Here is a 57,671-nt window from a genome sequence, read left to right as displayed (position 1 = left end):
GGAACGAGGCTGAGTCAACCGGACAGGAGAATGTGATTCTGCGGGCATTTCGGACGCGATCCGGCAAATGCACATTCTCGATGTCAAAATGCCCGCATCGCAGTGTCGTGGATTCGGACCGCCAATCGTCATAGGCGGCGGCCTGCTGGATCGAATGGGCGATCCCATGTGCAAGGCTGTCCGCCATGTGGGAAATGGCAATGACTTCAGGAAGTTCGCTATCGGCCTTATGCTGCGTCAATACCGCCATGGGGCAGTCGACATGCCGGATAACCAAGTCGAACAGGCTGTTCAGGGCCAATTGGTCCCACTGCGTCGTCGAGGATCGCGCCACGGCCTATTTCCTTCCGACTCCCTCAGGAAAAGAAGGCTCCCGCGCATGATGAATGCTGCGACTATTGCGTTCACAAAAGTCGAAGTTGCGCAGACAGGACAAATCTTCTCCACCGGACTTTTGCCAATTTCTTGGACTGTTTTCCATATTGTCACTACCGATGTTCATCAATCTAGCACTATTTGAGTCCATGTTAAGGAAAATACCTATTGAGCATTAATCCTCCCTAATCTCAGTCACCCAAATTTGACATGGTGGAAAATGAGTACTCAAAAGTCGGAATGAACGCAGATCGCCAGGTTGCGGGAGAGCCTTGAGGTTCGACGTGGGCAGGGCCGGCGACCCGTAAAAAGCGCGGTAATCCGCCACTTTCCGGCTTGCAGCGATCACGCCCGAGCGAGGAAGGTTTTCGGCAAATCGCGTCCGCGTTGGCTTTTGGTGGGAGCGAAAGGCGTGCCGAACATGCCCGCGCGCGTGAGGCAAACCGCGCGAGAAGGTCTGGTTTACAAGGAGATTTCGGATATCCGGCCGCTGCTTGTCCTGCCCGCTATCTTTGCGCGGACGACGAGCCGTTTAGCGCTTCAGCGGTGGTCGGCGAAGCGGAACTCGGCGAGGGTTTTCACGACCTGACCATTGGCGTCGACAAGGCCGATTCCGACGCCTTCGACTGCTCCCACCGTTTGCGGCTGGGTCTTGTCCGTCTCCGCCATGAATGCCGCCAGGCCGGGATTGGTCTCGTTCGCGAGCAATGTCAGGTGCGGATCAAACTGCATGAACACATTGGGCGAGCCGTAGCGTTCAAAGGCGGGAAGCTTGGCCGGATACTGACTCATCCAGCCGGGCGGAGAGACGTTGTGATCGCGATAAGGCTCGGCCGCCAAAGTCACCAGATCCGCCAGCCTTTGCAGGGCAGGGCTCCATTTGACGCGCAGGAACAGCCAGTTGGAAGCGGTGCGTTCCTTGCCGTCGAGGATCAGGGGGAAGGATTTGTAATCCTTGACGATATCGGCAATCGCGGCTTCCAGCTGCGGCTCGGCATTGGCCGGATACTGGGTGAGGTACAGCGTGGCATGCACCGCATGACCTTGCGCGTAGAAAGTCGTCATGCCGCGTTTCGCAAGATCCTTGCTGGCCGCTGCCACGGCCTCGACAACCGGTCTGGACGGGATGGCATAGATGTCGATGCTCACGGCATCCTGAGCCCGGGCAGGCAGCGCGACGGCCATGGTCGCGGCAAGGGCCGGGATGAAATAGCGCGGCATCATGGTGATTTCCCGGCAAACGAGTCGATGAATCAGGGCAATAGGTGGCGCGTGAGCCTAATGGCAATCGCAATCTGACAGCGGCTGCGGCCGGTTCGGCAATAAAGCTGCGTGCCGGCCTGCGGTGCCAGCTCGGGACGCGGGCACCTGTCGACAAGTTGGGGAAAGGCAGTGGATAGCAAGGTATTCGCATCTGGAATTCCCGCGATAAAATGGCTTAAACGCGCCATTCTCTGGCACGGCTTCAGGTTTTTCGACCGGTCGCTGCCGCATTGCGAGATATCCACGGAGTTTCCTCATGACCGGGGCCGAACTGGCAGCAGCCCGCAAGAATCGCGGTCTGTCCGAGATAGAGTTGGGCAAGGCGATCGGCTACCGCGACCCGGCGCGGGCGGTGCGGCGCCTTGAGGCATCGAGCAAGGTCAACGCGCGGGCGCTGAACATGATCAAGGTCATCTTCGGCACGGTCGATCAGGATAACGTCCGCGAGCGGGGATCGCGGCGGCGCTCGGCGCATCCCGATCAACTCTCCTTCGCTTTCTGAGCCTTACCGGCCGCGCTCAGTTACCCTTTTTCGGATCGGGAAGCAGGACTGCGAGCAGGCCGATCGCCGGCAGATAGGCGCAGATCGCGTAGACCGTCTCGATACCCGCCCGATCGGCAACGGCGCCGAGCACTGCGGCGCCAAGGCCGCCCATGCCAAACGAAAAGCCGAAGAACAGCCCGGAGATCATGCCGATCTTGCCGGGCACCAGCTCCTGCGCGAACACCACGATTGCGGGGAACGCCGAGGCGAGGATGAGCCCGATCGCCACCGTCAGCGGGCCGGTCCAGAACAGGTTTGCATGCGGCAGCAGCAGCGTGAACGGCAACGCGCCCAGGATCGAGAACCAGATCACGTATTTGCGGCCGAACTTGTCCCCCAGCGGACCGCCCACGACGGTGCCCACAGCGACGGCCGCGAGGAAGGCAAAGAGGTGGAACTGCGCCGTTTCCACCGAGACGCCAAAGCGATGGATCAGATAGAAAGTGAAGTAGCTGGTGAGGCTTGCCAGATAGACGTACTTTGAGAAAATCATGGCCAAGAGCACGGCGATGCCGCCGAGGGCCTTCTTGCGCGGCAGCGCGGGCATGGCCATCGACTTCTTCTGGCCCGACACAATAAGCGCCAGGCCGTGGTTCTTGTACCACTGCCCGACATTCCACAGGATGGCACAGGACAGCAGCGCGAGCAGCGCGAAGAACGCAAGGCTCGACTGGCCAAAGCGGACCACGACAAGCGCGGCCGCGAGCGGGCCAAGCGCCTGCCCGGCGTTGCCGCCAACCTGGAACAGCGATTGTGCCAGACCGTGCCGCCCGCCCGCCGCCATGCGCGCCACGCGCGACGATTCCGGATGGAAAACCGAAGATCCCATGCCCAGCATCGAGGCGCCGACCAGCAGCAGCCAGTAAGTGTGCGCGGCCGAGAGGATCATCAGCCCCGCCAGCGAGAACAGGGTTCCGCCGGGCAGCGCATTCGGAGTCGGCCGCTTGTCCGCGTAGAATCCGACGAGAGGCTGAAGAATTGACGCGGTGATCTGATAGGCCAGCGTCACAAGCCCGATCTGCGAGAACGACAGATGAAGTTCCGTCTTCAGATTGGGATAGATGGCCGGCAGCAGAGACTGCATCATGTCGTTGAGCAGGTGGCAGAAACTGATCGCGAGAATGACGCTGAAGACCGTGATCTCAGGTGCATCGGATCGTGGGGCGGCTGCAGACGTGCTCATACGTGTGTCTTCTTGTTGTCGGTGGATGTCCCCTAACCTCTGCACAAGTGGCCCGCATTCCTATATGGGTCTTTCACTTTCGCGAGTGGGACATCAAGATTGCCGATCAAGGATCCAGCTTCGGTAGAACACATCCCGCGGCCGATTGTCGGGATCGGTAACGAATATCCGCCTGCTTTCGAACTGGATTGGCACGAACACCGGCGCGGCCAGTTGATCTATGCGGCGCGGGGCGTGGTCGTTGTCAGCACGCCGCACGGCGCATGGGTGGCACCGCCCGAGCGTGCGGTCTGGACGCCCGCCCGATGCCCGCACTCGGTAAAGATGGTCGGCGCGGTGAGCACGCGCAGCGTGCTGATAGAGCCTGATGCGGAAGGTTCGCTGGGCGATCGCAACAAGGTCATCCAGGTATCGCCGCTGCTGGGCAGTCTTCTCGCCGCGGCGTGCGAGATCGAGCCGGAATATGATGTGGAGAGCCGTGACGGGAAGCTGATGGCGCTGTTGATGGCCGAACTTGCGATCGCGCCCACCGTGCCGCTCGCGGTGCCGTTTCCCAGAACGGCGGCCATTGCGCGCAAGTGTCAGGCCTTCCTCGAACGACCCACGCCGCACGATACGATTGACGAGTGGGCGGACGATCTGGGCATCGGCCGCCGGGCCTTTACGCGCATGTTCCGCAAGGAAACCGGGCTCAGTCTGGGAGCGTGGCGCCAGCAGGCGTGTATACTTGTGGCTTTGCCCCGGCTCGCGGCAGGGGAAGGGGTCACCACCATTGCCTTCGACCTTGGCTATGACAGCGCTTCGGCCTTCACCACCATGTTCAAGCGGCGCGTGGGCGTGGCGCCGAGCCACTACCATCCGAACGGTCTGATCGGCGATATGACCGAGGCCTAGGTCGCCGCATTTTCAAGGGGGCGAACCGGGAGGCAGGTTGCCTTCCCGGCATACCCTGCGCTGTGGGCCGGTATCCGGAGGCGTAGAAAAATTTGCTTGTCCGCCATGACCACATATTGTCTAGTAATTTAGTTGAGATTAGATGGCATGGCACGATCCGTGCCGGGTGGAATGAATGACGATCAATTATCGAAGCTTCGGATTCCAGGTGCTCGTGGGCATGCTTGCCGGCGGTGCGCTAGGCTTTCTGGCACGCGCGCTGGGGACCGGGGCCGGGGGTGAACTCAACGGGCTTGCCGTCGCGCTGAAGACGACCGGATCGACTTTCGTCGGGCTTCTGAGCGCGACCGTGCCGCCGCTGATCTTTGCTGCCATCGTCACGTCGATCGCGAACTTGCGCCGGCTTGAAAACGCCGCCCGGCTGGCGGGGCAGACGCTTCTCTGGTTCGCGATCACGGCGCTTATCGCGGTATCGATCGGCATCGCCGTTGGCATTGTCGTGCAGCCGGGAGTGGGCGTGGATGCCGGGTCACTGGCGAGCCACCGCCCCGCAAACGTCGGGACCTGGCTGGATTTCCTGAAAGGACTGGTCCCGGCGAACAGCCTTGGCCTGAGTGCCAGCACCAAGATCGCTGAAAGCGGCGCCCCAAGCACCGCGATTTCGTTCAACACCCTTCAGATCGTCGTCATTTCGCTGGCAATCGGATTTGCGACGCTCAGTCTCGGAGAAAAGGCGGAGCCGTTTCTGGCCGTCATTCGCTCGTTTCTGGCGGTAATGCGGACGGTCCTGGGCTGGATCATCAAGCTGACGCCGATCGGCTCGGCGGCGCTCATCGGTACGGCCGTTGCGACTTACGGCTGGGACATGCTGCACCAGCTCGGGAGTTTCGCCGCCGCGACCTATCTCGGCCTCGGTATCGTGCTGCTGGTCGTCTACCCCGTCCTGCTTCTGCTCAACGGGCTGTCGCCGCTTACCTTCTTCGCGAAAGCCTGGCCGGCGATCCAGCTTGGCTTCGTATCGCGCGCGTCGGTCGGAACGCTGCCGGTTACCGAACTGGTGGTCGAACGAATGGGCGTCGAAAAGGGCTATGCGGCATTTGCCGTGCCCTTGGCAGCGACGACCAAGATGGACGGATGCGCCTCGATCTACCCCGCGCTGGCGGCGATTTTCGTCGCGAATTTCTACGGCATTCCCCTGCATCTTCTCGATTACGTGCTGATCGTGTTCGTTTCCGTCCTTGGATCGGCGGCTACCGCGGGTCTGACCGGCGCGGTCGTGATGCTCACGCTTACGCTTACAACGCTTGGGCTGCCGCTGGAGGGCGCGGGTCTCTTGCTGGCGATCGATCCCATCATCGACATGGGGCGAACCGCCGTCAACGTGGCGGGACAAGTGCTCGTGGCAACGGTCGTCGCCAAGCGGGAAGGGCTGCTCAATCAGACGGCGGCGGGCGATCCGGAAACGCTGTCGGCGGCGTGAACCGTTACTTTTCCGAATGCCGCTTCGGCGTCACCGGGCCGCTGGATCTTGAAGGAAGAAGTGTCAGGCCGAGCGGCGGACTGTCCGTCTTGAGCGGCTTGCCCTCGATCAGGTTCAGCAAGTGGCTGGTCGCCAGTTCCGCCATTTTTCCGAAGGGACGCGAGACGGTCGAGAGGCTGGGGATCAGCATTTCGGCAAGGACGCTGCCGTCGAAACCGACCACGGACAGGTCGTCCGGAACGCGAATTCCCTTTTCGGCGGCAATCTTCAGAACGCCCGCCGCCATGATATCGTTGGCGGCGAAAACAGCCGTCGGGAGCGATGTGCGGGAGAGAATTTCCTCGGCGGCCGACCGGCCCGAGGCGAGCGTGTAATCGCCTTCGAACTCCGCGGCCGGAGTTATCCCGGATTCATCCAGCGCTTCCAGAAAGCCGGATCTGCGTTCCCGGGCCGAGATCATGTCCTGCGGACCATTGATCAGCGCGATATTATCGTGCCCCAGCTCGATCAGGTATTTCGCCACATCGCCGGCGGCCTTGCGCTCGTGCGAAAGGACTACTGCCGGGTAGCCGTCCAGATGAACGGCCGAAACGGCGACGGCGTGGATGTTCTCGACCTTCAGCGCTTCCGGCAGGCCGATGATCCCGGAAACGGGCGGAAGCACGACGAGGCCATCGATGCGGGTGCGACGTGCGAAAGCCAGAACGTCCGCAATCGCTTCGTCGCCGCCAAGATCGACCGAGTGGGTGATCAGTTCATATCCGCGCCGCGTCGCCTCACCGCCGATACCCCGCTGGACGGTGTCCAGGACGAGGGCATTGCGGTCGTTGTGAAGCATGCCGATTAGCAGCGACCTGCCCATGGCCAAGGCCCGCGCGCGCGGGCTTGGCCGGAAATTGAGCAGGGCAATGGCGCGTTTGACTCGCTCGCGCGTCTCCTCGTTCACTTTGGGCGAATCGTTCAGCACCCGCGAAACCGTTCTGATCGACGTTTTCGCGGCCTCGGCCACATCAGCGATAGTGGGCTCGTTGCCTGACGCGCCCCGTTCCGAAACTTCCATGCCCCGGCTATACCGTGACACGCGATTCCGACGCGACGACTTTTTCAAGCGATTGATCGGTCGGCTTTTTCAGCGGACCGTCCAGCTTGTAGGCCTGCTTGGCAAGATTATACGTCAGGTCGACGGCCAGTTCGGCCGCTTCCCATTGTTTCAGACGGCCCTCGACGACGAGCCTTGCCAGGAAAGCACAGTCCACGCGGCGGGCGACATCGTGCCGGGCCGGGATGGAGAGGAAGGCCCGGGTATCGTCGTTGAAGCCGACCGTGTTGTAGAATCCGGCCGTTTCGGTGGTCATCTGGCGGAACCGCATCATGCCCTCGGGCGAGTCGTGGAACCACCACGCCGGGCCGAGCTTCAGGCACGGGTAATGGCCTGCCAGCGGCGCCAGTTCGCGGGCGTAAGTCGACTCGTCCAGCGTAAACAGGATGATCGAAAGGTCCCGTGAATTGCCGAAGCGGTCCAGCAGTGGTTGCAGGCTTGATACGTAGTCCGTCCGCATCGGGATGTCCGCGCCCTTGTCGCGTCCGAATTCCCGGTGCAGCCACTTGTTGTGGTTGCGGCAGGCGCCCGGATGGATCTGCATCACGAGGCCGTCCTCGATGCTCATCGCCGCCATTTCGGTCAGCATCTGGGCGCGGAACAGTTCGGCTTCCTCGGGCGAGACACTGCCGCGCATCACCTTGTTGAAAAGCGCTTCGCTTTCCTGCGCCGAGAGATTGGCTGTCCGGGCGGTGGGATGGCCGTGGTCGGTCGAGGTCGCGCCCATCGCAATGAAGTCCGCCCGGCGGGCGCGATGGCCTTTCAGGTAGCCCTGCCAGGTCCACACGTCCTCGCCGGAAAGCTCTCCGAACGCGGTGAGCGCTTCCTTGAAATCCTCATGCTCGGGATCGACGACGGCGTCGGGTCGATAGGCAGTGACGACGCGGCCGCTCCAGCCCGATTCCCAGATCGCGCGGTGATGTACGAGGTCTTCGTGCGCGCCCTCGGTCGTCGCGATGAGTTCGATATTGAAGCGCTCGAACAGCGCGCGGGGCCGATAGGCGGGCTGGCCGAGCAGTTCGCCTATCCGGTCGAAATAGAAGTCGGCAGTGTCGGCGGAAAGCTCATCCTCGAAGCCGAACACTTCCGAAAACACGTGATCCAGCCACAGGCGTGAGGGCGTGCCCCGGAAAAGATGCTGGTTGCCGGCAAATATCCGCCATGCCTCGCGCCGGTCCGCCGGGCTGGTCTCGCCATGGGCGGGAACGCAAAGCGACTCCATGCTGATGCCCTGACTGTAGAGCATCCGGTAGAGATAGTGATCCGGCGCCAGCAAGAGTGAAGTCGCGTCTTCCCACGGCTGGTTGGTTGCAAACCAGGCCGGATCGGTGTGGCCGTGCGGGCTGATGATCGGAAGTCCCGCAATGGAATCATACAGCTCGCGGGCCACGGAACGCGTGGCGGTTTCAGCCGGAAACAGGCGGTTCGGGTCAAGTGACAATTTAGGCAAGGGCGGTCCCCAAAAAATGTTGTGCCAGCGATGGCACAAGTGTTAACGCGGGGCAATCGAGAGAGTGTAACGAGTTTTGTCAGGAGAGCATTTTGGACATCCCCGCCGCCATCCAGATCGATCCGCAGGACCAGGTGGCGGTAGCCTTGCGGCAGCTTGACGCAGGCGAGTCCATCGATCTTGCAAATGGCCCGGTCACGCTGATCGAACCGATCGAACGCGGCCACAAGTTCGCCATCGAGCCGATTGCGTCAGGCGCGCTGGTATGCCGTTACGGCTGGCCGATCGGCACCGCCACGCGGGACATTCCGGTCGGCGCGCATGTTCACAGCCACAATATCTCCACGAATCTGGTTGCCGAAGAGCCCTACTCTTACGTCCCGGACGAGGGCGGTCTGTCGGCGCCGTCTGCGGACACGTGGCACTTCGACGGCTATCGCCGCGCGGACGGTTCCGTGGGCACGCGCAATGAAATCTGGGTGATCCCGACCGTCGGCTGCGTGGCCCGAACCGCCGAGCGGATAGCCCGCGAAGCCAATGACCGTCATGCCGGTCGGGTCGACAGCGTCGTCGCCTTTCCCCACCCGCTGGGATGTTCGCAATTGGGCGACGATCTGGGCGCGACGGCCCAGTTGCTGGCCTCGCTGGCCTGCAATCCGAACGCGGGCGGGGTGTTGCTGCTCGGGCTGGGCTGCGAGGAAAACCAGCTTGCCGCCTTGCTGGAGCGTATCCCCGCCGAACGCCGCGAGCGCGTGCGCAGCGTCGGCGCGCAGATGAGCGAGGACGAGTACGAGGATGCCCATGCGGCAATCGCGGACCTCGTCGCGATGGCAGGGCAAGATCGCCGCGAACCGGTCGATATTTCCGAGCTTCGCCTTGGACTGAAGTGCGGCGGATCGGACGGCTTGAGCGGTCTGACCGCTAACCCCCTCATCGGTCGGGCCGCCGACCTTGTGACGCAGGCCGGCGGCTATGCGGTGCTCACCGAGATACCCGAAATTTTCGGGGCGGAACGTCTGCTCATGCGCCGCGCCGTCAACCGCGAGGTGTTCGAGGACATCGTTGAGGTCGTGAACGACTTCAAACGCTACTTCATCGCGCATGGTGAGCCGATTTCCGAAAATCCCAGCCCCGGCAATGTCGCCGGAGGGATCACCACGCTTGAAGAGAAATCGCTCGGTGCGGTGCAGAAGGGTGGCCGCGCCCGCGTCAGCAAGGTTCTGCGCTATGGTGCTCGGATTACCGAGCGTGGTCTCACCTTGCTGGAGGCGCCGGGGAACGATGCCGTCTCGACGACCGCGCTCGCCGCTGCCGGGGTCACGCTGACGCTGTTTTCGACCGGGCGCGGTACGCCGCTGGGCAGCCCGGTGCCTACGCTCAAACTCGCCACCAATCACGATCTCGCCCAGCGGAAATCGAAATGGATCGATTTCGACACGGCCGTCGTGCTGGACGACGGTTTCGAGGCGGGGACGAGGGCGATCATGGAAACGATCTGCGCCATCGCTTCTGGGCGACCGGCCCGGAACGAACTCAATGGCGAGCGTGATATCGCGATCTGGAAGCGGGGCGTCACGCTTTAGTTACCCAAGCGGAAAGAGCGTCGTAAACGTCCCGGGGCAGGGCGAAATCATGCCTGTTTGATTGTGAAATGGTAGCGCTAACGAAAATCATTGCGCGAGGTCTCGCTTCGCACCATGATCGGGAAAAATAGAGAGGGTCGGCGGAGGCGAAACGGGAGCGGTCACATCCGCCCCGTGCGCCCCGCAATGGAGGGGCGGATGGCTTCAATCGCACGAAAAGTGCCTGTTCTCACGCTGTTGAGCGTCTGCGCGCTGGGCGGAGCGTCCGTCACGGCCGAGGCGCCCGGCGCCACGTATCAGAACCCCATCCTCTATGCCGACTATTCGGACCCCGATGTCCTGCGCGTGGGGGACGATTACTATCTGGTGGCGTCGAGCTTCCATTTCTCGCCCGGAATCCCGATCCTGCATTCGCGCGATTTGGTTCACTGGTCGATCCTCGGTCATGTCCTGCCGCGCCTGCCCTTCGCACCGGAATACGACATGCCGGGGCCGCACACGCTGAACGACGGCATATCGAAGCCGGTGGGCGGCACGCGCTATGCGGGCGGCGTCTGGGCGCCTTCGATCCGGCATCACCGCGGCCTGTTCTATGTCTACTGGGCAACGCCGGACGAAGGCATCTTCATGGCCACCGCCGCAAAGCCGGAAGGGCCGTGGAGCGCGCCGATCAAAGTAATCGACCAGCCCCTGCTGGAAGATCCCTGTCCTTTCTGGGACGATGACGGTCAGGCCTGGCTGGTCCACTCGCGCCACGGCGCCGGGCCGCTGATCCTCCACCGCATGAGCCCGGACGGCAAACGCGTGCTGGATACGGGCGAAGTGATCGTCGAGGACAAGCAGAACCTGCCGATCCTCGAAGGGCCCAAGTTCTACAAGCGCAATGGCTGGTACTATATCCTCGCGCCCTTCGGCGGTGTTTCGAAGGGCGCGCAAGTGGCGCTGCGCTCGCGGTCCATCCGCGGGCCTTACGAGGCGAAAGTCGTGCTGGCGCAGGGCCGGAGCGCGCTCGAAGGCCCGCATCAGGGCGGCTGGGTGGAGACGCCTTCGGGGCAGGGCTGGTTCGTCCACTTCAACAGCACCGGCGCCTTTGGCCGCATCACCTACCTGGAACCTTTGAAATGGGTGGATGACTGGCCGGTGATCGGCGATGTCCTGCCCGGCGCGGAGACCGGACAGCCCGTTTCCGAGCATGCCGCGCCCGATACCGGATCGTGGACGCCCAATGTGCGTTTGCAGGATTCGGACGCGTTCTCCGCGCCCCGTCTCGGCCCGCAATGGGAATGGAACCACAACCCGGACGGCAGCGCGTGGAGCCTGACGGCCCGGCGCGGTTTCCTGCGACTGAATGCGCTGTCCGCCGAGCATCTGGTAACGGCCCGCAACACGCTGACGCAGATCCTGCAAGGGCCCTCCAGCCGGATCACCACCCGGATCGAGATCGGTCGCATGACCGACGGCCAGCGCGCGGGCCTGACCCTGTTCGGCGTGAAGCCAAGCTGGATCGGTATTGTGCAAGAGGGCGGAAAGGCCCGCCTGACACTGGCATCGGCAGGAGTGGAAACCGCCGGTGACGTCCTGTCCGCACCCGCCGTGGACCTGCGCGCAGAGGTCGGTGCGGACCAGACGGTTCGCTATAGCTACAGCCTTGATGGGCGCGCTTTCCGGCCGATGGGCGATCCGATCGCTCTGGCGCCGTTCTCATGGTGGAAGGGCTCGCGGCCCGGACTGTTCACCTTCACGCATGGCGCGCCCGGCGGATCGATCGACGTGGACTGGTTCCGCGTAGAGCATCCCGCGCCCGCCGCACCCTGATCAAGCCGGAAAGACCTGCATGGACCGTCGCTCCTTCCTCATCTCCACGGCCGTTGCCAGTGCCGGCATGGCTTTTCGTGCCCACGCAGAAACGGCGGAGAACGCCCCCCGCTTCGACGCGCCGAACTTCCGGACCGGCAACGCCCGCTGGCAGGCCGCCTATGACAAAGCGCTCGAAGTGCTGGCCGCCAATGTCCAGACGATGCCCTATGTCAGCAAGCCGGTGCTGATCGAGGGGGCGGTCTATCAGGGCATCTGGCAGGAATGCGGCCCGCACGAAGCATTGGTCTATCGCAAGTTCCGCCCGGACGTGGCGCGCAGCAGCCACATGACCTTCTTCGAGTTGCAGCGCGCCGACGGCCAGTTGCCCGCCAACAACAAGCTGGCGGAAACCGGCTTCGGGCAGATCCAGATGGTGGTGCCCATCGCCGCCACCGCATGGGAACTGGCGCGTGCGACGGGTGACGGCGCTCTGCTGGAAGCGGCCTACCGCGCCTGCTCGGCGTGGGACGGCTGGCTGATGCGATACCGCAATACGCGCGGAACCGGGCTGGTGGAGGGTTTCTGCACTTACGACACCGGGCATGACAACAGTCCGCGCTGGGCCGGGATGCCCAACCAGTGTCCCAACAAGGACGCACGAACTCACCATCCCATCGCCACTCTGCCGCGCCTCTGCCCGGACCTTTCCGCCACGGTCTTCGGCGGCAGGCAGGCACTCGCCGAAATGGCGCGCGCGCTGGGCAAGACGGCGGACGCGGATCGCTGGGCGGAGCAGGCCGAGAACATTCGCAGCCTCATCCTCGCGAAACTCTACGTGCCGGAGGATGCCGCCTTCTACGATCTGGATGCCAAGGGTGATTTCATCCGCGTCCGGTCGGACATCCTGTCGCGCGTCTGCGGGGAGCATGTGCCCGATCAGGCGCTGTTCGACACGCTCTGGGCGCGGCAGTTGCATAATCCCGAGGCGTTCTGGGCGCCGTTCCCGCTGACCTCGGTGGCGATGGACGATCCCGCCTTCGTCGGCTCTTTCCCCGCCAACAGTTGGGGCGGCGCGACGCAGGCGCTCACCGCGTTGCGGGCGGGCCGCTGGTTCGACCATTATGGCCGCTCCGCCGAGTTCACCGAAATGATGGACCACTGGTGCGAAGCGCTCCAGCGCGACATGACCTTCCGCCAGCAGATGAACCCCCACACGGGCGCTTTCACGCTTGAGGAAGCGCCGGGCTATTCTCCCGCCGCGCTGGTCATGGTCGATTACAGCTGGCGGTTGGTCGGCGTCTGCGAAGAGGCTGACGGCCTGCACTGGAACGTTCGCCCGGGCCACGCTGCCGCGCAGGATGCTCGCCTTTCGATGCGGACGGACGGCGGGCGCACCGCCGTCATGGCCTATGGCGCGGGCGGAGCCGACCTTACTCTAAACGGCGCGCCCATGGCCCGGATCGCGGGCGGGTCGGCCCGCCTCGTTACCGACGCGCTGGGCATTCCGCGCCATCTCGTGGGCATCGACCCGCGCCCACAGACCATCAGCCTGCGCCTGGCGGGCCGCAAGCCGCGCAGCCTGACGCTGCGCGCCAACGAACAGGTATCGCTATGACCCAAGGACCAGACACCATGAAGCTCAGCCGCCGCACCCTGATCGCCGGTGCCGCCGCCATGGCGCTGCCCATGCCCGCCTTCGCGCGGGAGGCGGATTCGCTCGCGTCGCAGGGTGCGGCCAAGGGCATCCGGTTCGGGAGCACGATGGGCAAGAACAACTTCGCGGACCCACGCTATCGCGCGCTCAATGCCGCGCAATGCGCGCTGGTCGTGCCTGAAAACGAGATGAAATGGGCGGCGACCCGACCCGATGCGGAGCACTTCGACTTCACGGCCGCCGACCGCATCGTGGACTGGGCGACGGCCAATGGAATGGGCGTGCGCGGGCACACACTGCTTTGGCACAGCGAGCACTGGATGCCTGAATGGGTGTCGAAGCATGACTACGGCGCGAACCCCAAGGCCGAGGCGGAGCGGCTGCTGACCCAGCACGTTTCCACGGTGGCAGGCCGCTATGCGCCGCGCGTGGACAGTTTCGACGTGGTCAACGAGGCGGTCGATTCCGAAACTGGCAAGCTTCGCGAAACCGCGCTGTCGCAGCGTCTGGGTGCGATCGAGACGCTGGATATCGCCTTTCACACGGCGCGGCAGGCGGCGCCCAAGGCCCAGCTTGTTTACAACGACTACATGGGCTGGCGCAGCGATGAGGGCGTGCACCGCGATGGTGTGCTGCGGCTGCTGGAAGAGTTCCGCAAGCGCGGCACACCGGTCGACGCGCTGGGCGTCCAGAGCCACCTTGGCAGCAAGTATAGCGACACGCCGACCGGCCTCGGCGCGCTGGACGAGACCGCCTGGCGCCGCTTCCTCGATGAAGTGACCGGCATGGGCTTCGACCTGCTGATTACCGAGATGGACATTCACGACAACCCGCTGCCGGGCGCCATCGGTCCGCGGGATGCCGAGGTCGCGGCGCATGCCAAGGCCTATCTCGATCTGATGCTGTCCTATCGGCAGATCGATACGGTGATGTGCTGGGGGCTGTCCGATCGTTATAGCTGGCTGAACGGTCTGCGCCCGCGTCCGGACGGGTTGCCCAAGCGGCCTTGTCCGTATGATGCGGATTTTCGCGCGAAGCCCTTCCACGATGCGATTGCGGCTGCTTTTGCTGCGGCACCGGATCGGCGGAAGGTTCAGGCGGGTAGGGGATAAGGCCGCATACAGCTGATTCAACCAACCCCGTCATCCCCGCGCAGGCGGGGATCCCGCTTCTGTTGTGCTGGGCGAGAGGTCGCCAAGAAGCGGGGCCCCCGCCTTCGCGGGGGCGACGGTGATGTCGGAGCCCGACCGGGTGAGTTCCGGGTTGCGAATGTGCCTACCGCGGCGGGTTATTCGCGCCCGGATCTGCCCTCCCGGTCTAGAACTCGCCCGAAAGCGGCCCATCGGCGCGGCGGTCTTCCATCCCGCGGCCACCGGTGCTGCGAAAGCCGGTTACTCCCTCCAGCGAATAGGTCGGCCGGCCGGGCGCACGGATGTCGATGAAGTCGGCATCCCGCACATCTTCCAGTCGGAACGCCGCGCGGGGGTCGGGAGCGGCCACGGACACCTCGACATTGCTGAAACGCATGTTGCGCGCGTGGCGAACGAAGAAGCCGGTGGCAGGAAGGTCGCCGAACATGGTCGCTTCGGGATAGGCCAGTTCGGCCTCGGGAGGCCGGACGCGGGCCATTTCCGCCGGCGCGCCGCCGACGTGATGGAAATGGCAGTCGGCGATAGTCACATCCTCGATCCGGTGATCGGCAAGGCCCGCGATGACCGAGGGCAGGATAGTGGCGTTGGAACTGACCACGTTCTGGATGAGGATGCGCTTCATCGATCCGATGGGTACACCTGCCGGTCCGCGCATCCGCTTGCCGATGCGCAGGAACAGCGGCGCATCGATGATGCCGCGCATGGTGATGTTGCTGACGGTCACGTCCTCTACCACCGCGCCGTCCACTGTCTCGAAGGCAAGGCCCCGGCTGTCTTCGAAGATGCAGTTGGTGATCGCAATGTTGCGGAAGCCGCCGTTGGATTCGGTGCCGAACTTGATACGCCCGTGGATCTTCGGCGCGAAGGAGGCGGGCATCTTCCGCCAGGTGCCGTCCAGCACCGAGCCGACTTCATAGTTGCCGGTGACGAAGCAATTCGAAATCGTGAGGTTCTCGGTGATCCGGGGATGGCCCAGCGCATAGCTGCTCTTGGGGCAGATGCCGTCGTCCCACGGGGAATTGACCGTGCAGTTGCTGATGCGCACGTTGCGGCAGCAATCGATGTCGAACCCGTCGCGGTTGGTGTCGGCCAGCACGTTGTCGATGGTGAGATTATCGACGCCGGTCGCGAGCAGGGCGAACCAGCCGCCCTCCAGTATGTGCACGTCGCGCAGGGTGACGTTGCGACAGTTCTTGAGCGCGATTGCCTTGTTGCCGGTGCCCGGCCCGGTGGGGTCGTTCAGCCAGTTGTCCTTGCCGTCGCCGCGGCCCAGCCCCTTGCCCCAGATCAGGCCGGGTCCGAGGATGGCGATATCGTGGAGGTCTTCGCCCCAGATCAGGCTGTTGCGCCAATGGCCATGGCCGAAGTCCTGATAGGCACCCCAGTCGCCGATGGGTTCGGCATGGTCGTAGCCGTGCGTCTCCGTGGGCGCGGCGGCCAGCAGCGTGGCGCCGTCTCCCAGCAGGAGCGTGATGTTGCTCTTGAGGCGGATCGTATAGCTGGCGTAAGTGCCGGCCGGAAAATAGACGGTGCCGCCGCCGAGCGATGCGGCATGGTCGATCGCCTTGTTGATCGCGCCGCTGTCGATCGTGCGGCCATCGCCCTTGGCGCCGAAGTGGCGGACGTCCACCACGCCGCCGCCCGTTGCCGACATGAGCAGTTTGCCCGGTGCGCCCGCAGCGGCCTGCGTGAAGGACGCCGCGCCCGCCAGAATTCCGCCCTGGATGAAGGCGCGCCGGTCAAACCCCATGATTATTCTCTCCCCCGTAGCGGGTCTGTTGGACGGGAAGCGGATCCGTCCGCTTCCCGTCCCATTGTATTTTAGAACTTTAGCTGGGCGCCAAGGAAGAACTCCGTCCCGAGCACGTCATAGGTGGCCGAGAAGGTATTGGCGTTCGGTCCCTGCGTCGTCACCGGAGGCTTGTTGTTGAACATGTTGTTCGCGCCGCCGAAGATCTCGATCCCGTCCTTGAGCGTATAGTTGAACGACAGATCGAAGTAGTTCTGCGCCTTGAGCACCGGATAGGCGAAGCTGTCCAGAGCAGGCGCATTGGCCGCGCCCTGACGGTCAGGCACTACGAAGCGGTCGGTCGTGACCTTGCCGATATAGCGGTGCCGCAGGCTCAGGCTGAGATCCTCGACATTCCAGGTGATGCGCGTCGTGCCGCGCCAGCGCGGAAGCGGCTGGCCGCACGTCGGGCCGTAGGCCCCGGCGCATTCGTTCTTGATATCGGGCAGGGCGGCGACCGGGACGGAGGTGAACTCGTCCAGATAGGTCATGCTGCTGCTGATATCGAACGAACTGGTCTCGCCCACGCCCGGCAGGCCGAAGCCCACGTTGAACGAGTAGCGCGCCGCGAAGTCGATGCCGGAGGTCTTGAGCTTGCCGGTATTGGCGTTGCGGATCTGCGCCACATAAGGATCGTTGATCTCGCCCGTGTTGGGATTGCGGACGATGGCGCGGCAGAACTCGCTATTGGCGTCCTGAATGACGGTATAGCAGAGGTTCAGCGTGTTCTGGAGGCCGCCACCCAGCGACGAGATCGCGCCGTCGAGCGAGATGTTGAAGTAATCGACGCTCAGGTAGAGCCGGGGCGCGAAGCTGGGCGTCAGCACTGCACCGAACGTGACCGTGTCGGACTTTTCGGCACCCAGGTTCGGATTGCCACCGAAATCGGCCGGCATGATGCTGTTGGGCTGCACTGCGTCGGTGAACACCGCAGCAGTCGGAACGCCGGTGGCGACACAGACGGCGCGCACGGCGGCGGTCTGCTGTGCGGTGGGCGCGCGCGACGAGCAGGGATCGGTCGCCACGCCGACCACGCGGGTCACGCCGCCGTACAGCTCGCTGACGTTGGGCGCGCGGATGGCGCGCTGGTATTGGCCCCGGAACGCGATGTCCCGGTTGACGCGCCAGTCCAGACCGCCAAGGTAGGTCCATTGGCCGCCCACGCCCGCGAGGCTGTAGTCCGAATAGCGGAAGCCGCCATTGGCAACCAGGCTTTCAACGAAGCGCGTATCGTGCACCAGCGGCACGCGAAGCTCGCCGAAGATTTCCTTCACCGAAACGTCGCCCTTGGTCGGAAGGCCGGGGTTGAAGCCCGCGACGTCGCCCGATGCCAGGAAGGAGTCCGGCGTGAAGGTGGCGCTGGACTTGCGCCATTCGGTGCCGAGCGAGAAGCCCACCGGGCCGGCCGGAAGCTTGAACGCGGTGCCGGTGATGCTGCCTTGCGCTACCTGCTGGGTGGCGATGGTGGAGTTGGTGGCACTGATGCGGATTGCGTTCGCGCAGTCTGCCGAGACGTTCTGGCCGAAGATGTTGCAGACCGGGTCCGCACCACCCACCGAGAGCAAGGCGGCCTGCAGGCGGCTGCGGGAGATCGCGTTCTGGAGCAGCAGCGTGTCCTCGCTGCGCGCATAAGTGTAATAGGCGTCGAACTTCAGGTCGGTGAAGAAATCTTCGGACAGATCGCCGATCTTACCCTTCAGGCCCCAGGCGCCGCGGAACACGTTGCGTCGTTCGCTGGCCAGACGCGGGCCGACTTCGCTGTAGCGCCGGCCGGCGGTGAGCACGGCCAGACCGTCGCCCGGCGTGGTCGTGCGCGTGGACGTGCCGCTGGTGACGGTGGTGGTGCCGGTTTCCGCCAGATCGAGCTGGTGCAGGACGTCCTGCAGCTGCGGCGTCAGATAGGGATTGTCGACATCGAACAGCGTCGGGGCGCCGACATTGGTCGGTGCGAGGCGGGCGTTCACTACGTTGTTGCTGTAGTGAAGCTCCATGTAGCCGGTGACGCTGTCGGTGACGTCATAATGGCCGAAGCTGTTGATCATCCAGCGCTTTTGCGGCTGGATCAGGTAGTTGTCGGGGCCGAGGTTGAAGTCATCCTGCGGCGAGATCTGCGGGCGTGCGGTGGTTCCCGCGTCATTGAAGGTGAACCCGCGCGAGGTGAGCGAGGAAAGGCCCGCTGCGGCATAGGCCGCGTTCAGCGCCGTGTTCGAACCGCCGAAGGCCGGGATGCCGGAGAAGCGACCGTTGGGAATGTCGCCGCTGCCGCCGGCTACGAAGCCCAGCTGGCCGCCACCGGCGACGCAGCCCTGACCGGACGGCGGCGTGAAAGGCGTGCCCGCGCGACTGCTGCTGCCGCTGCCGGGAACGACGCAGCCGTCCGACAGCGAGTCATAGGCGAAATCGCCGCGCTCGCCGCGCGTGATCGACCCTCGGTTGAGATAGTTGCCTGAGACGACGAGATTGCCGCGGCCATCCGCGAAATTGCCGCCCATGGTCAGGTCGAACGTGTAGACGGGCGTGCCCGTCGGACGGTCCATGTTGAGCTGCGCGCGTGCTTCCACGCCTTCGAAATCGTCGCGCATGATGAAGTTGACGACGCCGGTGATCGCGTCCGAACCATAGACAGCGGAAGAGCCGCCGGTCACGATTTCCGTGCGGGCGATCAGGCTGGACGGGATGGTGTTGAGATCGGTGACTTGCTCCGGGCCGTAAATGGCATAGCGCCGTCCATTGACCAGCACCAGGTTACGCGTCGAGCCGAACCCGCGAAGATTGACGTCCGCAAAGCCGCCCGGAACGGTGTTCGAAGTCGCGCTGCCAAGCTGCGAGCCGACCACCTGAGGCAGTTCGGACAAAGTCCGCTCGACATTCACATTGCCGGAAAGCTTGATGTCTTCCTGGCTCACCACGCTGACCGGCGTGGAGGCATCGAAGCCGTTGCGCGCGATGCGCGAGCCGGTGACGATGATGTCGGCCGCAGTGGCTTCCTGCTGTGCGGTTTGCGTATCCGAAGGCGGTGCAGCTGCCGGAGCGGCGTCCTGTGCCAGCGCTGGCACACTGTGGTAAAAAATAAGCGCGGCCCCACCCAAGAGATACGCGCGCAAAGATGACATGTCCTTCATCATTCCTCCCCTTTTTCAACCGAACTGATCGTCGGAGCGCGGGGCTCCAACTCACGTATTGGCTCTGTAGCGCATTAGGTAGCGCTATCATCTGGATCTACACGTATGCCTCAAACCGGGTCGCGTCAAGCGATGCAACAAACGCGACATATGGTTCGGTCGCTGCTCCGGTCGCAACGGCGAGCTCTACGTGGCTGTTGCATTGCGTTCCGGTTGGCGCTTGGGATGGCTCGATCGGCGCTGGTTTCACAGGAAATTCATGTGGATAGTATGGGCGCAAATTTGTGCCCCGACAGGATTGCCTCGGCCCGCACAAGGCTCGGCAGGGGCGATAATACGGTCAAGGCGCGTGGACGATGATCGCAGGCGTCAAAGATGCAGTTTGTGGCGTATAAGTGTGTTGCCCAATCGGATGGTATTGCACAACGTACACGCCGCCTTGATCTGACAAATGGACAATGCAGACCTATGTTTCACAATTCAGTGCAAGCACAGGTCATTTCTCGAAAAATCTACTGAAGCAAATTTTTCTCAAAGCCCGTAATGGTGTCGTTATTATCAAGATGAGTTTCGGCATTATCCAATTGTATCGAAAAATATCGAATACTGTACCGGACCTTCTGCGCGTTTAGTGTCATTTTAACCATAATTTGGCGTTCGTATTGCGCACTTTTGACCATTCGGAAATAAATTTCATAGGGGACATGCTTGCGGGGGCGTTAACCGCTCTATAATGCCAAAATCGTACCAAAGTTGCAGATTTGACGGTGCGCATTGCGCACGAAAGTTCAGGTTGGCTGCGACGGGATTTGATTTTTTCGGTGGGGCATATGACGGAATTGAAGCAGAAGAATCGCAAGGCCGCGAATGTTGCGGCAGGGGCCGCCAACGCGCCGCAGGTTAACGGAAGCCTTCCGCTCTATCGCGATCCACGTCCTGTACACAGCGCGACTCACGCCGATGCGGCGGTGATCGTGGCGCCCACCGATTTCGGCTTTGCCGCCGCCGCGCCGATGATCCAGTTGACCGTCGATGAGTTCGAACGGGCCTCGCTCGACTATCCCATCCTGTTCTTCGGCGACGATCGCCAGCCTTACGTCGTCACCGGACTGGAAGCGGAGCGCAATCTGTTCGTTTCGGAAGGCCGCTATCAGGCAGGGGCCTATATTCCCGCCTATTTGCGCCGCTATCCTTTCGTGTTTGCGCGTGATGAAGGCAGCGAACGCCTGATCCTCTGCCTCGATCACGCTTCTGGCCGCGTCGCCGGCAAGACCGAAGACGGTGCCGTCGCGCTCTTCGACAGCGGCGAAGCCACCGAGCTGACCCTTCAGGCGCTGCGATTCTGCGAGAACTACGAAAGCGCGCAGGCCCGCACGCGTTTGCTGATCGCATTGCTGGAAGAGCTGGAGCTCTTCGAAGTAAAGCGTGTGCACTACACTGCGCCTGGTGCAACTGATCCCAGTCTGTTGGTCGAATACAGCACAGTAGATCGCACCCGCTTCGAAGCGCTGCCGAACGAGCAGTTCCTGCGCCTGCGTGAAGCCGGTGCGCTGCCCGCGATCCATGCGCAGATCGCTTCGCAGGCGAAGTGGGACGCGCTGGCGGCGGTTTCCCGCACGACCTGATTTTCCGGCCGTACCAGAGCCGCCCGATCCGCGCTGCATAAGGCAGTGCGGAAAGGGCGGCTTTGACGCATCGCCGCGTCTCAAGACATCGCGAATGATTTTCTAACGCTTTGATAAGCAAGAAATTATTCTGACATTTTCTATGTGTTGTCCCGGATTCCTGCTGCCCGCCGCGTGGCGTACAGCAGGGCCATCCCGCTCCTAAGGCGGGCCGGACAACAGGCCGATCAGGCTCCGGGGGGCTTCACCTTGAACATTATTGACACTTTCGCTGGCCGTTCCACCGAGAGCACGGGAGAGACGCGCTCTGCCCGCTCATGGCGCGCGGGAACGTCCGTGGCGACGCTTGCTGCAATGATGGTTTTGGGCGGGGTCGTGCCCTTCGCGGCATCTGCCACCCCCGCACCGACGCCGTCTGCCACGCCGACCCCCACGCCGACTCCCACTCCCACTCCGGGGCCGATCGTGATGCCGCCTGTCGGGTCGCAGATCGAAAATCCGCTTACAGGTGAATTGGAAGTCGTCACCACGCAGATGCCGCCGATGCAGGTGCAGACGGCCAGCAACAATGTGATCCTGCTCGCCACCGAAGTGGGGCAGACTTTCGACGTTTCGGGGACGACCTACACTGTCACTGATGTCACCACCAATTCCGGCGGCGCGGTTACGTCCGTCTCGCTGCAAAGCTCTGCCGACAGCACGATCAGCACCACCGATGTCGTAACCTCGATCGCGCCCGCGACCAATGCGAGCGGGGCCGACAACATCGATCTGCCTTCTGACCCGGGCGATCGCACTTATCGCAACGTCCAGCGCGGCCGCAGCGGCGGCAACGGGCACATCGGCGCGCTGTTCATCTCGGCCGGTAACGGTGGTTCGGGTTCGAATGGTCCGGACATCACCGATTCCATCTCTGGTTCGATTTCCTCGCAGTCGAGCGGCCTGGCGGCCGTCATCGTGCAGAGCATCGGCGGTAACGGCGGCAAGGGCGGCAACGGCTATCTCGGCTCGCATGGCGGCACCGGCGGCACTGCCGGCGTAGGCGGCGATGTCAGTCTGGTCAGCACGGCGAGCGTGGTGACCACGGGCACGAGTGCCTATGGTATCCTTGTCAGCAGCTCGGCCGGCAAGGGCGGCGATGGTGGTTCCGGCTGGCTGTCGAGCGGCGGTTCGGGCGGCGGTTCGCCGGGCGTGGGCGGCAATGCGGCAGTCACCAACGAGGGTTCCGTTGCCACCAGCGGCGACGGTTCGATCGGCATTCTGGCGCAAAGCCTTGGCGGCACGGCGGGCAGCGGCGGCGACAGCTTCGGCCTCGTCGCGTCCAGCGGCGGTGGCAGCTACGGGGGCAAGGGCGGCAATGTCCTCGTCAACCAGAATGGCGTCGTCCAGACCTCGGGGGACGGTGCGCATGGCGTCCTTGCGCAGTCGGTGGGCGGCTCGGGCGGTAGCGGCGGCACCAGTGGCGGCGTATTCGCCGATTCCAGCTCCGGCGGCGCGGGCGGCGCGGGCGGCAACGCCACGATCACTGCGGGCTTCGATTCCTCCACGAAGACGACCGGCGATTATGCCCATGCCTTCTTTGCGCAATCGGTAGGCGGCGGCGGCGGCAACGGCGGCACGACGGTCGGTCTGGTGGCGCTGGGCAGTGCCGGCAGCGAAGGCAGCGATGCCGGAACCGTCAGCATCGCCATTGCCGATGGCGCCTATGTCTCCACGGCGGGCATCGGCTCCTACGGCGTGATGGCGCAGTCGATCGGTGGTGGCGGTGGCAATGCCGGCGTCAGCGGCGGTCTGGCCGCGCTGGGCGGCACGGGCGCGGGCGGCGGCAATGGCGGCACCGTGTACGTGTCTTCGGGCGCGACGATGGTGACGACCGGTGCTTCGGGCAAGGGTATCTTCGCCCAGTCGGTTGGCGGCGGCGGCGGTTCGGCTGCGGGCACCGGCGGTCTTGTCTCGCTCGGCGGTTCGGGCGCGGGCGGCGGCGACGGCGGACTGGTTCAGGTCACGCAGAGCTCGGGCGGATCGATCACCACGTCCGGCTCATGGGCGGATGCGATCTTCGCGCAATCGGTCGGCGGCGGCGGCGGGTCTGGTTCCGGTGCGGTCGGTCTTGTCGGCCTTGGCGGTTCGGGCGCGAGCGGCGGCCTTGGTGGCACTGTGATCGTCAACAACCAAGGCGCGTTGAAGACCACGGGCGATTATGCGCGCGGCATTTTCGCGCAATCGGTGGGCGGCGGCGGCGGCGCCGGCGGCAATTCGACCGGCCTTGCCGCAATTGGCGGCAGCGGCTCGGGCACGAGCCCCGGCGGCAGCGTAACGGTCACCAACGGCGGCTCGATCCTGACCACCGGCCTGCGCTCCATCGGCATCCAGGCGCAGTCTGTGGGCGGCGGCGGCGGTGACGGCGGCTCCTCGACCGGTCTCATCTCGATTGGCGGTTCGGGCGGCGGCGGCGGCAATGGCGGCGTGGTCACGGTCACCAACAGCGGCATGATCACCACCCAGGGCGACCAGGCTCTGGGTATCATTGCGCAATCGATCGGCGGCGGCGGCGGCAACGGCGGTTCCAGCACCGGCGTGCTCGCGATCGGCGGCGACGGCGGCAACGGCGGCAAGGGCGGCAAGGTCGTCCTCAACGAAACCGGCCTCGTCTCGACTTCGGGCGACGACGCGACCGCGATCTTCGTGCAATCGATTGGCGGCGGCGGCGGCAACGGCGGTTCGGCGGTGGCGGGCGGGCTCTTCGCCAGCGCCGCATTCGGCGGTTCGGGCGGCGGCGGCGGCGCGGGCGGCGATATCTGCGTCAACACCAACTCCGCCTGCACGACGGCCAGCTCCGACATGGGCGCGGCCTATATCGAGACGTATGGCGACCGTTCGAGCGGCCTGTTCGTCCAGTCGGTCGGCGGGGGCGGCGGCAATGGCGGCTTTGCGCTCTCGGCTTCGGCGGGCATTGGCGCGACGGCGTCGATCGCATTCGGTGGCTCGGGTGGCTCGGGCGGCTCAGGTGGCGCCGTGCGCGTCGGCCTGCAAGGCACGATTGCCACCAAGGGCCAGCTTTCGGACGGCATCTTCGCCAGCTCCGTCGGCGGCGGCGGCGGTAACGGCGGCTTCTCGGTTGCGGCGGGAGCCTCGCTCGGCGGTTCGCTGGCGATGAGCTTCGGCGGCGGCGGTGGCGTTGGCGGTGCAGGCGGCCTCGTCGATGTCAAGAGCGCCACGGACATCACCACCGAGGGCGACCAGTCGCGCGGCATCTTCGCACAGTCGGTCGGCGGCGGCGGCGGCAATGGCGGTTTCGCGGCCAGCGCGGCGATTGGCATCGGTGCGATCACCTCCACCTTCGGCGGCGTCGGCGGCGCGGGTTCGGACGGTTCGACCGTCAAGGTCGTCTCGGTTGGCGATATCTCGACCAAGGGCGATCAGTCGGACGCGATCTTCGCCGAAAGCGTCGGCGGCGGCGGCGGTAATGGCGGCTTCGCGGTGGGCCTTGCGGGCGGTGCGGCGGGCGCGGCCAGCCTGACCTTCGGCGGCGGCGGCGGTAATGGCGGCGCGGGCGACGATGTCACCGTCTCCTCGACGGGCGACCTTTCGACCGAAGGCGTCAGCGCCAACGGCATCTTCGCCCAATCGGTGGGCGGTGGCGGCGGCAATGGCGGCTTTGCGGTTTCCGGATCGGCCGGCGGCATTGGCGCGATGTCGGCAGCCTTCGGCGGCAGCGGCGCGAACGGCGGCAAGGGCGCCAAGGTCACCGTTTCCAGCACCGGCACGATCACCACGGTGGGCGACCTGTCCAATGGTATCCTTGCCCAGTCGGTCGGCGGGGGCGGCGGTAACGGCGGCTTCTCGGCGGCGATTTCGGGCGGCGGCATCGGTGCCGCGGGCCTCTCCATGGGCGGCGCGGGCGCCAACGGCGGCGACGGCGACGAAGTTTCGGTCACCTCTGACGGTGGCATCTGGACGCAGGGCGCGGCTGCGGCCGGCATTCTGGCACAATCGGTCGGCGGCGGCGGCGGGAACGGCGGTCTGGCGATTTCGGCCAGCGGCGGCTGGGCCGGCGGCGCTTCGCTGGCGTTCGGCGGCGGCGCGGGCAATGGCGGCACCGGCAGCACGGTCACGCTGGTCAGCACCGGCAATATCCTGACCGAGGGCGACAGCTCGCAGGGCCTGTTCGCGCAGTCGGTCGGTGGCGGTGGCGGCAATGGCGGCGGCGCCATCGCGGCTTCGGGCGGCCAGGGCGGCGGCATTTCCGCCTCGTTCGGCGGCCAGGGCGGCGACGGCGGCTCCTCCGGCAATGTCAGCATCGACAGCACCGGCGACATCCAGACGCTGGGCAACAATGCCGACGCCATCTTCGCCCAGTCGCTGGGCGGCGGCGGTGGCAACGGCGGTTTCGCGATCTCGGCGGCAGGCGGCCAGTTCGGCGCGGTCAGCCTCTCGATGGGCGGCACGGGCGGTGTCGGCGGTTCGGCGGGTGACGTTTCGGTCGACTCCGATGGCGACTTGACGACTTCGGGCGACTTCTCGGCCGGCGTGCGCGCGCAGTCCATCGGCGGCGGCGGCGGTAACGGCGGCTTCGCGATCTCTGCATCGGGCGCCCAGTTCGGCGCCGTTTCGCTCTCCTTCGGCGGTAACGGCGGCACGGGCGGCGCGGCGGGTGACGTCACGCTCACCTCGACCGGCGATATCTGGACCGAGGGCAACTATTCGCAGGGCCTGTTTGCGCAGTCGGTCGGCGGCGGCGGCGGCAACGGCGGCTTCTCCGTCAGCGCGGCGGCTGCACAGTACGGCGCGGCAGCCATTGGCTTCGGCGGCAAGGGCGGCACCGGCGGTGCGGCAGGCGACGCGGACCTGACCAATACCGGCGACATCGTCACGCTGGGCGACTTCAGCGCGGGCGCGCAAGTCCAGTCCATCGGCGGCGGCGGCGGCAACGGCGGCTGGAGCGTCAGCGCGGCGGGCGGCCAGTACGGCGCAGTCGCCATCGGCTTCGGCGGCACCGGCGGCGCGGGCGGCACGGCGGGCGACGTCACGCTCACCTCCACCGGCCAGATCGCGACTACGGGCGACCAGTCGAGCGGCCTTGTCGCGCAGTCCATCGGCGGCGGCGGCGGCAATGGCGGCTTCTCCGCCAGCGTCGCGGGCGCGCAGTACGGTGCGGCGGCACTGTCGTTCGGCGGCACCGGGGGCACCGGCAACGATGCGGGTACTGTCACGCTCGCCAACACGGGCGACATCTACACCGAAGGCACGCTATCCAACGGCATCTTCGCCCAGTCGGTCGGCGGCGGCGGCGGCAATGGTGGCTTCTCAGTCGCAGTAGCAGGCGCGGAATATGCCTCGGCAGCGCTGGCGCTGGGCGGCAAGGGCGGCTCCGGCGGCAAGGGTGAGGCGGTTTCGGTCGTCTCCGCAGGCAACATCACCACGCTGGGCGATCAGGCGGACGGCATTCTGGCCCAGTCCATCGGTGGCGGCGGCGGTAATGGCGGTTTCGCCGTTTCCGGTACGCTGACGGCGAGCAGCGACGGGATTTCAGCCTCGGTCGCGGTTGGCGGCAAGGGCGGTTCGGGCGGCGAGGCGGGCGACGTCTCGCTGATTAGCACCGGCGATATTTCGACGAGCGGTGCCAGCTCGGTCGGCCTCTTCGCGCAGTCGGTGGGCGGCGGCGGCGGCAATGGCGGTTTCGCCGGCGCGCTTTCGCTCTCGGTGGGCAATGCGGTGGCCGTGGGCATCGGCGGTTCGGGCGGTACCGGCAATACGGCGGGCAACGTCACGCTCGGCTCGACCGGCAATGTGTGGACTTCGGGTAACCTTGCGGCGGGCATCCAGGCCCAGTCGATCGGCGGCGGCGGCGGCAACGGCGGCTTCAGCCTGACCGCCTCGGCCACGGTCGAGGGGCAGTCCATCGGCAACAGCAGCGGCGGCACTGGCGGCAGCGGCGGCCTTGCCGGCAATGTCGACGTGACCAGCCTTGGCACCGTGCAGACCACCGGTGAAATTGCCAACGGCATCTTCGCGCAGTCGGTCGGCGGCGGCGGCGGCAATGGTGGCTTCTCGATCTCCGCAAGCCTTTCGGCAAAGGGTGATTCCGACACGCAGAGCGTCGGCGGCAACGGCGGCACCGGCAATGACGCCGGCATGGTCAGCGTTTCGGCCACGGCGGGTGCCAATGCAGGCATCGCGGATTACTCCGTCGTCACATCGGGAACGGGCTCCAACGGCATCCTCGCGCAGTCGATCGGCGGCGGCGGCGGCTCCGGTGGCTTCTCGGTCGGCGGCGCATTCTCGGGCGAGGGCGATGCGTCCTCCAACCAGGTGGGCGGCAGCGGCGGCGCGGGCGGCAATGCGTCCACGGTCGATGTCGTCAACGTCGGCAAGATCCAGACCACCGGCAATATCGCCAACGGCATCTTCGCGCAGTCGGTCGGCGGCGGCGGCGGTAACGGCGGCTTCTCGGTCGGCGCGGGCGTCTCGATCAAGGGCGATGCGTCTTCGAGCGTCGGCGGCGGCGAAGGCGGCGCGGCGGGCAATTCGGACAACGTCAGCGTAGACACCACCGGCGCGATCTACACCGAAGGCGCCGCGTCCAACGGCGTGCTGGCGCAGTCGGTCGGCGGCGGCGGCGGCACTGGCGGCTTCTCGGTCAGCGCGGGCTTCAGCGCGGAAGGCGATTCCACCAGCGACAGCGTTGGCGGCGGCGGCGGTTCGGGCGGCAACGCCGGTAACGTCACGGTCATCGCGCGCGAAGGCATCACCACCAAGGGTGACGGTTCCAACGGCGTCTTCGCGCAGTCCGTGGGCGGCGGCGGCGGTTCCGGCGGCTTCGCCGTGGGCCTCGACGTATCTCTGAAGGGCGATGCGGAATCGAACGTCGGCGGCGGCGCGGGTTCGCTGGGCGGCACCGCGGGCGACGTTTCGGTCACCACCGAAGGCACGATCTGGACTGAAGGTGCGGCAGCAGCAGGCATCTTCGCGCAGTCGGTCGGCGGCGGCGGCGGCAATGGCGGCTTCTCGGTCGGCGCGGGCTTCTCCAGCGAGGGCGGTTCTTCGTCCACCAGCGTCGGCGGCGCCGGTGCGGGCGGGGCGATCGCAGGCAATGTCACTGTCCATGCCGACAGCGACATCCAGACCAAGGGCACCGGGTCCAACGGTATCATCGCGCAGTCGATCGGCGGCGGCGGTGGTAACGGCGGCTTTGCCGTGGGCCTTGGTGTCTCGATCAAGGGCGACGCGGATTCCAAGGTCGGCGGCGGCGGCGCCGGCGACGGTTCCGACGCAGGCGATGTGACCGTGACCGGAACCGGCACGATCGTCACCCTCGGCGATCAGGCCAATGGCGTCTTCGCGCAGTCTGTCGGCGGTGGCGGCGGCAATGGCGGCTTCTCGGTCGGTGCGGGCCTCAGCCTCGATGGCGCGGCGACCAGCGATAGCGTGGGCGGTTCGGGCGGCGGCGGCGGCAATGCCGGCACCGTCACGGTGGACCGCGTGGGCGACATTGGCACCAGCGGCGCGAATTCGAACGGCATCCTGGCCCAATCGGTGGGCGGGGGCGGCGGCAACGGCGGCTTCGCCGTGGGCCTTGGCGCTTCGATGAAGGGCGATGCTACGTCCACTGTCGGCGGCGGCGGCGGTGGCACCGCAGGCGACGGCGCGGATGTGATTGTCTCCGAAACCGGCACCATCGTCACGAGCGGTGCGAATTCGAATGGCATCTTCGCGCAGTCGGTCGGCGGCGGCGGCGGTTCGGGCGGGTTCTCGGTCGGCGCGGGCTTCAGCCTTGAGGGCGGCGCGACCAGCACCAGCGTCGGCGGTTCGGCCGGCGCGGGCGGCAGCGCGGGCAGCGTTTCCGTTTCGCATGACGGCGATATCCAGACCGCAGGCGCATCTGCCAACGGCGTGTTCGCGCAGTCGGTGGGCGGCGGTGGCGGCACCGGCGGCTTCTCGGTCGGCGCGGGCGCATCGATGGATTCGGACGCCAAGTCCAGTGTCGGCGGCGGCGCCGGCGGTGCGGCCGGTTCCGCTTCGGATGTGACTGTGGTCCAGACCGGAACGGTCATCACCGCAGGCGCGGCGGCCAACGGCGTACTGGCGCAGTCGGTCGGTGGCGGCGGCGGTGTCGGCGGCTTCTCGGTCTCGGCAGCGCTTTCGTCCTCGGGCGGCGCGGCCTCGGATTCGATCGGCGGCGGCGGCGGTTCCTCCGGCGATGCCGGGAATGTCAGCGTTACGGTTGATGGCGATATCCAGACCGACGGTGCCCAGGCACGTGGCGTTATCGCCCAGTCGGTCGGCGGCGGCGGCGGTTCCGGCGGCTTCGCGGTCGGCGCGGGCGCGTCCATCGAGGGCGATGCAGATTCGGCCATCGGCGGCGGCGCTGGTGGCTCCTCGGGCAATGCGGGCAATGTCAGCGTCGATGTGAACGGCAATGTCGTCACCAAGGGCACGGCCTCGGTGGCGCTGCTGGCGCAGTCGATCGGTGGCGGCGGCGGCGCGGGCGGCTTTGCGGTGGGCGCGGCGCTGTCCTCCAGCGGCGGCGCGACGGCGGATTCGACCGGCGGCGACGGCGGCTCGGCAGGCGATGCGGGCGACGTTTCCGTCACCCACACCGGCGGCATCGAGACCTTCGGCGCGCAATCGGGCGCGATCCTGGCGCAATCCATCGGCGGCGGCGGCGGTTCCGGCGGCTTCTCTGTCGGCGGCGCGCTGAGCGTAGAGGGTGAGGCAAACTCCACCATCGGCGGCGGCGCGGGCGGATCGGCCGGCAATGCCGGCACCGTGGACGTGGCCAATACCGGCGATATCTTCACCCACGGGGCCAATTCCACCGGCATCGTCGCCCAGTCCATCGGCGGCGGCGGCGGTAATGGCGGCTTCTCGGTTTCGGCCGGTCTCGCACTTTCGGGTGCGGACGCGGTTTCCAGTTCCACTGGCGGCGCGGGCGGATCGTCCGGTTCGGCCGACGATGTGAGCGTGACCTCGATCGGCAACATCAAGGTCGATGGCGATCACAGCCGCGGCATCGTCGCGCAGTCGATCGGCGGCGGTGGCGGCACCGGCGGCTTCTCGGTCTCCGGCGCGATTGCGACCAAGGGCTCGGGCGCATCCGACAGCGTCGGCGGCGCGGGCGGCGCGGGTAATGCTGCGGGCAATGTCACGGTCGTTTCGGTCGGCCAGATCCTGACTTCGGGCGATGCCACCAATGCGGTGCTGGCCCAGTCGATCGGCGGTGGCGGCGGCGCGGGTGGCTTCTCGGGCAGTCTGGCGGCGGCGCTGGGCGGCGGCGCGGCGGTCAGCTCGGTCGGCGGTGCGGGCGGCATCGGTTCCGACGCGGGCAATGTGGACCTGACGCTCAGCGGCGCACTCGGCACGCTGGGCAATGGCTCGGCGGCGGTGGTCGCCCAGTCGATCGGCGGCGGCGGCGGCGTGGGCGGCTTCTCGCTTGGCCTTGCGGCAGCATCGGATGGTGAGGGCGCCAGCGCCGTCACCGGCGGTTCGGGCGGCGATGGCGGCGTGGGCGGCAATGTCCTCGTCTCCACCAGCGCGTTGATCCAGACCCACGGCGCGCTGTCGGACGGCGTATTGGCGCAGTCGATCGGCGGCGGCGGCGGTTCGGGCGGCTTTGCCGTGGCCGGCACCTTGGCGCTAGGCGAAAAGGCGGCCTCCAGCGCCACGGGCGGCGCGGGCGGTTCGGGCCAGAACGCCGGCACGGTCACCGTGCAGAACACTGGCGACATCTACACCTTCGGCGCGGCATCGAACGGCGTCGTGGCGCAGTCGATCGGCGGCGGCGGCGGCGTGGGCGGCTTCTCCGGCTCGCTCTCGATCTCTTCCACCTCGGAATCCGTGGCCAACAGCCTTGGCGGTTCGGGCGGCGTCGGGGGCGATGCGGCCGGCGTGAAGGTGGTGACCACCGGCAATATCCAGGTGCTGGGCGACCGCTCGGTGGCGATCGTTGCGCAGTCCATCGGCGGCGGCGGCGGTTCGGCCGGCTTCTCGCTGGGCGCATCCGCTTCCAAGGCGGCATCGGCCAGCGACGCAGTGGGCGGCAGCGGCGGCGCCGGCGGTGACGGCGGCACGGTGGAAGTGGCCAATGGCTCGACCGGCACGGTCGTGACCACCGGCAACTTCGGCTACGCCATTCTTGCCCAGTCGATCGGCGGCGGCGGCGGTTCGGGCGGTTTCGCCACGGGCGGCGCGCTCTCGCTGTCCGAAGGGGCAACCTCCTCGGTCGGCGGCGGAGCTGGCGGCGCAGCGGGTGACGGCGGCAATGTCGGCGTCAACAACTACAGCTTGATCCAGACCAGCGGCGACGGCGCCGTGGCGGTCTTCGCGCAGTCCATCGGCGGCGGCGGCGGCAGTGGCGGCTTCGCGGTGGGCGCGGGCCTTGCGGGCGGCAGCGACAGCACCCTTTCCAATGCCATTGGCGGCGGCGCGGGCAGCGGCGGTTCGGCGGGCACGGTCTCGCTCTACAACGACGGCACGATCCTGACGCAGGGCGCCAACGCAACGGCGGTGCTGATGCAGTCGATCGGCGGCGGCGGCGGCAACGGCGCCTTCGCGGTCAGCGGCGCGCTGGCCAAGGGCGGCGCGGCGAACAGCTCCATCGGCGGAGACGGCGGTACGGCGGGTTCGGCGGGCGATGTTACGCTGGTCAACACGGCGAACGCCACGATCGTTACCGAAGGCGCGATGTCCATCGCGATCCAGGCGCAGTCGATCGGCGGCGGCGGCGGTTCCGGCGGCTTCTCGGTCGGCGCGGGCCTTGCCCTCGAAGGCGATGCCAGCTCCACCGTGGGCGCGGGATCGGGCGGCGCGGGCGGTTCGGCCGGCGTGGTGTCCATCGACAACGCGGGCGACATCGGCACGCGGGGCGATGGCTCGCTGGCAGTGCTGGCGCAGTCCATCGGCGGCGGCGGCGGTTCGGGCGGCTTTGCCGTTTCGGGCGGCCTCAGCGTCAAGGGCGGCGCGGCCAGCAATGCCGTGGGCGGCCAGGGCGCTGGCGGCGGTGACGGCGGCCTCGTTTCGGTTACCAGCAGCGGCACGATCCAAACGCTGGGCGCCAATGCGACCGCGATCCTGGCCCAGTCGGTGGGCGGCGGCGGCGGCGCAGGCGGGTTCTCCGCCGGTGCGGCAGCAGCCAGCGCCGATGCGGCCTCGAACCTTGTCGGCGGCAGCGGCGGCGCGGCGGGTGCGGGCGGTGACGTCACGATCGCCAACAATGGCGGCACGATCACGACCGATGGCGACTTGTCCTACGCAGTCTATGCGCAGTCGGTCGGCGGTGGCGGCGGTTCGGGCGGCTTTGCGGCCGGCGCGGGTCTCAGCCTCGAAGGCGATGCCGAGTCCGGCGTGGGCGGTGGCAGCGGTGGTGGCGGCGGCGCGGGCGGCCTCGTCAGCCTCGACAATACCGGCACGATCGCGACCAAGGGCGCAGGCTCTGTGGCGGTCTTCGCCCAGTCGGTGGGCGGCGGCGGCGGTGCCGGCGGCTTCGCGGTGGGCGCGGGCCTGACCGCGCAAGGCGGTTCGGCTTCGGACAGCGTTGGCGGTTCGGGCGGCGCGGGCGGTGCCGGCGGTGTGGTTTCGATCACGACCGATGGCCTGGTCCAGACTGAAGGCGCCAATGCGACCGCAATCTTCGCACAGTCTGTCGGCGGTGGCGGCGGCAAGGGCGGCTTTGCCGTGGGTGCCTCCGCATCGAAGGCGGACAGCGCCTCGACCGTGGTCGGCGGTAGCGGCGGCGCGGGCGGTGACGGCGGCGAAGTCTCCGTGGCCAATGGCGCGAACGGCGCCGTTATCACGCTGGGCACGCTGTCCTATGCGGTCTTCGCGCAGTCTGTCGGCGGCGGCGGCGGTCAGGGCGGCTTCTCGGCTGGCGCGGCGCTGAGCCTTGAGGGCGATGCGAATTCGTCGGTCGGCGCGGGCGACGGTGCCGGCGGCGGCATCGGCGGCGTGGTTTCGCTGAGCAATGCCGGCAAGATCGGCACGGCGGGAGACGGTTCCATCGCAGTCTTCGCCCAGTCCGTGGGCGGCGGCGGTGGTGCCGGCGGCTTCGCGGCGGGCGGCGGCCTGACTATCGAGGGCGGCGCGGCTTCCAACTCGGTTGGCGGTGCAGGCGGCGATGGCGGTGCCGGCGGCGTGGTTTCGCTGGTCAACACCGGCTCGATCCGCACCGAAGGCGCCAATGCCACGGCGGTCTATGCCCAGTCTGTGGGCGGCGGCGGCGGTGTCGGCGGCTTCTCGGTCGGCGCCAGCGCCTCGAAGGCGGACAGCGCCTCGAACACGGTTGGCGGCAGCGGCGGAGCCGGCGGTGACGGCAGCGAAGTCTCCATCGGCAACGGCGCGGGTGGTTCGATCACCACACTGGGTGACTTCTCCTACGCGGTCTTCGCGCAGTCGGTCGGCGGTGGCGGCGGTTCGGGCGCGTTCGCGGCCGGCGGCGCGCTCAGCCTTGAAGGCGACGTGGACTCCAGCGTCGGGGGCGGCTCGGGCAGCGGCGGCGGTATCGGCGGCAATGTCACGCTGAGCAGCCTCGGCGCGATCCAGACGGCGGGCGAGGGCGCGATTGCGGTCTTCGCGCAGTCCATCGGCGGTGGCGGCGGTGCGGGCGGCTTGGCGGCCGGCGGCGGTCTCTCGGCCGAAGGCGGCGCGACTTCCAACACGATCGGCGGTTCGGGCGGCGCAGGCGGTTCGGGCGGCACGATCACGTTGGAGAACGGCGGTTCGATCCTGACGCAGGGCAGCAATGCGACGGCGCTCTTCGCGCAGTCCGTGGGCGGCGGCGGCGGTGTCGCCGGCTTCTCGACCGGCGGCGCGGCATCCAAGGCCGGTGCGGTTTCGCAGACGGTCGGCGGAGACGGCGGCACGGCGGGTGACGGCGGTGACATCACCGTCAGCAACGCAGCCGGCGGCAAGATCGAGACCGATGGCGCCATTTCCTACGGCGTCTTCGCGCAGTCGGTTGGCGGCGGTGGCGGTGCGGGCGGCTTTGCGGCTGGCGGCGCGCTGGCGCTGGGCGACGACGTGGAGAACGGCGTCGGCGGCGGTATCGGCGGTGCAGGCGGTCTTGGCGGCACGATTGCCATCGACAATGCAGGCCAAGTCGTCACGCTGGGCGACGCCTCGATTGCGGTCTTCGCACAGTCCATCGGCGGCGGCGGTGGTGCCGGTGCCTTTGCTGCAGGCGGCGGTCTTTCGGCCGAAGGCGCTTCGGCCAGTTCGTCGGTCGGCGGAGCCGGCGGCGACGGCGGTGCGGGCGGCAATATCACGGTCTCCAACAGCGGCCTCGTGGCGACGGCCGGCGATCAGGCGGTGGCGATCCTTGCCCAGTCGGTCGGCGGTGGCGGCGGTGTCGGCGGCTTTGCCGTCGGTGGCGCGGCTTCGCAGCTCGATGCCGTGTCCGACACGATCGGCGGCAGCGGCGGCGCGGGCGGTATCGGCGGTGACATCACCGTGAACACCAGCGGCGCGGTCTATACCGAGGGCGCCTTCGCCTACGGCATCCAGGCGCAGTCGATCGGCGGCGGCGGCGGTAACGGCGGCTTTGCGGCCGGCGCGACCGTGGCGCTCACCGGCGATGCGCAGTCGACCATCGGCGGCGGTGCCGGCGGTGGCGGCGGCCTTGGCGGCGCGATCACGCTGACCAACAGCGGTACCATCGAAACGCTGGGTGCCGGGGCCGTTGCGGTCTTCGCGCAGTCCATCGGTGGCGGCGGCGGTGCCGGCGGCTTCGCGGGCGGTCTCACCGGATCGGGCGAGGGCGCCTTCGGTTCGACCATCGGCGGTGCCGGTGGCGATGCCAGCCAGGGCGGCGATATTACCGTCAGCAACAGCGGCCAGATCCATGCGGCGGGTGCCAATGCGGCAGGCGTCTTCGCCCAGTCCGTGGGCGGCGGCGGCGGCCTTGGCGGCTTCTCGCTGGCGGCGAACGGTGCGGTTTCCAGCATCTCCAACACACTTGGCGGTTCGGGCGGAGCCGGCGGTGACGGCGGCGCGATCAGCGTCACCAATGCCGCAGGCGCGACCATCGTGGTCGATGGCGATCTGTCTTACGGCGTCTTCGCCCAGTCCATCGGCGGCGGCGGCGGTTCGGGCGGCTTCGCGGTCGACGGCACCATCGCCACGGGCGGGGCGGTCAATTCGACGCTGGGCGCGGGCTCCGGCGGCGGCGGCGGCAATGGCGGCGCGATCACGCTGACCAATGCCGGCAACGTGTTGGCGCAGGGCGCGGGCTCGGTTGCGGTCTTAGGCCAGTCGGTCGGCGGCGGCGGCGGTTCGGGCGGCTTCGCGGGCGGGCTCTCCGTCGGCGCGGGCGGCGCGATCAGCCAGTCCATCGGCGGCGCGGGTGCCGGCGGCGGCAATGGCGGCGACATCGCGGTGACCAACAGCGGTGTGATCCAGACGCTGGAAGCCAACTCCATAGGGGTCTTCGCACAGTCGGTCGGCGGCGGCGGCGGCCTTGGCGGCATGTCCATCTCCGGCTCGCTCAGCACCGGCAGTTCCACGACGACGAGCCTTGGCGGCTCGGGCGGGGCCGGCGGTGACGGCGGCACGATCACGGTCAGCAACAGCGGTGTGATCGATGCCAAGGGCGATCTGTCCTACGGCGTCTTCGCGCAGTCCATCGGCGGCGGCGGGGGCACGGCGGGCATGGTCGTTTCCGGCACGCTCAGCACCGGGCTTGGCGGCGTGACTTCCGCGCTTGGCGGCACGGGCGGCGCAGGCGGAAACGGCGGCGACATCACTGTCACCAACACCGGTTCGATCCTTGTGGAAGGTGCGGCTTCGGTCGGCATTCTGGCGCAGTCGATCGGCGGCGGCGGCGGTGCGGGCGGCTTCACCGGCTCGCTGGCGGTCACCGGCGGTTCGCTGAACACGCAAGTGGGCGGCACCGGCGGTGCGGGCGGCGATGGCGGCGACGTGACTGTCACCTCCACCGGCAGCATCGTCACCGTGGCGGACGATTCCATCGCGGTGCTCGCCCAGTCCATCGCGGGCGGCGGCGGCCAGTCGGCCTATGCCATCGCCGCGCAGGCAGGCGCCTTCGACGGCGTGAACCTGACGCTGGGCGCGCAGGGCGAAGGGATCAGCGGCAAGCAGGGCAAGGTTGTCGTCAACCTCTCGGGCGGTGTGCTCCAGACGGCGGGCGCGCTTTCCTACGGCCTGCTGGCCCAGGCCATCGGCGCGGGCGGCGGTAACGTCGCGCTCTCCGTGCCCGATCCGCTGGAAGTCGGCTCGAACGGCCTGACCTTGCAACTGGGCAGCACCGGCGGCGTCGCGGGTGACGGCAACGTCATCGTCGTGACCAACGCCAACGAGGTCCAAACCAAGGGCGCAGGCGCCATCGGCTTCGCAGCGCAGTCGATCGGCGGCGGCGGCGGTACCGAGGGCGTTACCGGGGACGTGGTGCTGGGCAGCGGCGACGCCGTCTGGTCCACCATTGTCGGCGGCAGCGGGGACTCGGCGGGTTCGGGCGCGGCGGTGACCATCGCCAACAGCGCAACGATCGTTACCGAGGGCGACGGGGCCATCGGCCTGCTTGCCCAGTCTGTCGGCGGCGGCGGCGGTGTCGGCACCATGGCGCTTGGCCTTGCCGACGGTTCGCTGGCAGGCGCTTCGCTGAATGTCGGTGGTTCGCAGACCACGGCGGGCAACGGCGGGGACGTGACGTTCACGACCTCGACCGGGGCTATCGGCACTTCGGGCAACCTCGCCTCGGCGCTGGTAGTCCAGTCGATCGGCGGCGGCGGCGGCGTTGCCACGCTGTCCTCGATGGAAGGCGGCACGCTGGGCGACATCACCCTTGCGGCCGGATCGACCGGCGGTGCGGGCGGTGACGGCGGCAACATCGTGCTCGACCAGAAGGCGGATGTCGTCACCAGCGGCATCAGCGCCAACGCGGTACTCGTGCAGTCCATCGGCGGCGGCGGCGGTCTCGCGACCCTCGACAACACCGGGGGCACCGGCAAGGTCACGAATGTCGATCTTGGCGGCGCGGCCAGCGGTTCGGGCGGCAATATCCAGTTCACGCTCGATGGCCGTGTCCAGACCACCGGTGCGGGTGCGGCGGGTGTCGTCGTCCAGTCCATCGGCGGCGGCGGCGGTTACGTCAGCGCCGTGGGTGCCAACGCGGACGGCACGCTGACTCTGGGCGCATCGAACGGCGCGACCGGCAGCGGCGGCGACGTTTCAGTGGCGATCAATCAGACGATCACCACTACCGGCGCGGGATCGACGGCACTCTTGGTGCAGTCGATCGGCGGCGGCGGCGGCGCGGCCTCCGTGGTTGGCGCGGACGGCACGGTCCAGACGCTGGACGTGGTGGATGCGAGTGCTGTCAGCCCGCTGCGCATGGCGCGCATGGCCTCCATCGCCCAGACGGCGGCGATCGCGAACGGCGTCGACGCCGGATCGGTGGATGTCACCGTGGGCGCGGCGATCCACACCAGCGGCGCCAATGCCAACGGTGTGGTTGTCCAGTCCGTGGGCGGCGGTGGTTCGGCCTTGGGCTCCGGCACCGGCGTGCTGGGCAGCTCGGGCATCGGCAATACGGTGAACCTCACCGTGAACGCCGATGTCGTGACCACCGGCACGGGCTCCAGCGCTCTCGTCGCGCAGAGCACCGGCGGCCTTGGCGCCAGTGCGATCACGCTGGACATCGGCAAGGTCAATGTCGTCGGCGGTCTGGGCGGTCATGCCGTCTCGCTGCTGGGCGGCGCGGACAACACGGTGACCACCTCCGGCACGCTCCAGACCATGGACGGGCAGGAAGGCCTGGTGATCTACGCGGAGGGCGGCAACAACACCATCGTCAACTCGGGCACCATCGTCGGCTCGATCGACCTGGGTAGCGGCGTCGGCAGCTTCACCAACGTCAATGGCGGCATCTTCCTGGCCGGTTCGCTGGTCAACGTGGGTGCGGGCACGTTCGTCAACTCGGGCATCCTCAATCCGGGCGGTGGCGGCGTCGTGGCGCAGCTCGCGGTGAGCGGCGGCCTGACCCTGACGGCGGCGAGCGAGTACAACCTCGATCTCGACCTCAAGGCCAATACGGCCGACCGGGTCGTCGTATCGGGCGCGGCGGTGCTGGCGGGCAAGGTCACCACCAACCTGCTCAATCTGGGCTATGCCCGGACCGGGACGAACGAAGTCGTCATCCTTGATGCGGCGGGTGGGATCACCGGGCAGGATGCGGTTCAGCTCGTTGCGCCGAATTCGGCCGTGGCGACGTTCTCGCTGGCGTATCCTTCGACCAACCAGCAGTCGATCCGCTACGTGGTCGAATATGCCCCGGCCGGACTGACCCAGCGTCAGGCCATGATCGGCGGCGTACTCGATCAGATCCAGCAGACGCCGACCGACGCCTTCGCGCCGACGGCCGCCGCGATCATCTCGATCCCGACGGTCGGCGCGCTGGGCACGGTCTATGACAGCCTGACGGGCGAGGGCGTGACTGCCGCGCAGAGTGCGACGCTAACGGCGGTGGGCAACAACCACGACGGCATCGACAGCCAGATCCTCGGCCGTATCGGCATGTTCGCGCCGGCCTGGGAGAAGGAGAAGCTCGGCAATCTCTGGATGACCGTCCAGGGTGGCCGTCAGCGGCTCGATGGAACCGATGGCGCGCACGACACGCGCACCAGCGGCTATGTCGTCCAGGGCGGCTGGGACTATCGCCTTGATGCGCGGACGCTTGTGGGCGCCAGCTTCGGCTTCGATCCGCAGAGCTTCTCGGTTGCGGGAGCGAGCACGTCGGGCAAGGCCAAGGTCTACACGGTGGGCGCCTATGCGGGCTTCCATCCGGGAGCATGGACGCTCAGCACGGACCTGCTCTACAGCGTCTCGAACACCGACTACGTGCGCGACATGTGGCTCTATGCCGACGGCAATGTGCAGTCGCGCGGCGACTTCACTGCGCATGCGTGGTCGGGCCGCGCAGAAGTGGCGCGTCAGTTCGGCACCGGGAACGTTGTCTTCCAGCCCTTCGGTGCACTGGAAGCCACGCGCCTCCAACTGCCGAGCTTTGTCGAGACGCATGGCGACGCGCAGCAGAACGCGACGCTCGGCCTGGCCTTCTTCGGGAAGGACTGGACCCGCGCGCGCAGCCTGCTGGGCGCCAATGTTGCGGGCCGTATCGACTTGCCGCAGGGCAAGGCCCTCGTCACCACGCTGCGGGCTGCGTGGGTCCACGATTTCGACCCCGACCGTTCGATCACTTCGGCATTCGCCGGGGCTCCGGACTTCCGCTTCACCACCACGGGAGCGCGGGCCGTCAGCAACAGCGGCCGGATCGACCTGCGTTCCACCCTGCAAATGCACAATGTGGATTTGCAGGCCAGCGTCGGGGCCGACCTCGGCAAGGGCTATAATGACGTTACCGCCATGGTCGGTGTTCGGTTCCACATGTGACCGCGGCGCCCGTCATGCCCATCCCGATGCTTCCACACATTCCCACGATTTCGGCCGGGTCTTCGCAGACCCGGCCAACAGAACTGCGCTAACAGGAGAATTGCCTTGAAGACCAAGCTCATGGCCGGCGCGTCGGCGCTGACCCTCGTGATACTCGCGCCCGGCGTCGCCCAGGCAGTGCCTTCCGGTGCTTGCGGCGTCCCCGCTACTTCTGCCGATCCCAATGTCGTCTCGTGCATCAGCGACAGCAACAATTTCCCCAACGGCGTCAGCTACGATCAGACGACCTATGGCACGACCGCTAACCTGAAGATCGATATCTACGGCACCGCCGTCATCAATGCGACCGGAACCCCGACCGCGGTCACCATCAGCGGGTCCGCGAACCACGATGCCCTGATCGGCGCGCGCAGCGGATCGAAGATCACGGGCACCCAGACTGGGCTTGAGGCAACGACGTCGGGCACCGGCAATGCCGTGATCGAGAACCACGGTACGGTCAATTCCGGCGGCACGGGCGCGTTCGCAGGCGCACTGGGCGCTGGTTCGGCGACGATCACCAATGCCAGCGATGGTACAGTCACGGTGACGCAGCCATCGAGCGGCGGCGTCAACGGGGGCGTGGGCCTTGGGATCACCGGCACCAACGGCAGCATCGTCAATCAGGGCACGGTCACCGTCAATTCGGGCGGATCCGGCCAATTCTTCGGTCTTGGTGCCAGCGGTGTTGGCGGCGGTACGCTGACGGCCACCAACTCCAACCTGGTAAAAGTCACCACCGACGGCGCGGACGCCGTGGGCATCGGCACTGTACCCAGCGCGGGTAACTTCGTGCTGGCCAACAACGCGACGCTCACTGTGTCGTCGAACACCGGCAGCGCCGCGGGCCTTGCGGTCAGCGGCAACGGATCGACCGGAACCAGCGCGCTGACGAACACAGGCGCGCTTTCCGTCACTTCCACCCGCGGCAGTGCAATCGGCATGTCGGTCGATCAGGCTACCGACGTGACCATGGCCGCCACCCGCACCAGCGCCGCCAGCACCTTCACGGTCTCCGGCGCCGATGCGACTGGCTTTGCGGTTACCAATGCCACCGGCGCGGTCAGCGTGACCGGTTCGGGCCAGTATGTCGGCGTGACCGGCACTAACTCGGCGACCGGCGTTTCGGTTTCCGGCGGGACCACGCAGACCGTGGCCTTCGCGCCTGCCACTGTCGGCGGCACGGCCTACATCGGTGATCTGGACGTGCGCGCGATCGGCGGTGCCAGCGGCGTAGTCCTGAACGGCGCGACCGACGCGGTTTCGGTGGGCTTCACCGGTGCCAATCTGACGGTCACCAGCACCGGCGCGGGAGCCAGGGGTATCGATGTGACCGGCGGCAGCTCGGTCGATATTTCGGTCATTCCGGGCAGCGGCAACGGCGCTTCGCTGACGGTTTCGGCGGCGGGCGGCGACGCCAGCGGGATCTCCACTTCCGGCGCGACCGGCGCGCAGAGCGTGACTCTCGGCGATCTGTTCAACGTGACCAACACCGCAGGCTCGGCCGTCGGTATCTCGCTGGAAGACGGCACCGATCAGACCGTGTCGCTTGCCAGCGGTGCAACGGTTACGGGTTCGGACGGGGCCAAAGGAGTTGCCCTTGCCGGCGGCACCGGCGCCGCGTCGGTGACCAGTTCGGGTGCGCTCACCGTCGAGGGCGGAACGGGTGACGCCTATGGCGTTGCCATCGTGGACGGCGCCAGCCAGCAGGTTCATCTTGCCGGCGCGCTTGATGTGACCGGCGCCGGCTTAGTCTATGGCGTTTACTCTACCGACAGCACTGGCGTAGTAGCGATCACGGCGGCTGACACGGTCAATGTTACCAGCAGCGATGGCGAAGCGGTTGGCGCTCTCGTTTATGGCGGAACCGACGTTGCGGTCAGCTTCGCCAAGGGGCTGAACATCCAGGGCAGCACGGGCGCCGCAGGTGCGGGCGTCTACGGCAGCGGCGCTCTCTCGATTGCTTCGACGCAGGACGTTTCCGTCAATGCGGGCGACGGAAGCGCATTTGCATTCGGCACATATATGATCGGGGGCACGTCGCAGGCGGCGACTGTCGACGGTAACCTCGTCGTCGCGGGTGGCGCTGGCGGTTATGGGTCGTTCCAGATCGGTGCTACCGGTCCGGTTTCGCTGGCGATTGCCGGAGATTTCACCGGCGCCAACTTGTTCGAAGGCCTTGTCCAGCAGGGCGGCACGACCCAGTCGATCGATCTGGGCGGCACCTTCTCGCTCACCTCGACGAGCGGCGATATCTATGGCGCCGATCTTAGGGATTCGACGGAAAGCGCCAGCCTGACGGTTGGCGGCGCCTTCGACGTCTCGGCAGCGGCCGGTTCGGCGATCGGCGTCAACCTTTCCGGCAATGACGGATCGGTGTCGCTGGCTCAGGGTATGACGGTTTCGGCGGCGGGTGCGTCGGCCTTGGGTCTGACCGCTTCCCTTAACGGTGGCGCGAACGTCACGCTGGGCGGTGCGCTGTCCGTTACCAACGATGCGTCCTCTCTCGGCGGCACGGCAACCGGTCTTTCGATCGGGAGCCTGGGGGCTCAGACCGTTTCGCTTGCCGGGCCGGTCACGGTTTCGGCGGACGGCACGGCCAGCGGCATCGGTCTCTACGGAGACACCGGTGCAATCTCGCTGACCACGGCAGGTCTGGTCTCGGTACAGAGCGCCAGCGGCGTCGCGCAGGGTGTTACCGTCGATGGCGGCAGCGACCAGACGGTCACGCTGACGGGCGGCCTCGATGTCAGCGCGGCCGGTGATGTCGGCGGGGTGGAACTGGCGGACGGCACGGGTACGGCCGCGCTGCATCTTCCGGCTTCGCTTTCCGTCACCAGCACGAGCGGCGCGGCCACCGGCATTTTTGCGCACGCGGGCAATAACCTCGTCGTCGATGGTGCCGGCGCGATCACCGTCACGGGTGCGACGGGCGCCCATGGCGTGCAGACCACCGACTTCACGGGAACCCAGAACCTTGTGCTGGGCGATGTGTCGGCAACGACGCAAACGGGTGAGGTGTTCGGCGTTGACCTTGCAGGCAGCGGCGCAATCGCGCTGGCTGACACCGGCGGCGTGGTCGTCGCATCGGGCAGCGGCACCGGTGCGGGCGTTTCGCTTGTCGGGACCGGTGCGGACGGTGCGCTCACAGCCTCGCTGGCCGATGTGCAGGCGAGCGGCGACGGCGTGCAGGGCGTGATCTTGTCGCAGACCGGCAGCGGTGCCACCGGCGCGATCACTGCCACGCTCGCCTCGGTATCGACGACCGGCGCCGACGCCAGCGGTGTGACCGTGCGCGGCGCCGATGCCGGTACGGTTTCGCTCACGCTGGGCGGATCGGTGACCTCGGCGCTGCTGCGCACAGCGGCCGTCGACCATTCGGGCGGCGTTTCGACGCTGGGCGACAATGCCAATGGCGTGAACTTCATCTTCGGTGACGGTGCAGGCTCGCTCACCAACCTGGGTTCGGTCACCACTGCGGGTGCGAATTCGGACGGTATTGCCGCCACGGCGACCGGCACCGGTTCGATCTCCATCAACAGCTGGAACGTCGCGACCAGCGGCGCCGGTTCCGACGGCATTTCGGTCCAGACCGGCAGCGGCGCGCAGACACTGACGGTCCAGACCGTGGCGGTTACCGGTGCAGGCGCACGCGGCATTGTCGCCACGTCGGACAGCGGTGCCATCACGCTGGCGAGCACCGGCGTTTCGGCTGCAAGCGGGGATGCCGTCAGCCTGAATTCGGCCACCGGGAACGTCTCGGCGACGTTGGTTGGCGGCGGCAACACCGTCTCGAAGACGGGCGCGGGCCTTGCCATCACCACCGGCGGCGGTGCTGCAGTGACGCAGGGCGCCGCGGCAACGCTCCACGGCGCGACGTATGGTCTCGTCTCGGATGCGGCAGGCGGCCAGACGGTCGCTCTGTCTGGCACGGTTGGCGCGGACAGCAACCACGCCGTCGCGCTTTCGGGCGGTGCGGCAGCGCTGACCAATAACGGCACGATCAACGGTTACATGACCTTCGATACGGCCTCGACCACGCTGACCAACGCCGGGACGTGGAACGCGCAGGGCGGCAACAGCACGTTTGCGGGCAATGCCACGGTGATCAACAGCGGCATGCTGAACATCAACGCGGCAGCGACCGCGGCGGCCACGATGAAGCTGACCGGCGTCACCACTTTCCGCAACTCGGGCACGATCAGCCTCGTCAACGGCCACACCGGAGACGTGCTCGATCTCGGCAATGCGGCCTTCGTGGGCAGCGGCAATTCGCGTGTCGTGCTGGAAGCGAACCTTGGCGCCAGCGCCGTGGGCAGCAATCCGGCACAGTCGGCCGACCAGCTCAATGTCGGCGCGGCGTCCGGCACAACGACCATCATCATCACCGATCTCAGCGGCAGCACGGCAGCCAAGTTCAACTTCGACGGCATCCGTCTGGTGAACGCAGCGTCGGCGACTGCCGGTGCTTTCGTTCTCGATGGTGGCGCGGTCAACAAGGGCTTCGTCGATTATCAGCTGGTCACCGATGCGACGGGCAATGTCGATCTGGTCGGTGTGCCCAGCACGCAGGCCTTCGAACTGGTGCGCACCGGCGCCGAAGTGCGCCACTACTGGCGCCGTTCGGGCGATGCATGGTCCGATCAGATGCGCGGTATCGCTCCGAAGGAAGGCACCTCGCTCTGGGGCCAGGTCCTTGGCGGCAGCGAGACCAACCGCTCGCGCCCGCTCTATTCGGAAACCGTGCTGGGCACCCCCACGACGTTTGCGCCCAATCTCGATGTGCGCGACACGTGGTGGGGCGGTCAGTTCGGCTTCGACTGGGGCCATGGCAGCGACCAGAGCGGCGACTGGGGCGTCGGCATGACTGCGGGCTACGTCTCGCAGGAAGGCAAGGTCAAGTCGACCGGCGACCAGATCAAGCTCAACGGCGGCAACGTGGGCCTTTACGCTCGTTATCGCAGTGCGGGCGGCTTCTTCGCCCACGGTCTGGCGAAGCTCGATCGCTATTCGCTGAAGTACGATATGGACAACGGCGCCAGCGCGCCCAAGACCAACGGTACGAGCTACGGCGTCGAGATCGAGGCGGGCTACCACATCCGCACCGGCATGTTGTTCCTCGAACCTTCGGCCAGTGCATCGTGGACCAATGCGGACCTTGACGGCTTTGCCGCGACGCAGGGCGGCGTCGGTGCGAAGTTCAACCATGTCCAGAGCTTCTACGGCCGAGTGGGCCTGCGCGCGGGCGTGGAGACCCACTCGGGCAATTGGGCGATCCAGCCCTATGTCGGCGCGAACTGGGAAGGCGAAATGAACGGCCGCCCCGGTGCCACGCTGTCTTCGGGCGGAGAGGACCTCTACTTCCGCGACGATGCCGAAGGCGGCCGCGCGCGCTGGGAAGTGGGTGTGCAGGGCGCTTCGGACGGTCTGTCCGCCTTCGCCAAGGTGGAAGGCGTTACCGGTTCGGGCAGCAGCGGTGTTGCTGGCCGTGCAGGCGTTGCCTTCCGCTTCTGACGGCAGCGAAAGTCCAAACAAGAGGGGCGGCGCACTTCGGTGCGTCGCCCCTTTTTCATTTCTTAGATCATTTCCCCGGTGCTTGGGATCGCAAATAGGCGATCAGATCCGCGCGGGTGAGTGGGTCTTCCACGCCCGCGAATTGCATCGACGTGCCCGGCACCATTTTCATCGGGTTGGCGATCCATACATTGAGCGTGCGCTCATCCCATGTGCCGCCGTAAGACGAGAGGGCCGCCGTGTAGCCATAGCGGGGGCTGTTGCTGGCGATGGGCTTGCCGAAGACGCCGTAAAGGTTGGGACCGCCCCGATCGGAAGCACCTTCGATGATGCTGTGGCAGGCGGCGCATTGCCGGAATTTCCGGGCGCCGACATCGGCATCCGCCACTTTCATCAGGGCATCGAGCGACGGATGGGGGCCCGCTGCCCGCAAGCGCTCTTCGCGACGATCGTCGCCGCAGCCGCCGAGCCCCAGAGCAAGTAGGACGATCGATGCCAGCCGAATGAGGGGGCACTGAATCACGTCGCGGTCGCCCGACCACCGGGATCCATCACATCACCTTCACTCACGATAGCCTCCGTGCCGATCCATACAAAATCCGTTACGGCTATTTGCATGGATATTGAATCCATGCAAATAGCGTTATATATGGCAATAAGACTCAAGCAAATCGATTAAGGCTCCGCCCGATGCTGGATCAAGACGCCACTCCCAAAAGCAAAGGCCAATGGATCTTCCGTTGCGGCCTGAAAGGGCTCTGCCCCCGATGCGGCAAGGGGCCCATGTTCCGTAAATGGCTCAAGCTTCAGGATACGTGCCCGACATGCGGCCTGAACTACAATTTCGCCGCTCCGGACGATGGCCCGGCTTTCTTCTCGCTGTGCATCGTGGCCTTTCCGCTCACCTTTTTCGCGGTCTGGTTGCAGGTCGTCTATGAGCCGCCGTTCTGGGTGCATTTGCTGACATCGTTCCCCTTGCTCGGGATCGGCTGCGTGGTTCCCCTGCAATATATCAAGGGGTGGCTGGTCGCTTCCCAATATGTAAACAAGGCGCAGGAAGCGGGCACCGAGAAGCTTTGGGCGGATCTTCATGCCCGCGCCGAGCGCAAGGGCGATTGATATGGGCATGCAAACGTTACCCCGTCGGCTCGATCTCGCATCGCGACTGGTTTTGGATCTCTACGAGGCGATCAACCGCCCCGATCTTGCCGGGATGATCCGCGACGGGAGGGCGGATGATTTTCCCGAAATCGAAGTTGTGGCCGCGCTATTGGCAGATCAGGCGGCAAGAATGGCCCGTTATGAGGCCGCCTTGGTTCAATATGCGGATCCCGGCTTCTGGGATGAAGCAACTCCAGGCGGTGCGCTGGCCAACCACGATGGTGGCGAGATGGCGAGAAACGTTCTTGCCGGGCGCCCGCCGTTCTTTCATCGGGACTGACAAGGCATGCAAACCGCATGCATATTCCGGAAGGCTCCCATGCAAGGCTGGATACCCGACATCAGCGCGGCGCGCGGACCGAAGTACCTGGCGATTGCCGAGGCGTTGTCGCGCGATATCGATGCCGGAACGCTGCGGCCCGGTGAGCGCCTGCTGCCGCAGCGAGCGCTCGCGGAAGCTCTGGCGGTGGACCTGACCACCGTGACCCGTGCTTACGGCGAAGCCCAGCGCCTCGGCCTTATCGAAGGAAGCGGACGGCGCGGCAGCTTCGTCCGTGCCAAGCCGGTTTCCTCGCCCGGCATTTCGCTTGGCGATCCGGGAGATGTGGGTATGAACGCCCCGCCGGAAGCATTCGGCGGGACTTTGGCGGCCGCCTTTCGCGATTGTGCCTCTGCGCTCCTTTCATCGGACAGCGTGGCTCTGCCATTCCAGTATCAGCGCAGCGGCGGCGGATCCGGCATACGGCAGGCCGGTGCCGAGCTTCTGGCGGCTCGCAACATTCCGTGCAGCGAAGACAGCGTGCTCGTGGCGGCGGGCGGGCAGAACGCGCTTCACGCCATCTTCAGTGCCGAGTTCAGCGCTGGTGACGTGATCGCGGTATGCGCATTCGCTTATCCGGGATTGCTGGCACTGGCCCGCCGGTTCGGCGTCGAACTGGCCGCGATCGCTTCCGACGAAGGGGGAATGGACCCGGCCGCGCTTGAGGAAGCTTGCGCCGCGCGCCCTATTCGCGGTCTCTACATCGTTCCGACTAACGATAATCCAACGACAGTGACGATGCCGCTTGAGCGGCGGGAGGCCATTGCCGCGATCGTCAACAAGCACGATCTCCTGCTGATCGAAGACGATGCCTATGGTTTTCTGTCAAGGAACCCTGTCAGTCCGATTGCCTCGCTTGCCCCCGACAATACGTGGCACATTGCCAGCGTATCGAAGGCTTTGACGCCGGGACTACGGGTTGCCTGGCTGCGCGCTCCGGATGTGGCGAGGGCATGGCGGCTCGCGGCCGACATGCATGAGACGGCTATCATGGCCCCGCCGCTGAATGCCGCCGTAGTGGCCGAGTGGATCCGCACCGGCACTTTCGAGAAGCTCGTCGGGGAAGTTCGCAGCGAAGCCCGCGCGCGGCAGGCGATTGCGCGCAAATGTCTCCCGAACGAAGCCTTCGGATCGCAGGAAGATGGGTATCACCTGTGGGTCGCGGCGGGCGAGGGCGCCCATGCGCAGCACATTGCGGACGCTCTGCGCCAGCACGGTCTTTCCGCGATTCCGGGAGATGCTTTCGCGGTCGACCGGGCATCGAACTCGGGAAGCGCCATGCTTCGTGTCTCGATTGGCGGATCGATTTCCAGAGAGAGATTGCAACGCGGCCTGATCTTGTTGGCTGCTCTGATCCGTCCGGAGGCATCCCGACGGGTCAGTCTGGTTTAATCCGGAACCGCACGGCTGGAAGCGATGTCCCGGAGCGCGTCCTTCATCGCGTGCTTGGCCGTGTTCGCGGCCGGAAAACCGGCATAGGGCACTGCGAGGTAGAGCATTTCCTCAAGCTCTTTTTGCGTGATCCCGAAATCGAGCGCGATCCGCACGTGGTGCTTCAATTCTTCCGTCTGTCGCAGCGCCATGAGCATGCCGATGACGACCGCGCTGCGCATACGGTTTTCCAGACCCTCGCGGGACCAGACTGTGCCGTAGGCGAATTCGGCGGCCCAGGCCGCGCATTGCTTGCCGAAATCGTCTGAGTCGATGTGTTCGCGCAGGCCCGCCTCAAGCGGTTCGCCAAGGACGTCACCGAGCAGCCGAACGCCGCGTTCCTGCTTGTCGGAAGGGGTTCCCATCGCTTTCACACCTCACAATTCGTTGCAGCGAACATGGACTTTGGTCTCGTCATTCGGGCCGCGCAGAGTGGCGAACATCGCCGGGAGATCGACGAGCGGGATCTCGTTGGTCACGATGGTCTTCGGATCGACGTGGCCCTTGTCCATCTGGCCGGCGATGTATGTGAATTCCTTCATCGAATAGCCCACCGCGAACTGGATCGAGACGCATTTGTACGATGCGATCGCGGGAATAATCGGATCGGGCGCGGTGCAGAAGCCCAGTGAGACGATCCGGCCGAACTGCTCTGCATGCTGGATCGCCTTGGTCAGCATGCCCTCGGCGCCGACGCATTCGAACACGATCTGCGGAGCGCCGCCCAGCGCTTCCGTGACCTCGCCGATCTCGCTGTCGCCGTACTCGACGAAGGCGTCCGCTCCCATCGCCAATGACAGGTCCTTGCGGCGTGCCGAGCGCGACATGGCGACGATGCGTCCGGCGCCCAGTCGCCGTGCCCAGTAGATCGCGTAAAGCGCGACCGTGCCGCCGCCCAGCACGAGCACCCGGTCGCCCGGCTTGATCGCCGCGAAATTGACGCCGTAGAGGCTGATCGCCAGCGGTTCGATCAGCGCGCCGTCGGTCAGCGACAAGGTAGAGGGCAGCTGCGTCGCGACGCTTACGGGAATACTGGCGAACTCCGCGAAACCGACCATCGCCTTGGCCGGGCTCGACCGGCACAGCACGTTATTGCCGTGAGCATGGCAGGACTGGCACTGGCCGCAGGCTACCGAGGGCAGCACCGCGATCCGTTCGCCGATCCGGAACCCCTCGACCTCGCGGCCGAGTTCGACGATCTCGCCCGCATATTCGTGGCCGAAGCGGGCGTTCGGGCCGTAGTCCCAGACCCCGCCCTTGGTCATCGACAAGTCGGTTCCGCAGATGCCGCAGCGATGCACGCGGATGAGCACTTCGCCCGGGCCTGGGCGAGGGTCCGCCACTTGCTCGATGACGATGGGCTGGCCTTTGCCGGGATAGATCGCCGCCTTCACTTGGCCTTCTCCACCAGATCGTAGCGCTGGATATAGTCTCCGAACGGCGCCCGCGCCTGTTCTTCGGTCATGCCGTAGTCTGCGATCGCATAGCGATGGACGCCGTGCTGCAGTTCCGGCTTTTCCTCGATCCGCCGCGCGAAACCGGCGCGGGTGGTATCGGGAATGTCCATGCCGATGAAATCGTAGATGCGTTCGAGCACGTCCATCGGCTGCCGATGGAAATCGCGGTGCACCACGTCGAGCACTTGCCCCGGATGGCGGCTGCGGACCGCCTCCGCCTTGCGGACCGCGTTTGCCCATTTCGCCACTTCGCGTTCCAGCATGATCGCCGCGCGTTGGTCGGCGCGGTCCTGTTCGATGGTTGGGTGCGAGGCCATCAGCAGCGAGACCAGCGAGGGGATCGCCTTGGCTGGATCGCGATGCGTCTGGATGACTTTGGCATCGGGAAACACCGCAAACAGCAGGTCGAGATTGTCGATATGGCCGGGGTTCTTGAGCAGCCAGCGCTTGTCGCGATCGTTCACGCCGATGAGCTGGACGCATTGGCGATAGTAGTCGTAGGCCGGTGCTTCGCTCTGGCATTGCCACCAGGCGTCATAAGTTGCCGCCGACCAGCCGCAGTTCCAGAGGTTCGATACGAACGAATGGCGCAGCAGCATGCAGCATTCGTGGACTTCCTCGGCCGCGACGTGATGCGCGGCGCGCTTTTGCGGCGCCACCGCATAGCGTGCCTCGATCAGGGCGAGGGACTTGCGGAACTCGGGATAGTTCTCCCACTGCTCCACCGGCGGCCGGGGCATCGGCGCGTCGAGCAGCCAGGTCTGCAATCCCTGAAAGCGCGGATCGACCGCCATCAGGCGGTGCAGGGCAGTGGTGCCGGTACGAGGGATGCCGGTGATGACGACCGGGCTGGCGATGGCGACCGCATCGAAGCCGGGATTGTCCTTCATTGCGCGGAAGGCCCCGGCGCGGCTGCGCAGTACGCCGACGATCTGGCCCCAGGCGGCCCGCCGGCCCCGATCGGTGAAGTGCGGGTCATAGTCCATCGACTGGAGCATGACCTTCAGGCCGGGGAGATAGTCGCCGGGCCCGAAGTCGTCATGGCCCAGTTCGGCGGCGACGATCTCATGCGCCCGGTCGCTGGCGGTGCGGAATTGCTCCGGGGGATCGTAACCGAAATCCATGGCCTGACTCTCTCTTGTTTTTTGCCGGTGTTCGCGCTGTTACCAGCGCCGCCGCCGCTGACAGGCGCGCACGCGCTGGCGCAGTTCCTCGGCGCGCTCCTCGGGTGTCACCACCGGCGTATCGGCAGGCAGGTGCGCGCGCAGGTCGGCAAGCTTGACGCGGGTGATCGTCGGGGTGGGCTCGCTGTCGCAGTCGTACCAGCGGCCGTAGATACCGCCCTCGGTATAGCCCGCCGGATCGAGCCAGTTCGGCACGCCTGGATCGTCCAACGCGATCACGGCGCGGTACTTTCCGTCCGAGCCGAGCTTCGCATAATGCCCGTTGGAGCTGGAAATCCGATAGACATATTCAAGCGCGTTGAAGTACGGATCGTTGAGCTGGATGTTCCAGTACGGCGCCCGGGCCGGGATATCGGTCTCGATGATGAGCGCCTCATCCGGCTCGAACTGGAAGCAGGCCGGCCAATAGACCTGTTTGACCAACGCGCCGGGCATGCGGATCGGTTCGAAGACATTGAAGCCGACCCGTTCCTTCACGCCGTTCTGCATCGGGTAGTAGAGGTTGGTCTTGCGGCCCGGGAACTTCGCCATCTCTCGGATGCGGCGCAGGATTTCCTCGGGCGAAAGGCGCGGCTTGGGCGGGACGGGATCGAGGCACTCGATGGAGAGGCGCGGGTCCACTTCGTTCAGCCAGTCGTAGCTGCGATAGCGCAAGTAGAGATAGCCTGCCTCGGGATCGATCTTCGCCCACTTGCCCTCGTAACCGGCCGGACGTTCGGCGCTGAAGATCACCGAGAAATCCTCGCCGAGTTCCAACCCCAGATCGGCATCGTCCACTTCGTTGTGGCCATTGGGGCGGGGCATTTCGTCGACCGACCCGGACTGCACCTTCTGGCTGGTGAAGGAGAGGATCTTGCAGGTGCCGCGATTGCCGGAGATCCGGTAGGTCAGGTCGCCCCGGATCGGCGACTGGACGTAGATATCGTCCGGATTGGGCTGAAGCGTGTAGACCGGGTTCCACAGTGGCGCCCAGTCCGGATGCTCGGGCGTGGCGTGAAAGTACGCGAAATAGGCGTAGGACAGGCTGGTCATCGTCTGGCGATAGACGTCCGCCCGGTAGGCGGGATCGTCCGGCCGCCATGTCTTGTCCAGATTGACGACCGCGCTTTCAAGATCGGTCAGATAGGCAAGCAGCGTTGGTTCGATTTCCACGACGGTAGCCTCTCCCTGCCGATGCCCGGACCGGCGACATAAAAGATAGTGATAACTATCTATCTTTGTGAACGCGCTTCCGGCAAGCGATTTTCCGCAGCCGATGCCCGATCTCTCTACGCTGCAGCGATCTTACTTCTTTTGGCTGCCCATCATGAATGAGGGATCGATCGCCCCGGTCATGACGCCGCTGGCGAAGCCCTGATCGGTATAGAGAAACGATCCGGTCACCGCGCCGTTGAGCGGGCTGTTCAGCAGAATGAGCGGCCAGGCCTGATCCTCCGCCGTCGCGATCCGGCCGAGAGAGGGGTAGGGCCAGCTATCGAGGAATTCCTGGCTCAGCACGTCGGCGGACTGTTCCATGAACGCCGTCTTGGTGGGGCAGGGGCCAATCGCGTTGAAGCGGATGCGGCGGGTGTTGCCCAGTGCCACTGCTGCGTTCTGGACCCAGACAACCAGCATTTCCTTCGACGTGGTGTAACCATCGCGCAGGCGCTTCGCGGGATCGGCCTCTACCCATGCCAGCGCTTCGTCGGGATCGGAGATGGCCAGCATTTCAACGCTCTGGGCAAGGTTCTTCTGCCAGCCCATCGCGGCGTCCGAGGAGATCAGCGCTATTCCGGCGCCATCGGCGAGCGAGGGGACGAGCTGCTCCACCAGCAACCGCGTGCCGATGTAGTTTACCCGCATGCAGTAGAGCGCGCCCTTCACATGGGGCGGCAATCCGGCGCAGGGAAACAGAAAGTCGATGGGCGCCAGCGCCTTGAGCGCCTCGGCTGTAGCGCGGACTTGCGCGAAATCGGACAAGTCGCAGGCGTGGAACCCGGCATGAGGTACCTTGGGCGTCTGGATATCGACGATGTGCACCCGGGCCCCAAGTTCGCCGAGAATGCGGGCGACGGCTTCGCCCATGCCGGACGCTCCGCCCGTGACGACCACGGTCTTGCCCCGATATCCCAGCCCATCCAAGCCCTGCACCATTACGCGCACTCCCATCCCGATTGCTTCCGGCTTGGGTGCCGGTTTTCGCGCTCCTCATTACGGCGGCGCTATTGGCGATGCAAGATAGATAGCATACACTATCATTATGTACCGAAGGCAATCGGATAGGGGAGTGTCGAGTCAATGGATCTCAAGCTCGCAAGGCAGGGTGGAACTTTCGATACCGGATCGGGCCTGCTCCGCGCCGAGCATTTTCAGATGGCCTACGCCACCAACGATATCGAAAAGGCGCGGGAGTTCTTCGCCAGCGGTCTGGGTATTCGCGAATTCCGCAGGCTGGAGGGGCCGCTTGCGGCAGGTGGCTACATCAAGGCCGATTTGGCGTGGGTCGGCTCCATCATGTACGAATTGATCGAGGCGACCGGGCCGGGCTCGGCGATCTACATGAGCCGGCAGCCCGCCGGCGAAGGCGTGAAGATCTGGCATCACCACCTAGGCTTTCTCATTCACGATAAGGAGCAGTGGGACGGCGTGATGCGGCAGGCGGAACGCAATGGCTGGGATATTCCCTATCGCAGCAGCAATTCGCTGCTCGACGCCTGTTTCGTCGATGTGCCGCAACTGGGGCACTATCTGGAATATCTCTTCGCCAATCTCACCGGGATCGCGTTTTTCGAATCCGTGCCCCGGCAATGACCGGGCCCTGCTCGATCTACAGGTTTCCTTCCGGGGACCATCTGGCGTAATCGGCGAATGCCGACACGAACAACTGGAGCCCCCGTGGAATCAACGAAGCCTGCACGCCGCAAACGGCGCACCTCCGAGGAAGTGACCAGCCGAATTCTTCAGGCGGCCGAGGCGGAATTCAGGCAGTGCGGCTATTCCGGCGCCACCACGGCGGCCATCGCGCGCAAGGCGGAAACCACCGAGGCGCAGCTTTTCCGGATGTTCTCGTCGAAAGCGGCGCTGTTTCGGGAGGCGGTGTTCCGCCCCCTGAACGACCATCTCGAACGCTTCAGTTCCAGCCATGCGGTCGGCAGCACCAACAGGGGCACCCGGCGCGAGAACGCGGAACTGTACATTACCGAGTTGCAGCGCTTCCTCTCGGAGCATTCGCAGCTGTTGCTGGCCGTGCTGACCGCCAGCAATTACGGTCAGCAGGATGCGACCGGTTCCGAGGCTATCGACAGCCTCAATGCCTACTTCGAAAAGGGCGCGCAGGTACAGGAGCAGCGCGTGGGGGAAAAGCCGCGCGTCGATCCGCGTCTGATGGTCAGGGTGTCCTTCGGAGCGGTCCTTGCCAACGTGATGTTCAAGGACGTGCTGTTCCCTAAAGGCTTGGCCGATGATGACGATATCAACGCTGCGATCGTGGATTTCGTGCTCGACGGTATCAGCGCCAATTCCGAATAGAGCGTTTCATTAGTGCGCCACGTTCGAATGGAGCGTGAGCAATCGATATATCGCTTCGTCGCCCTCGCGAATGCGGGGGGCCCGCTTTCTTGCGGTTTCGTGCCACGCAAAAAGGAGCGGGATCCCCGCCTTCGCGGGGATGACGGGGTTTGGGGGCCGATTTTGTTGTTTAGGGGCGGTCGGGGAGAACGGCTCTGGCATGATCGTTCCCCGGCAAACTGACGCTCCTAAATCCAGTCCCTCCACTTGAACCACAGATAGGGAATGATGGTCGACACAAGGCACAGGACGAGCGCGAAGGGATAACCTAACCGCCAACTCAGTTCGGGCATGACGTGAAAGTTCATGCCGTAAATGCCAACCACAAGCACCGGCGGAATGCCCACCACGGACGCGACCGTCAGCACTTTCACCACGTCATTCTGCTCGATACTGATAAAGGCAGTCGCAGCGTCCTGCTGAAGCTGGATACGGCCGCCCAGGCTGGTCTCGAACTCGTCGAGCGAGTTGATGTCGTGGCGCAGCGATTCAAGCCTGTCCTGCATCGCCTGGTCGAGCTTCGGCGTGCAGCGATCGAGAACGAAGCTCACCATGCGCCCGATACTCAGGAACGCATAACGTGCACGGGACGCACGGTCGCTCGCCTGGCCCATGTTGCGTATGATCTCGCGGATCTTTCGCGTTTCTCTCCGGAGCCCCTGTCTGGTGGTCTCCTCGAAAAACAGCGATTGAGATGCCTGAGACACGATTTCCGAGGCGTGTTCGAGGTGGTCCGCCGCACGGTCGACAATGTCTTCCAGCAATGCCGCAAGCGCGGACGCCGAGGTGAGCTGCGGCGCATGTCGCAACTCGTCGGCAACAGACGCAAATGTCGCCAACTCGGCATAGCGAACCGTGACCAGCACTTCGGGCGTGAAGATGAAGCCGGTTGGCGCCAGTTGCCAATGCCCTGTATCGACCCCCGCAATCAGGGGCGCGCTCATGTAAAGGATGTGGCCGTCGGCGCGGAGGCGGCTCGATGTTTCGATTTCCCGAAGCGCGTCCAGATCCGGGATATGGATGCCATAGCGCTCCCGGACCATGTTCCGCTCGCCCTCATCGGGTGACAGCAGATCCAGCCACTTGGCGTTGCGCTCATCCTGCCCGTTCGGGAACGCTCTCAGCATGTTGCTCTCCCGTGGCACGGTACACGGGAACAACAATTGGATCTGGACAACGTTCCAAGTGCGCGGAGGCGGCGCTTTCGAACAGCGAATCGATGGCCGAGCGACAGTAATTCACCTTTTCATCGACCGACAGGCTCAGGCCGCGATCGGGCTCTATCAGCAGATGATCGCTTTTCTTGTCGCGCTGCACGGTCAGCGTCACCGAACCGCGCGCCGTGAATTTGAAGGCGTTGGACAACAGGTTCTTCATGATCTGCTCGACGCGCTGGGCATCGGTGTTGATGCGCGCCGGCAGAGCCGGATCGTGCTCGATGTGGAACGCCACGCCCTGGTCGCGCGCCACGGGCTCGAAGCTCTGGCTGAGATGACTGACCATGGCATCGACGGGGGTGTCCTCGGCAATGATGCTGATCTTGCCGGCCTCTACCTTCGACAAGTCGAAAATATCGTTGATGAGACCCAGCAGTTCCAGCCCGCCATTATGGATGACGCGCGCCTCTTCCACCTGTTCGGCCGTCAGATTGACTGTCTCGTTGGCCGCAAGCCCGCGCGACAGGATCAGCAGGGAATTGAGCGGCGTGCGCAGCTCGTGGCTCATATTGGCGAGGAATTCGGATTTGTATTTCGACGATTGTTCGACCTCGCGGGCCTTTTCCTCGATCAGGCGCTTGGCTTCCTCCAGATCGCGCGACTGAGCGCGGATGCGTTCGTTCTGCTCCTCCAGCGCGCTGGTCTTTTCCTCAAGCTCCTCGTTCGACGCCTCGATTTCCTCGTTCGAGACTTTCAGCTCTTCCTGCTGCATCTTGAGCTCTTCCTCGCGCCGTTCCAGCTCCTGCGTGTAAAGCAGCTGCTGGGCCAGCGAGCGGGCACGGCTGCGCTGATAGAGCCAAACGGCAAGGACGATGCAGGCATAGTAGAACAGCGTAACGATCCCCATCAGCCATTTGTTGTGATCGAGATTGGCGGCGTCGACTTCCTGACGCTGCCGGAGCAGATGTTCTTCTTCCGCGCCCATGATGGTGAGTTGCTCGCGGACGTGCTCCATCAGCGACCGGCCGTGGATCAGCGTCGCTTCCGCCACGGCTGCGGGCTGCTCGGGAGCCTGAGGTCCGCGCGCATTTATCGTTGCGGCCAGATAGTCGAGCAGGGCCCGGCTTCTCACGTCCATCTCGTCGAGATTGGCCTGTTGAGAGGGATTGTCAGCCGTCAGGTTGCGCAGCAGCACCAGTTCCTGCCGGATGGAGCGGTGTTCGGGCGTTCCGCCATCATCGAGCGAGGCGCTTTGCCGTCTCGCAGGGCATCGTGATAGGCCTGAAGAAAGTCGGGATTTCCGGTCAGCAGATAGCCGGGCTGCCCGGTCCCGGCGCTTTCATAAAGATCGCGCAGGAGGGAAATGTGCCGACGGACCAGGTAAGTATGATCCACCCAGCCGCGCGCCCGGCCGAGCGCGGCATCCTGACTTACGAACATGAGCGCAGCGAACAGGTAAACGAGGGTAATCACGCCTATGGCAATTGCCGTGGCATGGCGGGCAAGCAGGTTTTCCCTTGGCGGCGCAGGCGTCATGCGAGGCTCCCGGAATGCCGGAGGCCGCGATGGCGTTATCGGGAACCGTCGTGGCCGGCCCCTGTTGATGGATCGAAAGTTCCTTTTATTGCCTAATGATACCTTAGGTTTTGGTACGCATATAAAGCGCGGCCAGGGTCACGTAATCGCCAAGAATCTGTCATTCGTTCGACCGGCAGGCTTGGCCTCTTACGAAACCGAAGCCAGCCCTTATATGCGCTTCGCCATTTCTCCCTGCCCCGAAGGACAGCGCTTTATGCCCCAAGAGACCGTATCGATCCAAACCGCTGACGGCACCTGCACTACTTACGTGCTCACGCCCGAAGGGGAGGGCCCTTGGCCCGCGGTCATCTATTACATGGATGCCTTCGCCATCCGGCCGGCCGTATTCGAAATGGCCAGGAACCTGACCGATGCGGGCTATCTGGTGCTGTTGCCCGACCTGTTCTACCGCCATGGACCCTATGAGGCACTGGTCCCCAAGGACGTGTTCGCCAACAACGCCTTCGCCACGGACGTGGCGCCGCTGATGGCGTCTACGGACAATCACAAGGCCGGTCGCACCGATACCGAGGCGCTGATCGCCTATCTCGACACCCGCAGCGATGTGAAGGGTGACAAGATCGGCACCGTCGGTTTCTGCATGGGCGGCGGCATGGCCATTGCTGCGGCAGGCTTCTTCCCCGATCGCGTGGCGGCAGCGGTCAGCTTCCACGGCGGCAATCTGGCCACTGACAAGGAGGTCAGCCCGCATCTGCTGGCGCCGCAGATCAAGGCCGAACTGCTGGTTCTGGGCGCCGATAATGACCATTCCTATCCGCTCGACATGGCTGAGCGGCTGGAAGCGGCGCTGAATGAAGCGGGCGTGACCAATACCTGCAAGATCTACGAGGGCGTTGCCCATGGGTGGACGAAGCCC

At 65.8% G+C, this 57,671-nt stretch carries 32 protein-coding genes (2 of these 32 cut by a window edge); 16 read left to right on the top strand and 16 right to left on the bottom strand.

The features are described from left to right. Positions 1 to 334, bottom strand: partial view of a helix-turn-helix transcriptional regulator gene (locus AC1VVM_RS20660; protein ID WP_482905622.1) — the beginning only. It extends 800 nt beyond the left edge of the window; only the first 334 of its 1,134 coding nucleotides appear in the window; its start codon is at positions 332 to 334; its stop codon lies off the left edge, out of view. A gap of 581 nt (positions 335 to 915) precedes the next feature. After that, complete coding sequence (locus tag AC1VVM_RS20655) at positions 916 to 1,599, bottom strand: 2'-5' RNA ligase family protein (RefSeq protein ID WP_482957288.1); 684 nt, start codon at positions 1,597 to 1,599, stop codon at positions 916 to 918. A 295-nt stretch (positions 1,600 to 1,894) separates the two neighbouring features. Between AC1VVM_RS20655 and AC1VVM_RS20650 the strand changes: the two genes are divergently transcribed. Beyond that, positions 1,895 to 2,140 (top strand): hypothetical protein, encoded by a 246-nt coding sequence (locus tag AC1VVM_RS20650; RefSeq protein ID WP_482905620.1) that lies wholly within the window; start codon positions 1,895 to 1,897, stop codon positions 2,138 to 2,140. Positions 2,141 to 2,156: 16 nt separating this feature from the next. Here the strand turns inward: AC1VVM_RS20650 and AC1VVM_RS20645 are convergent, their stop codons facing one another. Beyond that, a complete protein-coding gene (locus AC1VVM_RS20645) occupies positions 2,157 to 3,365 on the bottom strand; it encodes an MFS transporter (RefSeq protein ID WP_132391171.1) in 1,209 nt (402 codons plus the stop codon). A gap of 99 nt (positions 3,366 to 3,464) precedes the next feature. Here AC1VVM_RS20645 and AC1VVM_RS20640 point away from each other — a divergent pair, with 99 nt between their 5' ends. Both AC1VVM_RS20640 and AC1VVM_RS20635 read left to right on the top strand, forming a co-directional pair. Then, on the top strand, positions 3,465 to 4,259 hold the full coding sequence (locus AC1VVM_RS20640; protein WP_482957287.1) for an AraC family transcriptional regulator: 795 nt from the start codon (positions 3,465 to 3,467) through the stop codon (positions 4,257 to 4,259). Positions 4,260 to 4,434: 175 nt separating this feature from the next. Continuing rightward, complete coding sequence (locus AC1VVM_RS20635; protein ID WP_482957286.1) at positions 4,435 to 5,739, top strand: dicarboxylate/amino acid:cation symporter; 1,305 nt, start codon at positions 4,435 to 4,437, stop codon at positions 5,737 to 5,739. Positions 5,740 to 5,743: 4 nt separating this feature from the next. On the opposite strand, the gene AC1VVM_RS20630 is transcribed toward AC1VVM_RS20635, so the two are convergent. Both AC1VVM_RS20630 and uxaC read right to left on the bottom strand, forming a co-directional pair. Then, positions 5,744 to 6,799 carry a LacI family DNA-binding transcriptional regulator gene (locus tag AC1VVM_RS20630; RefSeq protein WP_482905617.1) on the bottom strand — a complete coding sequence of 352 codons (1,056 nt, stop codon included), beginning with the start codon at positions 6,797 to 6,799 and terminating at the stop codon, positions 5,744 to 5,746. A gap of 7 nt (positions 6,800 to 6,806) precedes the next feature. Continuing rightward, entirely contained in the window at positions 6,807 to 8,288 is a 1,482-nt protein-coding gene (uxaC, locus tag AC1VVM_RS20625) for a glucuronate isomerase (protein ID WP_482905616.1), read from the bottom strand. Between the two features lie 98 nt (positions 8,289 to 8,386). On the opposite strand from uxaC, the gene AC1VVM_RS20620 reads away from it, so the two are divergent. The 4 genes from AC1VVM_RS20620 to AC1VVM_RS20605 all read left to right on the top strand — a co-directional run bounded on the left by AC1VVM_RS20620 (position 8,387) and on the right by AC1VVM_RS20605 (position 14,434). Continuing rightward, complete coding sequence (locus AC1VVM_RS20620; protein ID WP_482906764.1) at positions 8,387 to 9,871, top strand: UxaA family hydrolase; 1,485 nt, start codon at positions 8,387 to 8,389, stop codon at positions 9,869 to 9,871. 198 nt (positions 9,872 to 10,069) lie between these two features. Further along, complete coding sequence (locus tag AC1VVM_RS20615; RefSeq protein ID WP_482905615.1) at positions 10,070 to 11,686, top strand: glycoside hydrolase family 43 protein; 1,617 nt, start codon at positions 10,070 to 10,072, stop codon at positions 11,684 to 11,686. Positions 11,687 to 11,705: 19 nt separating this feature from the next. After that, the gene (locus AC1VVM_RS20610) at positions 11,706 to 13,283 is read left to right on the top strand and encodes an MGH1-like glycoside hydrolase domain-containing protein (RefSeq protein WP_482957285.1); all 1,578 of its coding nucleotides are present in this window, start codon (positions 11,706 to 11,708) and stop codon (positions 13,281 to 13,283) included. Next, complete coding sequence (locus AC1VVM_RS20605) at positions 13,280 to 14,434, top strand: endo-1,4-beta-xylanase (RefSeq protein ID WP_482957284.1); 1,155 nt, start codon at positions 13,280 to 13,282, stop codon at positions 14,432 to 14,434. The genes AC1VVM_RS20610 and AC1VVM_RS20605 overlap by 4 nt, the downstream gene beginning before the upstream one ends. A gap of 205 nt (positions 14,435 to 14,639) precedes the next feature. On the opposite strand, the gene AC1VVM_RS20600 is transcribed toward AC1VVM_RS20605, so the two are convergent. After that, positions 14,640 to 16,223 (bottom strand): rhamnogalacturonidase, encoded by a 1,584-nt coding sequence (locus AC1VVM_RS20600; RefSeq protein WP_482905611.1) that lies wholly within the window; start codon positions 16,221 to 16,223, stop codon positions 14,640 to 14,642. Between the two features lie 71 nt (positions 16,224 to 16,294). Continuing rightward, the gene (locus AC1VVM_RS20595) at positions 16,295 to 19,384 is read right to left on the bottom strand and encodes a TonB-dependent receptor domain-containing protein (RefSeq protein ID WP_482957283.1); all 3,090 of its coding nucleotides are present in this window, start codon (positions 19,382 to 19,384) and stop codon (positions 16,295 to 16,297) included. 839 nt (positions 19,385 to 20,223) lie between these two features. Between AC1VVM_RS20595 and AC1VVM_RS20590 the strand changes: the two genes are divergently transcribed. From AC1VVM_RS20590 to AC1VVM_RS20580, 3 genes are all read left to right on the top strand, one after another. After that, on the top strand, positions 20,224 to 21,009 hold the full coding sequence (locus AC1VVM_RS20590) for a SapC family protein (protein ID WP_482905609.1): 786 nt from the start codon (positions 20,224 to 20,226) through the stop codon (positions 21,007 to 21,009). A gap of 249 nt (positions 21,010 to 21,258) precedes the next feature. Beyond that, complete coding sequence (locus AC1VVM_RS20585) at positions 21,259 to 39,408, top strand: hypothetical protein (RefSeq protein WP_482957282.1); 18,150 nt, start codon at positions 21,259 to 21,261, stop codon at positions 39,406 to 39,408. Positions 39,409 to 39,513: 105 nt separating this feature from the next. Beyond that, positions 39,514 to 44,961, top strand: a complete 5,448-nt coding sequence (locus AC1VVM_RS20580) for an autotransporter outer membrane beta-barrel domain-containing protein (RefSeq protein ID WP_482957281.1) — start codon at positions 39,514 to 39,516, stop codon at positions 44,959 to 44,961. A gap of 67 nt (positions 44,962 to 45,028) precedes the next feature. On the opposite strand, the gene AC1VVM_RS20575 is transcribed toward AC1VVM_RS20580, so the two are convergent. Continuing rightward, on the bottom strand, positions 45,029 to 45,484 hold the full coding sequence (locus AC1VVM_RS20575; protein WP_482957280.1) for a c-type cytochrome: 456 nt from the start codon (positions 45,482 to 45,484) through the stop codon (positions 45,029 to 45,031). A 167-nt stretch (positions 45,485 to 45,651) separates the two neighbouring features. On the opposite strand from AC1VVM_RS20575, the gene AC1VVM_RS20570 reads away from it, so the two are divergent. The 3 genes from AC1VVM_RS20570 to AC1VVM_RS20560 are packed head-to-tail and all read left to right on the top strand — an operon-like array spanning position 45,652 to position 47,833. Beyond that, positions 45,652 to 46,080 carry a DUF983 domain-containing protein gene (locus AC1VVM_RS20570; protein ID WP_482957279.1) on the top strand — a complete coding sequence of 143 codons (429 nt, stop codon included), beginning with the start codon at positions 45,652 to 45,654 and terminating at the stop codon, positions 46,078 to 46,080. Between the two features lies 1 nt (position 46,081). Continuing rightward, a complete protein-coding gene (locus tag AC1VVM_RS20565) occupies positions 46,082 to 46,402 on the top strand; it encodes a hypothetical protein (protein ID WP_482957278.1) in 321 nt (106 codons plus the stop codon). A 39-nt stretch (positions 46,403 to 46,441) separates the two neighbouring features. Then, positions 46,442 to 47,833, top strand: coding sequence for an aminotransferase-like domain-containing protein (locus AC1VVM_RS20560; RefSeq protein WP_482957277.1), 1,392 nt, complete (start codon positions 46,442 to 46,444; stop codon positions 47,831 to 47,833). Here the strand turns inward: AC1VVM_RS20560 and AC1VVM_RS20555 are convergent. From AC1VVM_RS20555 to AC1VVM_RS20535, 5 genes are all read right to left on the bottom strand, one after another. After that, positions 47,830 to 48,237, bottom strand: a complete 408-nt coding sequence (locus AC1VVM_RS20555; RefSeq protein WP_482957276.1) for a carboxymuconolactone decarboxylase family protein — start codon at positions 48,235 to 48,237, stop codon at positions 47,830 to 47,832. The two genes, AC1VVM_RS20560 and AC1VVM_RS20555, sit on opposite strands and share 4 nt — an antisense overlap. A gap of 12 nt (positions 48,238 to 48,249) precedes the next feature. Beyond that, positions 48,250 to 49,266 carry an alcohol dehydrogenase catalytic domain-containing protein gene (locus AC1VVM_RS20550; protein WP_482957275.1) on the bottom strand — a complete coding sequence of 339 codons (1,017 nt, stop codon included), beginning with the start codon at positions 49,264 to 49,266 and terminating at the stop codon, positions 48,250 to 48,252. Beyond that, on the bottom strand, positions 49,263 to 50,453 hold the full coding sequence (locus AC1VVM_RS20545) for a sulfotransferase family protein (protein WP_482957274.1): 1,191 nt from the start codon (positions 50,451 to 50,453) through the stop codon (positions 49,263 to 49,265). Before AC1VVM_RS20545 ends, AC1VVM_RS20550 begins: the two co-directional genes overlap by 4 nt. Before the next feature lie 39 nt (positions 50,454 to 50,492). Further along, positions 50,493 to 51,665, bottom strand: coding sequence for a hypothetical protein (locus AC1VVM_RS20540; RefSeq protein ID WP_482957273.1), 1,173 nt, complete (start codon positions 51,663 to 51,665; stop codon positions 50,493 to 50,495). 132 nt (positions 51,666 to 51,797) lie between these two features. Next, positions 51,798 to 52,646 carry an SDR family oxidoreductase gene (locus AC1VVM_RS20535; RefSeq protein WP_482957272.1) on the bottom strand — a complete coding sequence of 283 codons (849 nt, stop codon included), beginning with the start codon at positions 52,644 to 52,646 and terminating at the stop codon, positions 51,798 to 51,800. Between the two features lie 144 nt (positions 52,647 to 52,790). Here AC1VVM_RS20535 and AC1VVM_RS20530 point away from each other — a divergent pair, with 144 nt between their 5' ends. Together AC1VVM_RS20530 and AC1VVM_RS20525 are read left to right on the top strand one after the other, a co-directional pair. Next, entirely contained in the window at positions 52,791 to 53,303 is a 513-nt protein-coding gene (locus AC1VVM_RS20530; RefSeq protein WP_482957271.1) for a VOC family protein, read from the top strand. Positions 53,304 to 53,387: 84 nt separating this feature from the next. Beyond that, positions 53,388 to 54,020 carry a TetR/AcrR family transcriptional regulator gene (locus tag AC1VVM_RS20525; protein WP_482905597.1) on the top strand — a complete coding sequence of 211 codons (633 nt, stop codon included), beginning with the start codon at positions 53,388 to 53,390 and terminating at the stop codon, positions 54,018 to 54,020. Positions 54,021 to 54,247: 227 nt separating this feature from the next. On the opposite strand, the gene AC1VVM_RS20520 is transcribed toward AC1VVM_RS20525, so the two are convergent. From AC1VVM_RS20520 to AC1VVM_RS20510, 3 genes are read right to left on the bottom strand one after another with little or no spacing between them, the layout of a single operon-like run. After that, the gene (locus AC1VVM_RS20520) at positions 54,248 to 55,186 is read right to left on the bottom strand and encodes a magnesium transporter CorA family protein (protein WP_482905596.1); all 939 of its coding nucleotides are present in this window, start codon (positions 55,184 to 55,186) and stop codon (positions 54,248 to 54,250) included. Beyond that, positions 55,155 to 56,411 carry a sensor histidine kinase gene (locus AC1VVM_RS20515; protein WP_482957270.1) on the bottom strand — a complete coding sequence of 419 codons (1,257 nt, stop codon included), beginning with the start codon at positions 56,409 to 56,411 and terminating at the stop codon, positions 55,155 to 55,157. The genes AC1VVM_RS20520 and AC1VVM_RS20515 overlap by 32 nt, the downstream gene beginning before the upstream one ends. Further along, entirely contained in the window at positions 56,393 to 56,752 is a 360-nt protein-coding gene (locus tag AC1VVM_RS20510) for a CHASE3 domain-containing protein (RefSeq protein WP_482957269.1), read from the bottom strand. Before AC1VVM_RS20510 ends, AC1VVM_RS20515 begins: the two co-directional genes overlap by 19 nt. Positions 56,753 to 57,008: 256 nt before the next feature. Here AC1VVM_RS20510 and AC1VVM_RS20505 point away from each other — a divergent pair, with 256 nt between their 5' ends. Next, positions 57,009 to 57,671, top strand: partial view of a dienelactone hydrolase family protein gene (locus AC1VVM_RS20505; protein ID WP_482905594.1) — the 5' portion only. It continues 81 nt past the right edge of the window; 663 of the gene's 744 nt are visible here — the first part of the coding sequence; it begins with the start codon at positions 57,009 to 57,011; the stop codon falls past the right edge of the window.

The organism is Novosphingobium sp. BL-S-33 (assembly GCF_056857025.1).
This window is presented reverse-complemented; position numbering and strand designations above follow the sequence as displayed.

Bases quoted from the DNA above. Each gene is read 5' to 3' on its own strand.
- AC1VVM_RS20560 (WP_482957277.1), top strand. From the start codon at position 46,442: ATGCAAGGCTGGATACCCGACATCAGCGCGGCGCGCGGACCGAAGTAC.
- AC1VVM_RS20555 (WP_482957276.1), bottom strand. From the start codon at position 48,237: ATGGGAACCCCTTCCGACAAGCAGGAACGCGGCGTTCGGCTGCTCGGT.
- AC1VVM_RS20535 (WP_482957272.1), bottom strand. From the start codon at position 52,646: ATGGTGCAGGGCTTGGATGGGCTGGGATATCGGGGCAAGACCGTGGTC.
- AC1VVM_RS20605 (WP_482957284.1), top strand. From the start codon at position 13,280: ATGACCCAAGGACCAGACACCATGAAGCTCAGCCGCCGCACCCTGATC.
- AC1VVM_RS20650 (WP_482905620.1), top strand. From the start codon at position 1,895: ATGACCGGGGCCGAACTGGCAGCAGCCCGCAAGAATCGCGGTCTGTCC.
- AC1VVM_RS20600 (WP_482905611.1), bottom strand. From the start codon at position 16,223: ATGGGGTTTGACCGGCGCGCCTTCATCCAGGGCGGAATTCTGGCGGGC.
- AC1VVM_RS20635 (WP_482957286.1), top strand. From the start codon at position 4,435: ATGACGATCAATTATCGAAGCTTCGGATTCCAGGTGCTCGTGGGCATG.
- AC1VVM_RS20530 (WP_482957271.1), top strand. From the start codon at position 52,791: ATGGATCTCAAGCTCGCAAGGCAGGGTGGAACTTTCGATACCGGATCG.
- AC1VVM_RS20615 (WP_482905615.1), top strand. From the start codon at position 10,070: ATGGCTTCAATCGCACGAAAAGTGCCTGTTCTCACGCTGTTGAGCGTC.
- AC1VVM_RS20565 (WP_482957278.1), top strand. From the start codon at position 46,082: ATGGGCATGCAAACGTTACCCCGTCGGCTCGATCTCGCATCGCGACTG.
- AC1VVM_RS20655 (WP_482957288.1), bottom strand. From the start codon at position 1,599: ATGATGCCGCGCTATTTCATCCCGGCCCTTGCCGCGACCATGGCCGTC.
- AC1VVM_RS20610 (WP_482957285.1), top strand. From the start codon at position 11,706: ATGGACCGTCGCTCCTTCCTCATCTCCACGGCCGTTGCCAGTGCCGGC.
- AC1VVM_RS20645 (WP_132391171.1), bottom strand. From the start codon at position 3,365: ATGAGCACGTCTGCAGCCGCCCCACGATCCGATGCACCTGAGATCACG.
- AC1VVM_RS20510 (WP_482957269.1), bottom strand. From the start codon at position 56,752: ATGACGCCTGCGCCGCCAAGGGAAAACCTGCTTGCCCGCCATGCCACG.
- AC1VVM_RS20595 (WP_482957283.1), bottom strand. From the start codon at position 19,384: ATGAAGGACATGTCATCTTTGCGCGCGTATCTCTTGGGTGGGGCCGCG.
- AC1VVM_RS20520 (WP_482905596.1), bottom strand. From the start codon at position 55,186: ATGCTGAGAGCGTTCCCGAACGGGCAGGATGAGCGCAACGCCAAGTGG.
- AC1VVM_RS20630 (WP_482905617.1), bottom strand. From the start codon at position 6,799: ATGGAAGTTTCGGAACGGGGCGCGTCAGGCAACGAGCCCACTATCGCT.
- AC1VVM_RS20570 (WP_482957279.1), top strand. From the start codon at position 45,652: ATGCTGGATCAAGACGCCACTCCCAAAAGCAAAGGCCAATGGATCTTC.
- AC1VVM_RS20545 (WP_482957274.1), bottom strand. From the start codon at position 50,453: ATGGATTTCGGTTACGATCCCCCGGAGCAATTCCGCACCGCCAGCGAC.